This is a genomic window from Citrobacter sp. Cpo221 (genome assembly GCF_030332345.1).
GTDB lineage: Bacteria > Pseudomonadota > Gammaproteobacteria > Enterobacterales > Enterobacteriaceae > Citrobacter > Citrobacter portucalensis.
Genome location: NZ_JAOWIA010000059.1, coordinates 57,672 through 108,368 on the forward strand (window position 1 = coordinate 57,672; position 50,697 = coordinate 108,368).

A 50,697-nucleotide genomic window follows, 5' to 3' on the forward strand; every position below is an offset into this window, starting at 1 on the left:
CGCTGCCGACCCCATATCTTTCGCCCGACCGGAAAGTTCGTGGTACTCAGAACCAATACGATCAACTACCGCTTCAATCGCACTGTTGAGGATTTCAACGATCATCACCAGCATCACAGAACCGATCAACAACACGCGGGTAATTGCATCAACATCCAGCCAGCAGGCGATGGCGACGCCCAGCAGGACGGCAACACTTTCCTGACGGAATGCCGCCTCATTAATCCATGCAGCGCGAAAACCTTTCCAGGAATAACCTGCTGCTTTGATAATTCGGGTGAATCCAGTGGTATTATTGGCCATCAAAAAGAACCTTTTTACATTATTAGCGTCAATGTCATTGTAACGTTACCCCGTTTGTTCAGGGTGTGGCAAAGCAGCGCGAAGTATGACCGGATACCACAGAAATTCACTAAACTTTCTGATATCCTTGCAGCGCATTTGCATTATTAACCAGAGGCTTTACATCGTTTATGTCCGGCTGGCCACGAATTTACTACAAATTACTGAATTTACCATTAAGCGTCCTGGTAAAAAGCAAGTCTATTCCAGCAGAACCTGCTCCGGAATTGGGACTCGATACTTCGCGTCCCATTATGTACGTCCTACCGTACAATTCGAAAGCAGACTTGCTGACGCTGCGTGCCCAATGTCTGGTGCACGACCTCCCCGATCCCCTGGAACCACTAGAGATAGACGGAACGCTGTTACCGCGCTACGTGTTTATTCACGGCGGTCCGCGTGTATTCACCTATTACACGCCGAAAGAAGAGTCTATCAAGCTGTTCCACAACTATCTCGACTTGCATCGCAGCAATCCAGATCTGGATGTGCAGATGGTGCCGGTTTCGGTGATGTTTGGCCGTGCGCCGGGGCGTGAAAAAGGCGAGGTCAATCCGCCGTTACGTATGCTAAACGGCGTACAGAAATTCTTTGCGGTGTCATGGCTGGGTCGCGACAGTTTTGTCCGTTTCTCCCCGTCGGTCTCTCTGCGCCGTATGGCGGATGAACACGGTACGGATAAGATCATCGCCCAGAAGCTGGCACGCGTGGCGCGTATGCACTTTGCTCGCCAGCGCCTGGCCGCTGTCGGCCCGCGCCTCCCTGCCCGCCAGGATCTGTTTAATAAACTGTTAGCTTCAAAAGCGATCGCTCGTGCGGTAGAAGATGAAGCGCGCAGTAAAAAAATCTCCCACGAAAAAGCGCAGCAAAATGCCATTGCGCTGATGGAAGAGATTGCCGCCAACTTCTCCTACGAAATGATTCGTCTGACGGACCGTATTTTGGGCTTTACCTGGAACCGTCTGTATCAGGGGATTAACGTTCATAATGCTGAACGTGTACGCCAGTTGGCGCACGATGGGCATGAAATCGTGTACGTTCCGTGCCACCGCAGCCATATGGACTATATGCTGCTGTCGTACGTTCTGTACCATCAGGGTTTGGTGCCGCCGCACATCGCAGCCGGTATCAACCTGAACTTCTGGCCAGCGGGTCCGATTTTCCGCCGTCTGGGCGCGTTCTTTATTCGTCGTACCTTCAAGGGCAACAAGCTCTATTCCACCGTATTCCGCGAATACCTGGGCGAGCTGTTCAGCCGCGGCTACTCGGTTGAGTACTTTGTCGAAGGGGGCCGTTCACGTACCGGTCGTCTGCTCGACCCGAAAACCGGCACGCTGTCGATGACTATTCAGGCGATGCTGCGCGGCGGTACGCGCCCTATTACCCTCGTACCTATTTACATCGGCTATGAGCACGTAATGGAAGTGGGCACCTACGCGAAAGAGTTGCGTGGCGCGACGAAAGAGAAAGAAAGTCTGCCGCAAATGCTGCGTGGCTTAAGCAAGCTGCGTAACCTGGGTCAGGGCTACGTCAACTTTGGTGAACCAATGCCATTGATGACTTACCTCAACCAGCATGTGCCGGAGTGGCGTGAATCTATTGACCCTATCGAGTCTATCCGCCCGGCCTGGTTGACGCCGACGGTGAATAACATTGCCGCCGATTTGATGGTGCGCATTAACAACGCAGGCGCGGCCAACGCCATGAACCTGTGCTGTACTGCTTTACTGGCCTCCCGCCAGCGCTCTCTGACCCGTGAACAGCTGACCGAGCAGCTTGACTGCTACCTGAGCCTGCTGCGCAACGTGCCGTACGCGGCGGATGCTACTGTTCCTGCGCAGAGTGCCAGTGAACTGATCGACCACGCCTTGCAGATGAACAAGTTTGAGGTCGAGAAAGACACCATCGGTGACATCATTATTCTGCCGCGCGAGCAGGCGGTATTGATGACCTACTACCGCAATAATATTGCGCATATGCTGGTTCTGCCTTCGTTGATGGCAGCCATTGTGACTCAGCATCGTCGTATTTCACGCGCCGCATTGCAGCAGCATATTGATGCGCTGTACCCGATGCTGAAAGCGGAGCTGTTCTTACGCTGGGAGCGTGATGAGCTTGCCGGGGTAATTGATGAACTGGCCAGCGAAATGCAGCGCCAGGGACTCATCACCCTGACCGATGACGAACTGCATATCAATCCAGCCCGCTCCCGCACGCTACAGTTGCTGGCGGCAGGTGCTCGCGAGACGTTGCAGCGCTACGCCATTACCTTCTGGCTGCTGAGCGCGAACCCGTCCATCAACCGTGGCACGCTGGAAAAAGAGAGCCGCACCGTGGCGCAACGCCTCTCAGTGCTGCACGGCATTAACGCGCCGGAATTCTTCGATAAAGCCGTGTTCAGCTCTCTGGTGCTGACGCTGCGTGACGAGGGATTCATCAGCGATACCGGAGATGCCGAACCGGAAGAGACGATGAAGATCTATCAGATGCTGGCCGAACTGGTCACGTCAGATGTGCGTCTGACTATCGAGAGCGCCACTCAGGGCGAGTAAGCATAAAAAACCGGTCATTTTGAACTGCACCTTACTTCGTTGGGTGTCCAACTTTTTGGGTGCAGTTCAAAATGACCGGTTTTTTATTTTGCAGGCTAAGCCAAAATCAAAAATGCCAGTAGCTCATTGCCAGGCCTAAGAACAGCACCAGACCGACGTAGTTATTGTTCATAAACGCTTTAAAGCAGGCATCACGTTCACGGTTGACGATCAGTTTCTGCTGATAGACAAACAGCGCGCCCGCCACCAGCAGAGACCAGTAATAGCCCAGTCCTAACCCGTTTAACCAGCCCACCAGCGCCATCAGCACCAGCACGCCTACCTGCAAAATACCAATAATCAGCTTGTCGTTCTGACCGAACAGGATCGCGGTCGATTTAATGCCGATCTTCAGGTCATCATCCCGGTCAACCATGGCGTACTGCGTATCATAAGCCACCGCCCAGAGAATATTCGCAAGGAACATCAGCCAGCAGCTCAGCGGTACGGACTCACTCACGGCGGCGAACGCCATCGGGATCGACCAGCCAAACGCCGCCCCCAGCACCACCTGCGGCAGATGCGTATAGCGCTTCATAAACGGATAAACCCACGCTAATGCTAATGCCGCAACGGATAACAAAATGGTCATCGTGTTGAGGGTCAAAACCAGCAGGAAGGCCAGCAGCACCAGTACCACAAACAGCGTTCGGGCTTCTTTCTCGGTGACAGCCCCGCTCGGCAGCGGTCTATTCGCGGTGCGTTTGACGTGCCCGTCAAATTTCCTGTCGGCATAATCATTCACCACGCATCCGGCGGCGCGCATTAACCAAACGCCAGCGACAAAAACCGCCAGGATCCACAGTTGCGGCATGCCTGGGGTCGCCACCCACAGTGCCCACAGCGTAGGCCAGAGCAGCAGTAAGGCGCCGATTGGCTTATCCGTACGCATCAAGCGGTGAAACGCCAGCAGCTTATTCTGCGTCAGACTCCACTCCATCTTTATCTTCCTCTCAGTACAACGGCGACGCAGGCAGAAAAAGCTCGGTAAGCATCAGTGGCTTACCGCTCAGCCGCAGGCGGGAACGACGCCCCCACAGCGCTGCATCGCGGCCAATCTCAATAAAATCTCGGGTCAATGTCGATGACGTAAACAGGTAGCGTCCGAGCGGGGTTTTCCCAAGGTTCTGTAAGGCCAGTTCAGGGCCGCACAAGGTTGATTCAGGCACCACAGTCCGTCCGGCAAGCCAGGGTTCACCATCCGCGCATAACAGGATTTCACGTAACCAATAACGAGACTCTTTAGGCAGCAGCGTCAGTTCTTCAGCCACCTCATTTTGCCCAACGAATTCTTCGCGAATCAACGTTACGGTGACCTTTTTCCCCTGCTGCTCAAAACGTTTGGTCATGGAATCTTCCAGTAACAACCAGTCGAGCAGTTGGGCGTCCAGCGCTGGGATCGCATCAAAATAACGCAGCGCACGCAGTTGCGTTAACGCAGGGTGTGGCATGCCTTACTCTCCGATTTATAACCTGAAGGCATTGTATCGCAGAAAAGGCATTACGGGGTGAGCAAACACGATTAAGTGATCGGTAGGGCAACATAAGTGTAACAATTAGCACCGAAGGATAAAAAAAGGTGCGCCAGGAGACGCACCAGTTGTTGCAAAATCAACAATGTGGGGAGATGTTTACCCCTTGCCTTTTACACTGCTGATAAAGGTGGATCGGGCAGATTTGGATCCCAGACGTTCCGCTTCATCAAGCAGCTTCAGCGCTTTATCAACATCGCCTTTTGCAACTGCATCCTTAATCGCCTGATTAAAATAGCTTTCCGTGTCGTTCAGCATTGGCTCGCTTTTCTTCACGGGTTGTGGTGCCGGAGCAGCAACGGCTGCCGCCGGAGCCGCGTAGGCCACTGCAGGCGCTGCGGTATTACCAACCGTAACAGGGCCAGGACCGGAAGAACCAAACAGCGGCCCGACCAGCACGCTGGAGGAGGAGCTGGTTTTAACCTTCAGATGCAGCAGACCGTCGGTGGTGTGGCGGGCAATCGGGTCCGGAATATCCGGAACAGCGTTACCTACCCCCTTGGCATAGGCTTTTGCCGGGTCAAGCAGGGTTGTGGTCTGCTGGAGATCTTTATCAGTAGTAAAGACCAGAACATACAGTTTTTGCTGTCCCAGCGCTGGCGTCAGGCGCATCACCCCTTCCAGGCGATCGGCACTCATCACACCCGGTGCCTGGTAGGTAAAGTAACTGCTAGGGAAGAACGCAGATGGCGTCATGTTCTGATCAAGAATTAAGACGTTTGGCGCAAATACGCTGGTTTGTTTGTTGACTTCACTGCTCAGTGTCAGGGTCAGTTCACCAATGTTGGCCGGTACGCTGTAGGCGGCAACCGGGCCGCTAATACCGGCAATGTCCAGACGCTGTCCCGCTGTCGCCAACGAGGTTGATTGGGTTTTCGATTGATCAACTGGCGTCCAGGTTAACTGTTGCAACGCTGCAGTGGGAATAGCAGGCGCCGCGGTGGTGTTCTGCGGAACAATATTTACATCGGCCAGGCTGGTGCCAGGCGCGCTGGCAAATAACCCTGCAGATAAACAAAGGGCAACGAGACTTTTCTTCATTTTCATTGTTATCACCTCAGATAGCATGGGTTCAGCGGTGGCCAGGCAATAGCGCGCTAAACCGTAATCAAGAGGGGCTTGCGCCCCTCTTTCGGTCTTTACGTCAGGTTAGAGCTGAATTACCACCAGATTTCCATCTGAGCACCGAAGGACCACTCATCGCTGTCGCCACGGCTGGTTGTGCTGATACCAGAGTTCGTTGCAGCTGCGTATTTAGATACGTTGTTACCATTTTTAACGTAGCCCCACTCTTCATCCCATTTGGCATAGGTTGCAAAGACGCGGATTGCCGGACGAGACCAGATGCTGTCGCCTGCCTGCCACTGTTGTGCCAAGGTGATTTTGTATTGGCTGTTGCGATCGCCAGTCTGTTGAGATTTGACGTTGTCGTAGCCGACTTCCATCAGGGTGCTCATGATTGGTGTCCATTTGTACATCGGACGAATACCCACGGTGTACCATTCAGTACCCAGGTCATTATCCATGTCGATATTCTGATACATACCGACGTACATCAGGTCCCACTTGTCGCCCAGAGAGATAGCACCGTGGTCAAGTACGCGCACCAGGCTACCGTTGTTATTGATATTGTTGTTTACATGATGGATAACGGGATCATTTGGTGTTGCCTGGGTATCGAAGGTTGAACCGTAAGTACCCTGCGAGCCACCTTTACCCTGCGTGGTCATCGCATCAGTTGCATACTGAACCACGAACTTGTTATAGCCCTTCAGCATGCTCTGAGTATGTTCTGCAGTGAACATCCAGCCATCTTTAGAAGCGCTATCCGCGTAGCTATAACCGTCAGTTTTATTCGCACGACCGTAGTCAACACCCAGTTCCAGCATGCCGTCCGGGTTAATGGCCATCTGCGCTAAACGCATGTCGAATACGTCGTTCGCGGTATCTTTGGATGTGTCGTAGATATTCTGGCTACTGAAGGTGTAAGAACCACCCGCTTCCTGAGAACGGGTTGCGGCCAGAGACAGTTTACCGAAGCCCAGATCGATGTTTTCAATACCGGCACCAGGACCTGAAATATCCCAGTAGTAGAAGTCGATCATGTGGACGTCATGACGCTGATAGAAACGTTTACCGGCCCAGATGGTGGAACCCGGCAGCCATTCAATCAGGTTTTTACCCTGCACGTTGGCTTCGCGGAAAGCAGGATCGGTCGCTTCCCAGTCATTCTGCTGTGCAACGGAGTAGGCAACGTTGGTGTCGAAGTAGAAGCTCTTATCGCCCTCTTTCCACACTTCCTGACCTAATTTGATTTCCGCATAGGTTTCACATTCGTTACCAAGACGGTATTTACTTTGGGCACCAGTTGCCTGGAAACACTGTTGTTCACCGCCGCTACCTGTCCAGCCAATGCCGGAACGAGCATAACCATGGAAATCCACAGCCATTGCCTGAACAGACATAATGCCTGCTGCTACAGCAACCGCCAGAGGGAGTTTGCGCAGAGTAATCATCGTTCTATCTCCTGAGATCATTGCTTTTCTTTAAACGCTGCCACCTTCTAAAACTGCGAATGGTTTTGCGTTTCGTTTTTTTATGGGGACCTTAAACGCCCGGCTCTTTGTGCAACCGACGACATGCAGTGCCATCCTCACGGAACAGATGGCAACGCTCTGGCGGCAGGCCGATAGCGAATGTGGCACCCTCTTCTACCAACACCACGTCGTTCTGGCGGTAAACCAGGTTTTGACGGATGGCGGGGATCTGGATATGAATTTGTGTTTCGTGACCAAGCTGCTCGACCACCTGCACTTCACCTTCGAGGGTGACATCGGCGATATCGCTGGGCAGCAGATGTTCCGGGCGGATACCTAAAGACATGTTGGCGCCAACCTGTACCGCATGGCTGTCTACCGGGAGCCATATTTGCTGGCGGTTGGGCAGTTCAACCTGCACCTGATCGATAGCCGTTGCCGTGACTTTCACCGGCAGGAAGTTCATCTTCGGTGAACCAATGAAGCCCGCCACAAAGCGGTCAGCCGGGTAGTGATACAGTTCCAGAGGCTTACCAACCTGCGCTACGCGACCGGCATCCAGCACCACAATTTTGTCGGCCAGCGTCATCGCTTCGACCTGATCGTGGGTGACGTAAATCATCGTGCGGCCAAGACGTTTATGCAGGCGGGAGATTTCAATACGCATCTGCACGCGCAGAGCGGCATCGAGGTTCGACAGTGGTTCGTCCAGCAGGAATACGCGCGGTTCAGCGACCAGCGTACGGCCAATCGCCACACGCTGACGTTGTCCACCGGAAAGCGCTTTCGGTTTACGCTCCAGCAGGTGTGCCAGTTGCAGAACTTCCGCAACCTGGTTCACGCGCTGGTTCATCACTTCTTTTTTCGCTCCGGCCAGTTTGAGGCCGAACGACATGTTTTCCGCGACGGACAAATGGGGATACAACGCGTAGGACTGAAAGACCATGCCTACACCACGTTCGGCGGGCGGAATGTCGTTCATCCGGGTCTCCCCGATAAACAGGTCACCACTGGTGATGGTTTCAAGTCCGGCGATCATACGCAGCAAGGTCGACTTACCGCAGCCTGACGGTCCGACAAACACCACGAATTCCCCTTCGTGAATGTCGAGATTGATATCTTTCGATACCACCACGTCACCCCAGGCTTTCGTTACATTTCGTAGCTGTACGCTCGCCATGCCCTTCTCCCTTCGTTACAACCTGTCATCGACAGCAACATTCATGATGGGCTGACTATGCGCGATCCCTTGACTGCGTGAATCCTCCACCCCCCGGCTTTTTTATGGGGGAGGAGGCGGGAGGATGAGAGAGCAGCGTCTGAGACCCGGGCCACCAGCCTCAGAGGAATTTCGTGATGCAGCCTGCAAAAATCGGTGGGTTTTTATGTGCGCCAGTACGCAATACTCACATTTATGTAACACAGATCACATAAAGAGCGGGTGGGGCGTAGGGGTAAGGAGGATGGAAAGAGGTTGTCGTATAAAGAAACTAGTAACCGTTAAGCCACCTCTGCAAAATCACCAAACAGGATGGGAACTATGAAAATCAAAACTGGCGCACGCATCCTCGCATTGTCTGCATTAACGACGATGATGTTTTCCGCCTCGGCTCTCGCCAAGATTGAAGAAGGTAAGCTGGTTATCTGGATTAACGGCGACAAAGGCTATAACGGCCTCGCTGAAGTGGGCAAAAAATTCGAGAAAGACACCGGGATCAAAGTCACTATTGAGCACCCGGACAAGCTGGAAGAGAAGTTCCCGCAGGTTGCCGCGACCGGCGACGGCCCGGACATCATCTTCTGGGCACATGACCGTTTTGGCGGCTACGCTCAGTCTGGCCTGCTGGCTGAAATCACACCTGACAAAGCCTTCCAGGACAAGCTCTATCCGTTCACCTGGGATGCCGTACGCTATAACGGCAAACTGATTGCCTACCCGATCGCGGTTGAAGCGCTGTCGCTGATTTACAACAAAGACCTCGTTCCAAATCCACCGAAAACCTGGGAAGAAATTCCTGCACTGGATAAAGAGCTGAAGGCGAAAGGTAAATCCGCGCTGATGTTTAACCTGCAAGAACCGTACTTCACCTGGCCGCTGATTGCCGCCGACGGTGGTTACGCGTTCAAGTTTGAGAACGGTAAGTACGATGTGAAAGACGTGGGCGTGGATAACGCTGGCGCGAAAGCGGGTCTGACCTTCCTGGTTGATCTGATCAAGAACAAACACATGAACGCGGATACTGATTACTCCATCGCCGAAGCGGCCTTTAACAAAGGCGATACCGCGATGACCATCAACGGTCCGTGGGCGTGGTCCAACATCGATAAGAGTAAAATCAACTACGGCGTCACGCTGCTGCCAACCTTCAAAGGAAAAGCGTCTAAACCGTTTGTTGGCGTTCTGAGCGCCGGTATCAACGCCGCCAGCCCGAACAAAGAACTGGCGAAAGAGTTCCTCGAAAACTACCTGCTGACCGATCAGGGTCTGGATGAAGTGAACAAGGACAAACCGCTGGGCGCCGTTGCGCTGAAATCCTTCCAGGATCAGTTAGCGAAAGACCCACGTATCGCCGCCACTATGGATAACGCCCAGAAAGGCGAAATCATGCCGAACATCCCACAGATGTCCGCATTCTGGTATGCCGTTCGTACCGCAGTGATCAACGCAGCCAGCGGCCGTCAGACCGTCGATGCCGCACTGAAAGACGCGCAGGGTCGTATCACCAAGTAGTGCTGTAGCACACGTGCCGGATGGCGGCATAAATGCCTTATCCGGCCTACAACTCACCGTAGGCCTGATAAGCGCAGCGCCATCAGGCACTTTTGCCGACAGATGTTCAATGTTGTAGAGGAAGATCCCCATGGATGTCATTAAAAAGAAACACTGGTGGCAAAGCGACACGCTGAAATGGTCAGTGATGGGTCTGCTTGGGCTGCTGGTCGGTTACCTTGTTGTTTTGATGTACGCTCAGGGGGAGTACCTGTTTGCCATCATGACGCTGATTTTAAGCTCTGCTGGCCTGTATATTTTCGCTAACCGTAAAGCCTATGCCTGGCGCTATGTTTACCCGGGCGTTGCCGGTATGGGGCTGTTTGTCCTGTTTCCGTTGATTTGTACGATCGCCATTGCCTTTACCAACTACAGCAGTACCAACCAGCTGACCTTTGAACGCGCTCAGGAAGTCCTGATGGATCGTTCGTATCAGGCTGGGAAAACCTACAACTTTGGCCTGTATCCGGCGGGTGATGAGTGGCAACTGGCCCTCACCGACGGTGAAACCGGCAAGAATTACCTTTCTGACGCTTTTAAATTTGGCGGCGAGCAGAAACTGCAACTGAAAGAAGCCGAGGCGCTGCCGGCAGGCGAACGTGCAACACTGCGTATCATCACGCAGAATCGCCAGGCGCTTACCCAATTGACCGCCATCCTGCCGGATGAAAGCAAAGTTACCATGAGTTCGCTGCGCCAGTTTTCCGGCACGCAGCCACTTTATACGCTCGCTGAAGACGGCACGCTCACCAACAGCCAGAGCGGCGTAAAATACCGCGCCAACAACAATATTGGTTATTATCAGGCGATTAACGCTGACGGTAGCTGGGGTAGCGAAAAACTCAGCCCGGGCTACACCGTTGCCATCGGCTGGGATAACTTCACCCGCGTGTTTACCGACGAAGGCATCCAGAAACCGTTCTTCGCCATCTTCGTCTGGACGGTGGTCTTCTCGGTACTGACCGTTATTTTGACCGTTGCCGTGGGCATGGTGCTGGCCTGTCTCGTACAGTGGGAGTCTCTCAAAGGCAAAGCGATTTACCGCGTCCTGCTGATTCTTCCGTATGCCGTACCGTCGTTTATCTCGATTCTGATTTTCAAGGGCTTATTCAACCAGAGCTTTGGTGAAATCAACATGATGCTGAGCGCGCTGTTTGGCATCAAACCGGCCTGGTTCAGCGATCCAACCACCGCGCGTTCGATGATTATTATCGTCAACACCTGGCTCGGTTATCCATACATGATGATCCTGTGCATGGGTCTGCTGAAAGCGATTCCTGACGACCTGTATGAAGCCTCGGCGATGGATGGCGCAGGTCCGTTCCAGAACTTCTTTAAGATAACGCTACCGCTGTTGATTAAGCCGCTGACGCCGCTGATGATCGCCAGCTTCGCCTTTAACTTTAACAACTTCGTGCTGATTCAGCTGTTGACCAACGGTGGTCCGGACCGTCTTGGTACCACCACACCAGCCGGTTATACCGACCTGCTCGTGAGCTACACCTACCGTATCGCCTTTGAAGGCGGCGGTGGTCAGGACTTCGGTCTGGCGGCGGCGATTGCTACGCTGATCTTCCTGCTGGTTGGTGCGCTGGCGATTGTGAACCTGAAAGCCACACGTATGAAGTTTGATTAATTGGAATAACCAGGCGTCATTGGCGCGGGCAGTTTGAGCTCGGCCAGCGCGGAAGAACCGGAGCGTACACGTAGTACGTGAGGATTCTGAGCACTGCCCGAGTTCAAAATGGCAAGCAAAATAGCCTGGAGCGGTATCAAGGGGAGTAAAAATATTATGGCTATGGTTCAACCCAAATCTCAGAAGTTACGTTTATTCGCAACGCACTTAGGGCTGCTGATTTTTATCGCGGCGATCATGTTCCCGCTGCTGATGGTTATCGCTATCTCGCTGCGCGAAGGTAACTTTGCCACCGGCAGCCTGATCCCGGAAAACATCTCCTGGGAACACTGGAAACTGGCGCTGGGCTTTAGCGTTGAACACGCGGATGGCCGTGTGACGCCACCGCCGTTCCCGGTACTGTTATGGCTGTGGAACTCGGTGAAAGTGGCCAGCATTACCGCGATCGGTATCGTGACGCTTTCCACTACCTGTGCTTACGCCTTTGCTCGTATGCGTTTCCCGGGCAAAGCAACCCTGCTGAAAGGGATGCTGATTTTCCAGATGTTCCCGGCGGTGCTGTCTCTGGTCGCGTTGTATGCTTTGTTTGATCGCCTGGGCCAGTACATTCCGTTTATCGGCCTGAACACGCACGGCGGCGTGATCTTCGCCTACCTCGGCGGTATTGCGCTGCATGTATGGACGATAAAGGGCTATTTCGAAACTATCGACGGTTCACTGGAAGAAGCGGCCGCGCTGGATGGCGCTACGCCGTGGCAGGCATTCCGCCTGGTGCTGCTGCCGCTTTCCGTTCCGATTCTGGCGGTCGTGTTTATTCTGTCTTTCATTGCCGCTATTACCGAAGTACCGGTCGCGTCACTGCTGCTGCGTGATGTGAACAGCTATACCCTTGCGGTAGGTATGCAGCAGTACCTCAACCCACAGAACTATTTGTGGGGCGACTTTGCCGCCGCGGCTGTACTTTCAGCCATTCCGATCACTCTGGTGTTCTTGCTGGCGCAGCGCTGGCTAGTCAACGGTCTGACCGCGGGTGGTGTGAAAGGTTAAGTTTTACCGAAGTACCTGCCCGGCAACGGGCAATGCCACTGCAACCCTCAACTTATGTTATCCCAACCTGTGACTGTTATTCGGCGCTCTACGGAGCGCCCTTTTTTTATGTTATTTTGCATCACTGTTACGATTATTTCCTTTCGTGCTCTCCATCACTGCAATTCTATTTCCTGTCTGAATATAGATAAATCAAACAGAATTAAGATCACAGAAAAGACAAAACGTAATTGCAATGTAAAAAATGATAATTGTCTTCCCTGCCTGTTAAATTCAACATCACGGCACTGATCAAAAGAGCTGTATCCTCTAAGGCAGGTCTGAATGAACTCTCAATATAATTCCAGTTATATTTTTTCGATTACATTAGTGGCAACGTTAGGAGGGCTATTATTCGGCTACGACACTGCGGTCATATCCGGAACGGTAGAATCCCTGAATACCGTGTTTGTCGCCCCACAACATTTAAGTGAATCCGCCGCCAACTCGCTGTTGGGCTTTTGCGTCGCCAGTGCGTTGATAGGCTGCATCATCGGGGGTGCCCTGGGCGGCTATTGTAGTAACCGGTTTGGCCGCCGGGACTCGCTGAAAATCGCGGCTCTGCTGTTCTTTATTTCCGGTATTGGTTCCGCCTGGCCAGAATTAGGTTTTACGACTATTAACCCAGATAACGCCGTACCCGTTTATTTAGCCGGATACGTTCCCGAATTTGTTATTTATCGTATCATTGGGGGTATTGGCGTAGGTTTAGCTTCAATGCTCTCACCAATGTATATTGCAGAACTGGCGCCCGCACACATTCGCGGGAAACTGGTGTCATTTAACCAGTTCGCCATTATTTTTGGTCAACTGTTAGTGTATTGCGTTAACTATTTTATCGCACGTTCAGGCGACGCCAACTGGCTGAATACCGATGGCTGGCGCTATATGTTTGCGTCCGAAAGTATTCCCGCCCTGCTGTTTTTACTGCTGCTGTACACCGTACCAGAAAGCCCGCGCTGGCTGATGGCACGTGGCAGACACGAGCAGGCGGAAGGTATTCTGCGCAAAATTATGGGCAGCGCCCTCGCCACCCAGGCCATGCAGGGGATCAATCAGTCTCTGGAACATGGTCGTAAAACCGGCGGTCGCCTGCTGATGTTTGGCGCAGGCGTTATCGTCATCGGCGTAATGCTGTCTATCTTCCAGCAATTCGTCGGTATTAACGTCGTGCTCTACTACGCCCCGGAGGTGTTTAAAACGCTGGGAGCCAGCACCGATGTGGCGCTGTTACAGACCATCATTGTTGGCGTGATCAACCTGAGCTTCACCGTGCTGGCTATCATGACGGTGGATAAATTTGGTCGCAAACCACTGCAGATTATTGGCGCTCTGGGCATGGCCATCGGTATGTTCAGCCTCGGTACCGCGTTTTATACCCAGGCTTCCGGGCTGGTTGCTCTGCTGTCGATGCTGTTTTACGTCGCCGCATTCGCCATGTCCTGGGGACCGGTTTGCTGGGTGTTGCTGGCAGAAATCTTCCCCAATGCGATTCGTGGCAAAGCGCTCGCCATTGCCGTTGCCGCTCAATGGCTGGCGAACTACTTCGTCTCCTGGACCTTCCCGATGATGGACAAAAATTCGTGGCTGGTTTCCCATTTCCACAACGGTTTCTCCTACTGGATTTACGGTTGTATGGGTATTCTGGCGGCGCTGTTTATGTGGAAGTTTGTACCGGAAACCAAAGGCAAAACGCTGGAAGAACTTGAAGAACTGTGGGAACCCGCCGCAGAGAAAACCCAGCCTGCCTCTGCGCAGTAATCCTGACCTGCAACACGCCGCGGCCCGATTGCGGCGTGTTGTCTTTTACTCTCGCTTCAGCCGTTTGGAATTACACAGCCACAGGGTGATCACCAGCAGCAGGATCGCCGCGGAATAGATCAGTACATCCATCGGTGCTTTATGATCGACGATGATCAACCGCACAATCGCGGTGATCCCAATATAGACAAAATAGCGCAACGGAAAGTGAAACCCTGACTGAAAGTACTTCACAATCAGCGCGATAAATTCAAAGTAGAGGAAGTAAACCACCAGCCCTTCCACCAGCTCATACTTGCTGGTTTGTTCCGGCGCGAACAGCACATCCGCCAGATGCAGCGTTTCTTTCCCGAGGAATACAACCAGGATCAGGCCCAGAGTCAGCAGCCCCAGATTCAACACGGTCTGTAAGATGGTGGAGATAAACTCCACGCGCGGACGAGATAGCGACGTCATAACAGCACCTCTTACTCAGTGGCGAGGTTCCTGTATAACGCAAAAATGTGACAGAGATCTACATTTTTTGTTTATTTTTTGTTCTCCAGAAGGTCCTTGCCGGATGGCGGCTTTGCCTTATCCGGCCTACGGCCCGGTAAGCTCTGCGCACCAGGCGATCGCGTATTACCGGAAGTTCTCACTTCTGTCGCTGGTCATGTCGTACAGACCAAACTTACGTCCAAGCTGCTGGCCGCCATCACGCGTTAACGGCGTCCAGCCAATCGCCGCACGGCTGCGGGTCGGGCCAGACGAGAACAGATCCAGCGGCACGGATACGTACACCCCTTTGGTAAAATCACCCTCTCCGTACTCATCCGGCGAGGCGTCGGTGATGGTCGCATAGCCGCCGACCACAACGCCGCTGTCAAAGCGCTTCGCCACTTCCAGCGTTCCGCCCTTATCTCCCGCCAGATACTGGCCCACGCTGGCTTTCACCAGTACATCCTGAGCGAATGACGGATTCCAGTACGCCGTCAAATGCCCGGTCTTCACGCTGTAGTCGGTGAATTTCATCATATCCTGCGCGCTACGCCAGTCACGCTGTTTCACGTAGTTGGCATCAACACCCAACGCCCAGCTGCTGTCCAGCGGACGATACAGCACTTCTGCCCCCGCTCCGCCGTACATGGTTTCCAGATAGCCACCATAAACCTGTCCGTAGAACCCGTTTCCGAGTGACTGGAAGTAGTTGGCCTGCAGGTTATTCACGTAGACATCGTTTTGCACATACTCGCGCACATGGGTACGCACTCGTGGCAAATGCGAATCCTGCGGCGGGTTGGTGTAGTTAAATTTGTCATAGTTATTGGCGAGGTTGGCGAACAAACTCCCGGTGGTCAGCAGGTGATCGGTAACCCACCAATCCGCCGTTCCCATCACGCCCAACTGATACATATAGAAGTTTTCCGGGCCGCCCACCGACTGGTTAAGCACCGGATCGATGTGGAAATCGAAGCGTGACTTATCGATATACCAGCCCTGCTCGGTCGTTTTCGGCACCACAGGCTCAACGCGTTTTTGCGCCAGCTGGGTTTCATGGCCCAACGGTTCGCCTTCCAGATGACGCTTGAGGCTGGAAACCTCCGTTTCGGTCGTCACCTGCGGTAAGTTAAGACGATTTTCCGTAATACGGATCGTGCGGATCCCGTCGGGAATATCGTTCATCACGATCCGGTTGGCACGTTCGATCCCTTCGCGCGAATCACGATATTTCACCTGTTCACCGGTCACATACAGCGTATCGCCCTGCACCTGAATTTTAGGATCGGCCAGTCCGGCGTTATATTTCAGCAGCGTTAGTTGATTCGCCACCACCGAGTGTTGCAGGATGGCATCCTGCGGCTGTGGCTGATATTTCGGGCGGGCGTTGTCGTTATAGTTTGGCCGCAGATCGTTGAAGTTAGTCCGCAGCGTGACCCCAAACATAAAGGTGTTCCCGCGCTCATAGCTGAGGTTAACGTCGGCCCAATCGGTGGCGCGATAAATAGCGCCGACGTTAAACTTGCTCTTCTGATCCAGCTTGCCCGCAAAATCCTGCTGGTAATTGTTTCCCTCATACTCCAGTTTCAGACGCAACGGCTGCCAGGGTGTCTGATACTCGACGCCGCCAAACAGCGATGCCGGGCCGTGGAACATCTGGCTGCCGTCAATAGAACCGGCCTGCTTGTAGCTGTTATCGCGATAGCAGAATTTATCGCTGTATGAGCAAAACGGATTGCTGACGTTGCCGCTGGTCCCGAGATATCCCCAGCCCAGACCAAGCGAGAAATCAAACGGCCCCCAGGCTTTATTCGCCACAATATACTCCGCATCGAACAGGCCGGTTCCGCCAACATCCCGCGCGCCAACCGCCACCTGCGGCATCCAGTAGCTCTCTTCCCACAGCCGCAGTTTGAGATCAAAAGCTTTATCCTTATAAGTCTGATCGCCAGAAAACGACTCCACGCTACTGTATTGTTTGGTACGCACATCGGTGTAGCGCAGCGTGGTTTCCAGCCACGGGAAGAGCTGCACCGACGCAGAGTAATAGCGGTACTGATCGTTATCACGGTAGTTGAGGCTCATTTCGCCCTCGCGCGCCATGCGTGCGGTTGGGGTTTGCAGCAGCCCCACGCCGCCAAAATCGGACTGGGAAGGCCCAATGGGCGCGGGCCAGGTTTCACCATGGCAGGCAACGCTTACACCCAGCGCCAGTAAGCTGAGCAGGTAAGTTTTTCTCATTATTCGGGTATCCGCTGGGTCAGGGTGCGAAGAATGTCGGCATTAATTTCATCCGGGGTGCTGCTCCAGACAGCATCAGAGAGTCCGACATAAATGATGCTGCCGGGCATCGGCTCAACGTGACGTTTGTTCCAGTAAGCGACCGGTACTTTTTGCGTGCGCCCGTCGGGATAGATAACCCAGGCGAAGCTACGATCCGCGACGCTGAGCCGACTTTGCCCATCGAGATAACTGGCAACATCACGCCCGGGCATAAACGGTTGTTTACCCGGATGGCTTAGCAGGCCAAACAGCGTGATATGCGTTGGCTGCGCTCCGACCCACAGCGTGTAATTGCCCTGCAACGGCGGGTTGCCTCGCTCGCTGACGCGCACAACATCCGGGTCAAGATTAATCATCTGCCTGCCGGTCACCTTCAACGCCTGAATTTGCTGGCGTAATGCGTTGATAGCGGCAGCATCGTCACCGCTTTCTTCAGCGACCAGCGTCGCCAGGCGAGCCAGTAATGCCTGCTGCTGACGTCCCGCCTCCGTCGTTGCCCGCTCTTCGCTAATAACCGCGCCTGGCCACCAGCTATTGCTCAACCGCGGCTGTCCGACCAGGTCGAGCAGATGTTCGGCCCCGGTCAGCGTTTTTGGCTCTTCGCTGGCGGAGGTAAAGACCTTAACGCTGCCCGCAGCAAAAACAGACGCCGCGCTCAGGCTCAACAGCAGCGCCATAACGGCTCGTTTGATCATGATTTTGCCGCCTTAATCAGCGTGGTTTTCACCGGGAAGTAATGCGCGCCAATATACTGTACCGACTGGCGAATCTGCCCTTCACTGTCGATCCAGTAGCGGTTATGCCAGCGCGTTTGATCGGTGGTTACCTCTTCATCGAGGATCCGTACCGGCGTGTCATCGTTGCCGACCTTGATGGTGTCTGCGCCATCCCATGTGAAAACCGAGCGTGCGGTGGCATAGCGTACCTGCTGATGCTCGGTCCAGCCCATCGTGCGGGTCCATGTTGCGCCATCAACTATCTGATTGGGTTTGATGAGTGGGTCTGCCGCCAGATTATTCACCTCGATTAGGTTATCCCCGCCGAGATGCGTTTTCACAATGCGCCCATGCTGCGTGACGAGAATAGCCCGATCCTGAGTCACCCATTTCTGCTGTCCGTTTTCCGCAAACGCGAGTACCACAAACAGCTGGGGGCCGCCGTTTAGCTGCATATACTGGCTGGCGTAGGGCATATTTTGGATTTCATCGTCCGTCATCTGTACGCCGGGAGTACCAAACACGCTATCCCACAGCGAATGTCCCAACCCTTCGGTGGTGGCTGAGCACGCCTGCAGTAACAGGCAAACCATTATGAGCGCTGGTCGCTTCACGACGTTTCTCCGCATTATTGCCGGGTGGCGCGACGCTTACCCGGTCTACAAATCCCACAGACTTTTGGCAATTCCAAAATAACCACACCGAAGTGTGGTTAGAATTAAACGTACCTTTATTACTGGGTACTGGTGGTTGTAGTGGTTGTAGTTCCGGTATTAGAACCATCGCCACCACCGGTCGCCGCCAGGGCGACCCCCACTGCAGAACTTACGGTGCTCACGCTGGTTGCGGAGGAACTTCCTGCCGAAACCGACGCGGCAGCCGACCCTGCCGCCTCACCCACCTGAACGGGGGCAGCATAGACAGAAGTCGCCGCAAGCGCAGATATAGCCCACAGGCCATACAGAACTTTTTTCATTAAAAATTCCCTTCATTGTATGAATGGAGATTTACCCAAAAGAATTTCGGGCGAGATCGAGTATACACAAACCAAAGTGTGCAAATTACGCCATGCGGGAATTTAGGATAATTAGATAACGAAAGGAAAAATGATTAAAAAATACAATAAAGACAACTAAATCAACAAATTAAAATATAAAAATTAAAATGCAACATCCGGTAAATCCGAAAAAATAAGAAATTGAATAACATTAATAAAGTTATTTTAGGATTAAGCTCAATTAAGGTATGAAGTTAAAACGTAGATATCCTGGAGCATTCTTACAAAAAAGCCGATATTAATATCGGCTTTTTATTTCATTAATGCCGGATGCGGCTAAACGCCTTATCCGGCCTACAAGTGTGTGCTATCAGGCACGCCAGGACTTATAACGGTTAATCAAACCGTTGGTAGAACTGTCGTGGCTGCTCACTTCTGAACCATCTTTCAGCTCTGGCAGAATGCGGTTCGCCAGCTGTTTGCCCAGCTCAACGCCCCACTGGTCAAAGGTGAAGATATTCAGGATAGCGCCCTGAGTGAAGATTTTGTGTTCGTACAGTGCAATCAGCGCACCCAGGCTGAACGGGGTGATTTCGCGCAGCAGGATGGAGTTCGTTGGGCGGTTACCTTCGAACACTTTGAACGGCACAACGTGGTCCAACGTTGCCGGATCTTTACCCTGGTCGCGGTATTCCTGCTCAACCACTTCACGAGATTTACCGAATGCCAGCGCTTCGGTTTGCGCGAAGAAGTTAGACAGCAGTTTCGGATGGTGATCCGACAGCGGGTTGTGGGTGATGGCCGGCGCGATGAAATCGCATGGAACCATTTTGGTGCCCTGGTGGATCAGCTGGTAGAACGCATGCTGGCCGTTAGTACCCGGCTCACCCCAGATGATTGGGCCAGTCTGGTAATCCACCGCATTGCCGTTACGGTCAACGTATTTACCGTTGGATTCCATGTTGCCCTGCTGGAAGTAAGCCGCGAAACGGTGCATATACTGGTCATACGGCAGAATCGCTTCGGTTTCGGCACCGAAGAAGTTGTTGTACCAGATACCGATCAGCGCCAGCAGCACCGGCAGGTTTTTCTCAGCCGGAGTGGTGGAGAAGTGTTTGTCCATCGCATGCGCACCGGAGAGCAGCTCAACAAAGTTGTCGAAGCCTACGGACAGGATGATGGACAGACCGATTGCAGACCACAGGGAGTAACGACCGCCTACCCAGTCCCAAAACTCGAACATATTGGCAGTATCAATACCGAACTCGCCAACCGCTTTACCGTTAGTGGAAAGCGCAGCGAAGTGTTTGGCAACGTGCTTGTTGTCGCCTGCGGTCGCCAGGAACCAGTCGCGCGCGCTGTGGGCGTTGGTCATGGTTTCCTGGGTGGTGAAGGTTTTGGAAGCGACCAGGAACAGCGTGGTTTCTGGGTTCACTTTCTTCAGCACTTCGGCAATGTGCGTACCATCGACGTTAGACACAAAGTGCATGTTCAGGTGATTTTTGTACGGACGCAGCGCTTCGGTCACCATGAACGGGCCGAGGTCAGAACCGCCGATACCGATGTTTACTACATCAGTGATGGCTTTACCGGTATAGCCTTTCCAGCTTCCGGAGATGATCGCTTCAGAGAAGGATTTCATCTTCTCCAGCACAGCATTCACTTCCGGCATGACATCTTTGCCGTCAACGATGATAGGCGTATTGCTACGGTTGCGCAGCGCCACGTGCAGCACGGCACGGTCTTCAGTGCGGTTGATTTTCTCACCGGAGAACATGGACTTGATGGCGCCCGCCAAATCGGTTTCTTTCGCCAGATCCTGCAGTTTAGCCAGCGTCTCTTCAGTGATGCGGTTTTTGGAGAAATCCACCAGCATCAAATCGTCAAACGTCGCGGAAAACTTAGTGAAACGATCGCTATCTTTCGCGAAAAGATCCGCGATAGTAACGTCTTTCATTTCTTCAAAGTGTTTTTGTAGTGCCTGCCAGGCTGAGGTCTGCGTTGGATTGATGTTTTTCATTAGCAATACTCTTCTGATTTTGAGAATTGTGACTGAGATCGATTGTAACGCCAGTCACAGAAAAGTGTGATTGTTTTAATGCCATTGCCAGGGCATCCGCCAAACGTGGCTAAAAAGTATAGCGGTTATCAGCGTTGTTATTAGTACCGTTACTCAACGCAGTTGCAGCATGAAAAATCCGCATAATCCCAGCGTTGACAGTGCAAGCTACACATTTTATTTATAAATACGGTATTTGCATTTGCGCCTGCACCGGTTTCTGTTCTGCCTTATGTGCCATGGTCGCTCTATTCATTCCCTGACACGAGGTAGTTATGACTGATGTAGTTGTCTCCAAATTTGGCGGTACCAGCGTGGCGGATTTTGATGCCATGAATCGCAGCGCTGATGTAGTGCTTTCTGATGCTAACGTCCGTGTAGTGGTACTTTCCGCTTCTGCGGGAATCACCAACCTGCTGGTCGCACTGGCTGAAGGGCTGGAGCCAACCGCGCGCTTCGAAAAACTCGATGCCATTCGTCAAATTCAGTTCAATATTCTGGAACGCCTGCGTTATCCAAACGTGATCCGTGAAGAGATCGAACGTCTGCTGGAAAACATCACCACGCTGGCAGAAGCGGCGTCACTGGCGACCTCAACCGCGCTGACCGACGAACTGGTCAGCCACGGTGAACTGATGTCTACCCTGCTGTTCGTCGAGATCCTGCGTGAGCGCAACGTGCAGGCGCAGTGGTTTGACGTACGTAAAGTGATGCGCACCAACGATCGTTTTGGCCGCGCAGAGCCTGACGTCGCGGCGCTAGCCGAACTGGCAACGCTCCAGTTGGCCCCACGTCTGAGCGAAGGTCTGGTGATTACTCAGGGCTTTATCGGCAGTGAAGGCAAAGGCCGCACCACCACGTTGGGGCGCGGCGGGAGCGATTATACGGCTGCCCTGCTGGCCGAAGCGCTGCACGCCACGCGCGTCGATATCTGGACCGATGTTCCAGGCATTTACACGACCGATCCGCGCGTTGTTCCGGCGGCGCAGCGTATTGATGAAATCGCCTTTGAAGAGGCCGCAGAAATGGCGACCTTTGGCGCGAAAGTGCTGCACCCGGCAACGTTGTTGCCAGCCGTGCGTAGCGATATCCCGGTGTTTGTTGGCTCCAGTAAGGATCCAAAAGCAGGCGGTACGCTGGTATGCAATAAAACCGCGAATCCACCGCTGTTCCGGGCGCTGGCACTGCGCCGTAAGCAAACGCTGCTAACGCTGCATAGCCTGAATATGCTGCACTCTCGCGGCTTTTTAGCGGAAGTGTTCGGCATCCTGGCACGCCACAATATCTCGGTAGATTTGATTACCACATCCGAAGTCAGCGTGGCGCTGACGCTGGATACTACAGGCTCCACCTCCACCGGCGATACACTGTTAACACAGTCTCTGCTGATGGAACTGTCTGCCCTGTGTCGGGTTGAAGTGGAAGAAGGCCTGGCGCTGGTGGCACTGATTGGCAACGACCTGTCCAAAGCCTGTGGCGTGGGTAAAGAGGTGTTCGGCGTACTGGAACCGTTCAACATCCGCATGATTTGCTACGGCGCATCCAGCCATAACCTGTGCTTCCTGGTGCCCGGTACTGAAGCCGAACAAGTGGTACAGAAGCTGCACCATAATTTGTTTGAATAAAATTTCATCACGCAATAAACAATAACGATAGCCGGGCTCGAACCCGGCTTTTTTATAACAACACATTTCAATCGCAAGGAATATAACATGCTCGCTACTCTCACGCGGCTGTTCCCGTTATGGGCACTGCTGCTCTCTGTTGTTGCGTATTACACGCCCACCACCTTTACGCCTGTCGGGCCATTCGTGCCGTCGTTACTGATGCTGATCATGTTCGGTATGGGCGTTCACCTGAAGGTAGACGACTTTAAACGCGTACTCTCACGTCCTGCACCAGTCGCGGCGGGTATTTTCCTGCACTATCTGGTGATGCCGCTCGCCGCATGGATTTTAGCGCTGGCATTTAATATGCCGCCGGAACTGTCCGCAGGGATGGTGCTGGTCGGTAGCGTCGCCAGCGGAACAGCATCAAACGTTATGATCTATCTGGCGAAAGGCGATGTGGCCCTCTCTGTGACTATTTCATCGGTTTCAACGTTGGTCGGTGTTGTAGCCACTCCGCTGCTGACGCGACTGTATGTCGATGCGCATATCCAGGTAGATGTGATGGGTATGCTGCTGAGTATTCTGCAGATCGTGGTCATTCCGATTGCGTTGGGGTTGGTCATTCACCATCTGTTCCCACGCGTCGTAAAAGCCGTGGAACCCTATCTGCCCGCATTTTCTATGGTGTGCATTCTGGCGATCATCAGCGCCGTCGTGGCGGGTTCTGCCTCGCACATTGCGTCGGTCGGCTTTGTGGTGATTATCGCCGTAATCCTGCATAACACCATTGGCCTGCTCGGCGGCTACTGGGGTGGAAAATTGTTTGGTTTCGACGAGTCAACCTGCCGTACGTTGGCTATCGAAGTGGGCATGCAGAATTCAGGACTTGCCGCTGCGCTGGGCAAGATCTACTTTGGCCCGCTCGCTGCCCTGCCTGGTGCGTTGTTCTCCGTCTGGCACAACCTTTCCGGTTCGCTGCTGGCAGGCTACTGGTCCGGCAAGCCGATTGAAGAGAAACCACACGCAGTAAAACAACACTAATCTTCATAAATGGAGGAGGCATCCTCCATTTCTCCCTACCTGCATTTGACTCTCATCACAAAACAACAAATATCAACACAAAACAAAATAATTATTTAATTGTTATATTTCAATCAAATATACAAATAAACCCGTTTCAAATCCCAGTTAAATCATTTTTCGCATGTTGATTTGGTTTGTTTTAATTGGGAATATGATTCCACTACAACACAGATAAACCCTTACCCTATCTTCGAGGCCGCTATGAAAAAAATTGCGATTATTGGAAGCAGTGGAGGCAACCTCTACAACCTGGGTGGCGCTGAACCAAAAAAGCTACTCCAGGAAATTTACCAGCAGTGCGAAGCCGCAGGAGTTGAAGTTGCCGCTGTGCAGTTCATTGCGGCAGAAGCCTCAATGGACGTTGCCAAAGCTCACACGCCAGCGTCGGTATTTGCACTAACCACAGAAAACCAACAAAAACCACAAAGGATATTTCAGGGCAAACTTTCAGAAGTGAACGACTCGGTAGTTGAGAGCGATTTCAGGATTGCTGAGATGATCCGTAACGGTGAGATCGACGGGATCATCGTGATGAGCGCCGATCCGGTGAAGGCCAACCAGGCTGTCTTTGCCGCAGCTGTTGAAATGAAAACACCGATTGTTGGCACCGGCGGGACCTCAATGGCGCTAGTGGCGGCAAAGGGGGCAAATGTCGTCGCAACATCGGGCACGACGGGTACCACCAGTCGAACCCGCGCAGTTTCCTTCATCGCATCACTGTGTAAGCACTGGGGTGTTAAATACAAACCACAGTTGGGCAGTGCTTCTCCTTCACAGGGCGGTTCTGGAAAAAGTCTGCTTAAGCGCTTCAATATTCGCAGCATAATGATCCCTGCGCTGCCGGGCTTTATCGCTATGGCAATCGTGCTCGCACTCAGTCACATTCCTGGCCTGGAAAAACTCAACGATATATTTGAAATTCTGCTGAAGGGCCTGCCGGTTTTAGTTGCGGTTCTCGCAGCAAAACAGATTTCGGAACTGGATGAAGTCTCTATTGTTGCCGGGGTGGTCGCCGGGGTGCTTTCCGTCGAAGGTGGTCTGATTGGCGGGATCATCGGTGGTTTGATGGCCGGGATTTTCGTTCGTTGGCTGTTTGAACTATGCCTGAATTGGCGCTTTCCGATGACCACCGTCAACATTGTAGCGGGTGGGATCTCGGGCCTGGCCGCTGGCTTAATCATGCACTATCTGCTGAGTCCACTGGCGCTGTCAGCAGGTAATTACATCAAACTGGCTATCGAAACCACGCTGGCCTTCAGCCCTATTCTTGCCGGCCTGCTGGCTGGGTTGGTTATCTGGCCAGCTATTCTGGGGGGAGTCTATCACGCAGTCATTCTGCCGCTGGTGCTCCTGGAAATGGAAAAATCCGGAGTCAGCTTCCTCGGCGCTGTCGATATGGTAGGCCTGGTGATGGTTGCTGCAGGAATCAACCTGGCTAACGTCATCGCACCACGAGAAAAAAGCGAAGCTGCCGTCGCGACACCCGGCCTGCTTATCAACCTCGGCTTTGGGACCTTCGTTGAATCGGCCTATCCGTTCATGTTTGCCAACAAAATTGTCTTTGGTTCAGCAATCGTTTGGGCCGGTCTGGGCGGCATGATGCTGGGTTTCTTTAACGTTAAAGGCGTGGCTTATGTCCCCGCATTTGCCTCTCCGTTCTTATCCAGCAATGCGCTGCAAATGGCGATTGTGATGGTTACCGTCATGGGCCTGACCTGTATTTCCACCATTATTGCCAACCGTTTTAAGGCTGTAGCACAGAAAGAATCTACCGCGTCAGCCCATTAATTAATGCACCAACACCAGAGGTACACCATGTTTAAAGGCGATATGAATAAAAAACGCGCTAAAGCGTTACAGAAAGTGAAAGATGCCATCACGCTGCACGGCGGGCAGACCATCCTCAGCACAGGGATAACCGGCGACGATGCGCGTCTGGCAAAGGCAGTATGTGAGGCGGGCGTTAAGCTGCTCGAACCGAACCATCCCGCACTGGCGCTGGCGCGTGGGCATAAGGGGGTGAGCAACATGCACGCGGCGGAACAAATCCGCCACGAAATTACTAACAGCCAGATGGCCGAAGCAGTACATGGCGTACGTAATGTGGTTCCTGACGATATCTTCATTACTGTCGGTATCGCAGGTGGCTTTACCGAAACGTTACCGGTCCCGCTCACGGAAACAGAGATACTGGAGATTGCCCGTGCTGGTGCCGATGGCTTACACACCCATAAATCCGACTGGGACGATCTACAGGACATCGTTAATCTCGCCCATCAGTATGGCCTGACCGTTGATGCTTATATTGGTCACCCGGATGACCTGCATACTTTCGGTATTCCTGCGCGTACTCCGGAAGAGGTCGCCAGCGTAGCAAAACGGATGCAGGAGATAGGCGTCGACATGATTGGTTTAATGACCGGTATGAGCTACGAAGGCGTAGCCGCAGGTGATATTCCGCAAGCCATTAAAGATCGCCTGTGGGCGCTGGTCGGCGCGGTAAGCGTGCCGACGCTGGCGGAAGGCGGAATTAACCTCGCCAATGCCAAAGCGTTTAAGGATACCGGGGTCAATATTCTGGTCGTCGGTACGGCAATCGACAATATGGTCTGCAACGCCGCCAAAGAGGCTGTCACGCCGTTTATTGCGCATTGAGATTAAGGGAAATAAGCATGTTACTGGTCACCGATCTGGATGGAACACTACTGACTTCGCAAAAGACAATCAGTCCACGCACACGTCAGGCACTCATTGAATTCCACCAGCGCGGTGGCCTGCTGGCCGCCTGTTCCGCCAGACCGGTCTCCTCTATGATGCGCCTGCTACAGCAGCAGCAGGTTAATACGCTGTTTGGCTGGTGCGCAGGCTTCAACGGAGGTCAGATCCTCGAGATGGCGCAGCAGCACAATATTCATACTGCAGCGCTCTCTTGTATGAATCTTCGGGATATTGACCGGCATATTTCGCTTTCCCTCTGTCCTCATCACTTTTTTAGCGCCGATGCTATTTATCATCGTTGCGACCAACAGATTGCGCCATGGACAACTTATGAAGCCCGTTTATTTGAATTACCACTTATTTTGGCAGCGCCTGGAAATATTTTAAATCGGCAGGATATTTATAAAATCACACTCGTTACCGAGCAGTTAAAAATAAATGCACTATGTGCAGAAGTGAATAATAAATTGCCTTATGGCTATACAGCGACTATCACTGGGGAGAATTACATTGATATCCAACGCAGCGAAATAAATAAAGGTTATGCTATTAGCATGTTAATGCGCCAGCTAAATATAACAGCAGAAAAGGTTGCGGCGATTGGCGACCAGCAAAACGATATCAGTATGTTTTCCGCCGCCGGCATTGGTATTGCAATGGGGAATGCACCTGAGGCAGTAAAACGACAAGCCAGCTATGTGACTGCCTCTAATGATGATGAGGGTTTTGTCTGTGCGCTGGAGTGGTTGCGTTGCTCTGCACATCCAGTTACCATGCGCCAAAGCACGACGTTGGCGGAAAATAATGAACCCGATTAAAAGAAGAAAACATATCCTCGATGAATTAAATAAATTCGGTGAAGTGACGGTTATCAAATTATCGGAAACGTTAAAAGTCACATCAGAGACCATTCGCCGCGACCTCTCCATTCTGGAGTCTGAAGGGCAAATTACTAAGATTCACGGCGGAGCCGTCAAAAAGCAGGTTGTTCAGGAAGATGAATTTGGCGCGCGGATTGATATACACCGCGAAGAGAAAATGGCAATTGGTAAACTTGCCGCCGGGATGGTCAGCGAGCACGATACTTTATTCATTGATTCTTGTACCACCAATCTTATTCTGGCCGAACAATTACCTCCTCTGGCCTATTCCGTAATTACCAACTCAGCCTTAATTGCCGATAAAATCAAAGAACATAATCTTAAAGCGCGCGTTTATGTATTAGGTGGTGAATATGACTACCATTTCCGTGCCAATCTCGGCGTTTCCGTTTGTCAGCAAATAAACACTATTCACGCAGATATCTGCTTCATCGGCGCGGGCGGTGTTTCACCTCAACATGGTGTGCTGGTGAAAAGCTTCGATGAAGCCTATGTTGCCAAATCAATGATTGCTATGAGTAAAAAGTCGGTAATTCTTGCCGACCATACAAAATTTGGCCAGGACGGTGTGATGTGTATCGCCACATTAAAAGAGATCGATAACATCATCACAGACAAGCGATTCAGAACAACGGGCTATACACAGCAGGACTTCGCCGGAAAATTACGTATTGCTGAATAATACAATGCATGACGCTATCAGCAGGTTCTGGATTACCGTACACTGAGGATATCGGCTAACAGAGGGCACCCATATGGCACTCCCCCGCATTACCCAAAAAGAGATGACCGAGCGCGAACAGCGTGAACTGAAAACGCTGCTCGACCGCGCGCGCATTGCGCATGGTCGTCTGCTGACCAACGCAGAGACCAACAGCATCAAGAAAGAGTACATCGATAAACTGATGGCCTTGCGCGAAGCAGAAGCTAAAAAAGCCCGCCAGTTGAAGAAAAAGCAGGCCTATAAACCGGATGCGGAAGCATCGTTTTCCTGGTCAGCAAATACGCCGACGCGCGGCAGACGTTAGCGTCCCTTCTTCTTACGCCCCGGAGAGGTAAAACGCTTACCGTTTGCCGCCGGGCGCGATTTTTCTTTCTCCGCTGATTTTTCGATTTTCACCACCGGACGCTTAATGCCTGCGGTTTTTGGCTTCGCTTTCGCCTTCGGTTTGGCTTCTGAGGACGAGTTCTCAATCAGCTTGAACAGATCGATCAGTTCGTCATCTGTCAGGTCGCGCCATTCACCAAGCGGCAGGCCGGACAAACCAACGTTCATGATTCGCGTACGCTCAAGCTTGGTAACTTCATAGCCAAAGTGTTCGCACATACGACGGATCTGACGGTTAAGTCCCTGAATCAGCGTAATGCGAAACACAAACGGCGCTTCTTTCTTCACCTTACATTTTTTGGTGACGGTACCGAGAATGGGCACACCGGCCCCCATCCCACGGATAAAGTCATCAGTGACCGGCTTATCGACCGTCACCAGATACTCTTTTTCGTGATCGTTACCGGCACGCAGGATTTTATTCACCAGGTCGCCGTGGTTGGTCAGAAAGATAAGTCCCTGGGAATCTTTGTCCAGACGGCCAATTGGAAACACGCGCTTGCTGTGATTCACGAAATCAACAATGTTGTCGCGTTCGCTGTCTTCCGTGGTGCTGACAATCCCTACCGGCTTGTTCAGCGCGATAAAAACCAGATCTTCCGCTTCACGCGGCTCAATCAACCGACCATTTACTTTTACGACGTCGCCAGGCATCACCTGATCGCCGATGGTGGCGCGTTTACCATTCAGGAAGACATTCCCTTGTTCGATAAAGCGATCCGCCTCGCGACGCGAGCAGATTCCGCTTTCACTGATGTATTTATTTAATCGGATAGATGAGTCGGGCAGCATAATTTCTCCTGTATACACTTCATCCTGCAAGCTGTCTCTGCGTTGGCTACCCTCACTCACCCAGGTCACATAGCAATCTATGCTCCCGGGGGTTCGCTCCCTTGCCGCCTTGATACAACTTGAATGACTTTGTGTATTAAAAGCGAAATATACCCTACCTTGCGGACGATAAAAAATAATCGTGTTCGACTACCCACGCGCTATTTGTGATCCGTCACACCTTTTGACACAAAAGTGTCAGCGCTCCATCCCTGCAATTTTGTTGAGTGAAAACAAGCAGAATCAATACATTAGAGAGGCATGCACATCTGTGCCGACAACGCACCATCACCACATCAAATGTGCAACACAATCGGTCATTTCAGGACGATGAAATAAGTGAAAATAGCTTTGAGATGGAGAACAGATGGGGTTATATCAGATCAAGAAGGCAATTTCGTGATTTGCACAAATGTGCAGGAGTCCAAAAATGGCGACGGAAAACAGCGATGATATCCGCCTGATCGTAAAAATAGCGCAGCTGTATTACGAACAGGATATGACACAAGCGCAAATAGCTCGCGAGCTGGGTATTTATCGCACCACGATCAGCCGGTTACTAAAACGTGGACGCGAGCAGGGTATCGTCACCATCGCCATTAATTACGACTACAACGAAAATCTGTGGCTGGAACAGCAGCTAAAACAGAAATTTGGCCTGAAAGAGGCGGTCGTAGTCTCCTGCGATAGCGAGCAGGAAGATGAACAACTTAATATGATGGGCGCACATGGCGCACAGTTGCTGGAACGCTTACTGGAACCTGGGGACATTATCGGGTTCTCATGGGGCCGCGCGGTACGGGGACTGGTGGAAGGATTATCTCCTGCCAGCCAGTCGCGCCAGCTGATCTGTGTGCCGATTATCGGCGGACCATCCGGCAAACTTGAAAGCCGCTACCACGTCAATACGCTGACCTACGGCGCTGCGGCAAAGCTCAAAGGGGAATCACACCTGGCAGATTTCCCGGCACTGCTGGAAAACCCGCTGATCCGTAACGGGATTATGCAGTCACGACATTTTAAATCGATTTCCGCTTATTGGGATAATCTGGACATCGCGCTGGTCGGGATTGGATCTCCGGCGATACGTGATGGCGCCAACTGGCACGCTTTTTACGGCAGTGAAGAGAGTGATGACCTGCATGCTCGCCAGGTCGCCGGAGACATTTGCTCGCGCTTTTACGATATCAACGGTGTAACCGTAGAGACCAATATGAGTGAAAAGACGCTCTCCATCGAAACCAATAAATTAAAACAGGCGCGTTACTCCATTAGCATTGCAATGGGTGAAGAAAAATACAGTGGGATATTAGGCGCATTACGTGGAAGTTATATTAACTGTTTAGTCACCAACAGCCATACCGCTGAATTATTGTTGAAGTAAATAAATTCTAATTGGTCCTGACATAATTAATTTTATGTGGGGTCCCCTTATCTGAAATCGGGAGTTAATTATGCAAACGTGGTTAAACTTGCAGGGCAAAGTCATTATTGTTACCGGTGGTGCATCCGGAATTGGTCTGGCGATTGTCGAGGAGTTATTAGCGCAAGGCGCTAATGTGCAAATGGCAGATATTCATGGCGGAGAAGGTAAATACGATAGCCATGACGGGTATCATTTCTGGCCAACGGATATTTCCAGCGCTAAAGAGGTTAATCATACGGTCGCTGAAATTATCCAACGCTACGGACGTATTGATGGGCTGGTAAATAATGCTGGCGTTAATTTTCCGCGTCTGCTGGTCGATGAAAAAGCACCCGCCGGGCAATACGAACTCAACGAAGCTGCTTTTGAAAAAATGGTTAATATCAACCAGAAAGGTGTGTTCTTAATGTCGCAGGCAGCGGCACGCCAAATGGTAAAACAGCGTAACGGCGTGATTGTGAATGTCTCTTCTGAAAGCGGACTGGAAGGTTCTGAAGGTCAAAGCTGTTACGCCGCGACCAAAGCCGCATTGAATAGCTTTACCCGTTCCTGGTCGAAAGAGTTGGGCAAACACGGCATCCGTGTAGTTGGCATTGCACCTGGCATTCTGGAAAAAACCGGACTGCGGACCCCCGAGTATGAAGAAGCGCTGGCCTGGACCCGCAACATCACCGTCGAACAGCTGCGCGAGGGCTACACCAAGAACGCGATCCCGATTGGTCGTTCAGGACGCTTAAGCGAAGTCGCTGATTTTGTTTGTTATCTATTATCTGAACGTGCCAGTTACATCACCGGAGTAACCACTAACATTGCGGGCGGAAAAACGCGCGGCTAAGGAGATTTTATGGTCAATGCAATCTTCTGTGCTCACGGCAAACTGGCCTGCGCCATGCTGGAATCGGTACAGATGGTCTACGGTGATGCCAACGTTGAAGCCGTGGCATTTGTCCCCGGAGAGAACGCCAGCGACATTGTGGAAAAGCTAAAAAAGTTAGTAAGTATTCACACTGGCGATGAATGGCTGATTGCCGTCGATTTGCAGTGTGGCAGTCCCTGGAATGCCGCTGCGACGCTGGCGATGCACAATCCGGCGATACGGGTCATTAGCGGGTTATCACTGCCGTTGGCGCTGGAACTGGTAGACAACCAAAGCAATATGAATGTGGATGAACTGTGCGAACACCTGACGACCATTGCTCAACAAACCTGTGTCGTCTGGAAGCATCTGGAAACGGCCGAAGAGGATTTCTGATGAACATTACCCTTGCTCGTATTGATGACCGCCTGATCCACGGTCAGGTCACCACTGTCTGGTCGAAGGTGGCGAATGCCCAACGGATTATTATCTGTAATGACGACGTTTATAACGATGAAGTACGTCGCACATTATTACGTCAGGCCGCCCCACCGGGAATAAAAGTGAACGTCGTTAATATCGAAAAGGCGGTCGCGGTTTACCATAATCCGCAATACCAGAACGAAACCGTTTTTTATCTGTTTACCCGCCCACAGGATGCATTAGCAATGGTCAAGCAAGGCGTGAAAATCGCCACGTTAAATATTGGCGGTATGGCCTGGCGACCGGGTAAAAAACAATTAACTAAAGCCGTTTCTTTAGACAGTGACGACATTAATGCGTTTCGAGAATTAGCTAAACTGGGTGTCACGCTGGATTTACGCGTCGTCGCATCCGATCCATCTATTAATATTCTCGAAAAAATAGAAGAACAATCGTTCGCTGAATAAATAAAAATGCCTGTGTTCTTATGCTTTAACAGGCAGGGATGATCACATTCACAAGGTGACATATTATGGAAATAAGTACCCTACAAATTATCGCCATATTCCTATTTTCCTGTATTGCCGGAATGGGCAGCGTGCTGGATGAGTTCCAGACCCACCGTCCGCTAATTGCTTGTACCGTTATCGGCCTGATCCTTGGTGATTTAAAAACCGGGATTATGCTCGGCGGCACGCTGGAGTTAATCGCGCTTGGTTGGATGAACGTCGGCGCAGCGCAGTCTCCCGATTCGGCGCTCGCCAGTATTATCTCCGCCATTCTGGTTATCGTCGGTCAGCAAAGCATTGCTACCGGTATCGCCATCGCCCTGCCAGTCGCGGCGGCAGGTCAGGTACTAACTGTCTTTGCCCGTACCATCACCGTGGTGTTCCAGCACGCGGCGGATAAAGCAGCCGAAGACGCCCGCTTTCGCACCATCGACATGCTGCACGTTTCCGCTCTCGGCGTACAGGCGCTGCGCGTTGCCATTCCTGCATTAATCGTCTCGCTGTTTGTCAGCGCCGATATGGTCAGCAATATGCTCAACGCCATTCCGGAATTCGTCACCCGCGGATTGCAGATTGCCGGTGGCTTTATCGTGGTGGTCGGCTACGCCATGGTGCTGCGCATGATGGGCGTGAAGTACCTGATGCCCTTCTTCTTCCTCGGATTTATCGCTGGGGGGTATCTCGATTTGAGCCTGCTGGCTTTCGGTGGGGTTGGCGTGATTATCGCGCTGGTCTACATCCAGTTGAACCCACAGTGGCGTAAAGCCGAACCGCAGGCGCAACCCGCCTCTTCTCAAGCTCTCGATCAGCTTGATGACTAATGGAGCCAGCCATGGAACAGAAAAAACTAACCAAATCCGACCTGTTTAGCATGTTTGTTCGCTCCAACCTGCAACAGGCGTCATTTAACTTTGAACGCATTCATGGGCTGGGCTTTTGCTACGACATGATCCCTGCCATCAAGCGCCTGTATCCGCTGAAAGAGGACCAGGTTGCAGCACTCAAACGCCACCTGGTGTTTTTCAACACCACGCCTGCCGTGTGCGGCCCGGTGATTGGCGTGACCGCCGCGATGGAAGAAGCTCGCGCCAATGGTGCGGAAATTGACGACGGCGCCATCAACGGCATCAAAGTTGGGCTGATGGGCCCGCTGGCCGGTGTTGGCGACCCGTTGGTCTGGGGAACATTGCGCCCGATTACCGCCGCGCTCGGCGCATCGCTGGCGCTGTCCGGAAACATTCTCGGCCCACTATTGTTCTTCTTTATTTTCAATGCAGTACGTCTTGCCATGAAGTGGTACGGCTTACAGCTTGGCTTTCGTAAAGGGGTCAATATCGTCAGCGACATGGGCGGCAACCTGCTGCAGAAACTGACCGAAGGCGCATCGATTCTCGGCCTGTTTGTCATGGGGGTGTTGGTCACCAAATGGACCAGCATCAACGTGCCGCTGGTGGTATCGCAAACGCCTGGCGCAGACGGCACCACCGTCACCATGACCGTGCAGAACATTCTCGACCAACTCTGCCCCGGCCTGCTGGCGCTGGGTCTGACGCTGCTGATGGTGCGTCTGCTTAACAAGAAAATTAATCCGGTATGGCTGATCTTCGCCCTGTTTGCGCTGGGGATTATCGGTAACGCGCTGGGCTTCCTGTCCTGATTTTTTCGCTCCGGCAATGCCGGGGCAACTTCAACAAATAGTCCTCGAAAGAGGAAGAGGTGGTAACAATGCAAACAACAACAGCTTTACGCCTTTATGGTAAACGCGATCTGCGCCTGGAAACCTTCGATCTTCCTGAAATGCAGGACGATGAAATTCTGGCCTCAGTCGTAACCGACAGCCTGTGCCTTTCCTCCTGGAAAGAGGCTAACCAGGGCGAGAACCACAAAAAGGTGCCGGACGATGTAGCCACCAACCCGATCATCATCGGTCACGAGTTTTGCGGCGATATTATTGCCGTGGGGAAAAAATGGCAGCATAAGTTTCAGCCCGGCCAGCGCTATGTCATTCAGGCTAACCTGCAACTGCCGGATCGCCCGGACTGCCCCGGCTACTCCTTCCCGTGGGTAGGCGGTGAAGCCACGCACGTTATCATTCCTGATGAAGTCATGGAGCAGGACTGCCTGTTGGCCTACGAAGGTGAAACCTATTTTGAAGGCTCGCTGGTTGAGCCGCTGTCCTGCGTGATTGGCGCATTCAACGCCAACTATCACCTACAGGAAGGTACTTATAACCACAAGATGGGCATTCGTCCGCAGGGGCGTACACTGATACTCGGCGGCACCGGGCCGATGGGACTACTGGCGATCGACTACGCGCTGCATGGTCCGGTTAACCCAGCGCTGCTGGTGGTGACCGACACCAATAACGACAAGCTGAGCTACGCCCGCAAGCACTATCCATCAGAACCACAAACGTTGATCCATTATCTCCACGCGCAGGATGCGAGTTATGACAGCTTGATGGCGCTGAGCGGCGGGCACGGGTTTGATGACATCTTTGTGTTTGTGCCCAATGAACAACTGGTCACGCTGGCCTCTTCTTTGCTGGCTGCGGATGGTTGCATGAACTTCTTTGCCGGTCCGCAGGATAAGCAGTTTAGCGCGCCGATTAACTTCTACGACGTGCACTATGCCTTCACCCATTATGTTGGGACATCTGGCGGCAATACCGACGACATGCGCGCGGCGGTAAAACTGATCGAAGAGAAGAAAGTTCAGGCGGCAAAAGTGGTGACGCACATTCTGGGATTGAATGCGGCAGGTGAAACAACGCTGGAACTGCCGCAAGTCGGTGGGGGTAAAAAACTGGTTTACACCGGAAAAGCATTGCCGTTAACTGCGCTCACCCAGATTGACGATCCGGCCTTGCGCGATATCCTGGAGCGTCATCAGGGGATCTGGTCGCAGGAAGCCGAACAGTACATATTGTCTCACGCCGAGGAGATTTAACATGATTAACCGCGACACCCAGTTGTGCATGTCGCTTGCCGGTCGCCCCGGCAACTTTGGCACACGCTTTCATAACTATCTGTATGAAAAATTAGGGTTAAATTTTATCTACAAAGCCTTTACTACGCAGGATATTGAGGCCGCAGTGAAAGGCGTTCGCGCACTCGGGATTCGCGGCTGTGCGGTCTCTATGCCGTTTAAAGAGAGTTGCATGCCGTTTCTGGATGCCATCGATCCTTCCGCAAAAGTCATTGATTCCGTCAACACCATTGTCAATGACAACGGTACGCTGACAGGATTTAACACCGACTACATTGCGGTAAAAAGCCTGATTGCCAGCCACCAGCTTGATAACCACGCGCGCGTTATGATCCGCGGCAGCGGTGGAATGGGTAAAGCGGTTATCGCCGCATTTCGCGATGCCGGTTTTCACGATGTGATCGTCGCCGCCCGTAACCGGGAGAGTGGCCCGGCGCTGGCAAAACAGTACGGTTTCCAGTGGCAGCCGCAGCCGGAAGGGATTACCTGCGATATTCTGGTCAACGTGACGCCCGTCGGCATGGCTGGCGGTAAAGAGAGCGATGAACTGGCCTACAGCGAAGCGATGGTCGCTGCCACCAGCGTTGTGTTTGACGTGGTCGCCCTGCCGCCAGAAACACCGGTGATTAAGCTGGCACAGCAGTTGGGTAAAAAAACCATCAGCGGTGCAGAAGTGATTGCCTTACAGGCCGTAGAGCAGTTCGCCATGTACACCGGCGTACGCCCGGATGACGCGCTAATCGCCGAAGCGGCAAAATTTGCGCGGGCGGGGTAAAGAAGCAGGAACAGAGCGCCAGGGATGGGCGCTCTAATAGCCATTAATCAGAATGTCCTTTGAAAATCACTGAACGAACCGTTTTCTTCCACCCATTGATTTAATTGCCCTTGAAACAGGCGATGCAGCGTACATAGCAAAAGCACTGGGCGTGGTGGCTCGCGCTAAGGGAATAGCGAACATTGCGGCAAAAACGGGATTATCCCGTGAGCAGCTTTATCGCTCTTTTAGTGAGAAAGGTAACCCGACGCTGAAAACCACCCTTGCAGTGATGAAGGTACTCGGCATTGAATTGACACTTAAAAAATAGCATCAGCTTCTATCTCCCCGTCCAACATCGTGAGCCATATCAGTAAGGTGTTTGGCTGATAGTGGTAGCATTAGCGCGGTTTGTAATTTTCTGATTACATGGAGAAATGATGGAACTGCTTTTATTGAGTAACTCGACGCTGCCGGGCAAAGGCTGGATGGAACATGCGCTGCCGCTGATTGCTGAACAACTGAATGGTCGCCGTACGGCGGTGTTTATTCCGTTCGCTGGCGTGACGCAAACCTGGGATGAGTACACGGCGAAAACGGCAGCCATCTTTGCGCCAATGGGCGTCAACGTTACGGGTATTCATACCGTTGCCGACCCGATTGCCGCTATTGAAAACGCAGAGCTGGTGATTGTCGGCGGGGGTAATACCTTCCAGTTACTGAAAGAAAGCCGCGAGCGCGGTCTGTTGGCCCCGATTGTAGATGTCGTCAAACGCGGTGCGCTGTACATCGGCTGGAGCGCGGGTTCCAACCTTGCCTGCCAGACCATCCGCACTACCAACGACATGCCGATTGTCGATCCAAAAGGCTTTGATGCGCTCGGTCTGTTCCCGCTGCAAATTAACCCACACTTCACCAACGCGCTGCCGGAAGGCCACAAAGGCGAAACGCGTGAACAGCGTATCCGCGAGCTGCTGGTTGTGGCACCAGAGCTGACGGTGATTGGCTTGCCGGAAGGTAACTGGATCAAAGTGAGTAACGGTCAATCCGTGCTTGGCGGCCCGAACACCACGTATATCTTCAAAGCGGGTGAAGAGGCGGCTGCCGTTGAAGCAGGCCACTGCTTTTAGTTGATTTATTGTCTGATGCCGGATGCGGCTTCGCCTTATCCGGGCTACAACTGTAGGCCTGATAAGCGCAGCGCCATCAGGCAGTTCAGCGCACATTGCCGGATGCGGCTTCGCCTTATCCGGCCTACAAAGTAAACGACAACATTGCCGGATGGCGGCATAAATGCCTTATCCGGCCTACCGCTTCACCTCACTCAAAAATCATCCCGCCCATCGTCTTCATCCGGCTGTTCCAGCACGCTGTAAGCCACGGAGCAAAACAGCGAGTTCAGACGCTGCATATCGCCCAACAGCGCCAGGTGCAACGAGCTGGTCTCGATGCTCTGCACGTTCTGTTGATGCAGACGGTCAACGTGCGCATGCGAATAACGACGATTGAGAATACGGAAGCGGTGCTTGCTGCGGCGCAGACGACGGGCACTGGTCACATCTCCTGAGAAGAACACCGACATCGCCAGCTGCAGATTGCTGAGCAACTGATCGTAGAGCGCATCCAGTTCTTTCAGCCCTTCGACAGAGAATGCCCGGCGGGCGGCCAGCGACTTATCGGCTATCTCGCTGCCCATACGTTCGACAATATCGGAAGCCTGCTCAAGGTTGAGCGACATTTCGATAATCTCCGCCCAACGGCGCGATTCCTCTTCCGCCAGCTCATCCTTTGGCATCCGCGCCAGATAGAGCTTAATTGCCGTGTACAGCACGTTAATGTCGTCCGCCATCCTGCGCAGCTCTTTTTCTTCACGCGGCTCGCCGTGCATCACCTTCTTCAGCCCGTCCATCATCTGCTCCATCGCGTCGCCGATACGCAGGGCTTCACGGGCGGCATTGGCCAGAGCGAGCGTCGGCGTATCCAGCGCGCTGACGTCCAGATGTTTGGGTTTAAGATGTGCATCCAGCTCCGGCTCATCGCGGATGATGCGCTTACAAAAACGCGCCATCGGTTCGGCGAACGGCACCATCGCCACGCAGCGCACCAGGTTGTAGAAGACGTGGAAGTAGATAACCAGTTCAGATTTCGGCAGCGGCAGTTCATCCATCAGATTGGCCAGCGGATGAACAAACGGCAGGATAATCAGGCTCCCCACCAGCTTAAACAGCAGGCTACCGAGCGCCACACGACGTGCTGCGGCGTTAGCGGCGCTGTTATTCAACATCGCCAGCAGGCCGGACCCGAGGTTGGCACCAATCACCAGACACAACGCCACCGGGAACGAGATAATACCTGCCGCGGTCAGCGTGGCCGTCAGCAGCACCGCCGCCAGGCTGGAGTAACTGATAATCGCAAACATGGCGCCAATCAGCGCATCGAGCATAATATCGCCGGTGAGCGAGGCAAAAATAACCTGTACCCCATTCGCCTGGGTGATCGGCGTTACCGCCTGCACAATCAGCTCCAGCGCCAGCAAAATCAACCCCAGTCCAATACCAACCCGCCCCAGTTGCCCCACGCGGGACTGCTTACGACCGAGAAAGAAGATCACGCCGATAAAAATCAGCAGTGGCGACAGCCAGGAGAGATCGAAGGTCAGGATACGCGCCATCAGCGCGGTCCCCACGTCGGCGCCGAGCACTATGACCAGCGCAGGGGTGAGCGCCACGAGATCTTGTGCAACAAACGAGGTCACCAGCATGGTGGTGGCGTTGCTACTTTGCACCAGCGCCGTTACGCCGATACCTGCACAAAAGGCGAGCGGCTTCTTTTCAACGCTACGGCTGAGCACGGTACGCAAGCGGGCGCCAAAGACGCGCATCACGCCGGTACGCACAATATGCGTACCCCAAACCAGCATCGCGACGGCAGAAAGCAGGTGTAACAGAGTTAACACGGAATCAGGTTCTCCTTATTTTTATGGTTTTTTGAGGCTCATTTGCCTGATGGCGCTGCGCTTATCAGGCCTACAAATCATCCCTATGCAGACCGGATAAGGCGTTTACGCCGCCATCCGGCAACGGCCCCCTTTCAGTATAAGGGTTTAAACGTAATAAAGAGACAGGGCACTCATTGAGCGCCCTGTTTGTTGTAAAGAAAGATGACAGTTTTGTGAATCAGTCGGCGTCATAGCCGAGGTTCGGCGCTAACCAGCGCTCCACTTCTGCCACGCTCATGCCTTTACGGAAGGCATAATCTTCAACCTGATCGCGCTGGATTTGCGCCACGGCGTAGTACTTGCTGTCCGGATGACTGAAATACCAGCCGGAGACCGACGCGCCTGGCCACATGGCGAAAGATTCGGTGAGTTTCATCCCGGTGTGCGCTTCCACATCCAGCAGCTCCCAGATGGTGGCTTTTTCGGTGTGTTCCGGACACGCCGGATAACCCGGTGCCGGGCGAATCCCCTGGTAGTTTTCGCGGATTAGCTCCTCGTTACTGAGATTCTCATTCGCCGCATAGCCCCAGTAGACTTTACGCACGCGCTCATGCAGATATTCTGCGAACGCTTCCGCCAGACGGTCAGCGATCGCTTTCACCATGATCTTGTTGTAGTCGTCATGCTGGGCTTCGAAGGCATCCGCCAGCGCATCTTCCTCCAGACCACCGGTCACCGCGAAAGCACCGATGTAATCCGCTTTGCCGCTCAGTTTCGGCGCAACAAAGTCAGACAGGCAGTAGTTGGCGAAACCGACTTTTTCCGTCTGCTGGCGTAGGTGATGACTCACGTTGATAACGTGCGTACGCGTCTCGTCACGGTAAATCTCGATGTCGTCACCCACGCGGTTGGCCGGGAATAACCCCACCACGCCGCGCGGATTCAGGGTCTTCTCAGCGCTGAGTTTATCCAGTATGTCGTTGGCGTCTTTGAACAGGCGCTTCGCCTCTTCTCCTACCACCTCATCTTCAAGAATGCGCGGGTATTTCCCGGCCAGCGACCAGGTCATAAAGAACGGCGTCCAGTCGATGTAATTGCGCAGGGTTTCGATGCTGGCTTCCACTTCCTGCACGCCCAGACGGTGCGCCACCGGCGGGGTGTAGTTTTCCCAGTCGAAGGCCAGATCATTGTCGCGGGCAGCCTGTAACGTTACTGGCGGGGTACGCGGTTTCTTACGCGCATGCTGGATACGCACAGTTTCGTACTCTTTACGCGTACGGGCGACAAAGTCATCGCGCTGGGTGTCAGAGAGCAGCGCAGCCACCACGCCAACGGTACGCGAGGCGTTCTGCACGTACACCGTCGGGCCGCTGTAGTTCTGCTCAATTTTCACCGCCGTGTGCGCTTTTGAGGTGGTCGCACCGCCAATCAGCAGCGGAATAGTGAATCCCTGACGCTCCATCTCTTTCGCCACGTTGACCATTTCATCCAGCGACGGGGTAATCAGCCCGGAAAGGCCTATCAAGTCGGCATTCACTTCACGCGCCGTTCTGAGGATTTTCTCCGCTGGCACCATCACGCCAAGATCGACGATTTCGTAGTTGTTACATTGCAGCACCACGCCAACAATGTTTTTGCCGATATCGTGCACATCGCCCTTCACGGTCGCGATGACCATTTTGCCGTTGCTGGAGCCTTTCTCTTTGCTGGCCTCAATGTACGGTTCGAGGTAGGCCACCGCCTGCTTCATCACGCGGGCGGATTTCACCACCTGCGGCAGGAACATTTTGCCCTCGCCGAACAGATCGCCGACGACGTTCATGCCGTCCATCAGCGGTCCTTCAATAACTTCGATCGGACGCGCAGCCTGCTGGCGCGCCTCTTCGGTATCCAGCTCAATAAACTCGGTGATGCCTTTAACCAGCGAATATTCGAGGCGCTTTTTCACGTCCCAGGTGCGCCACTCCGCCATCTGGGCATTCGCCGTGTCGTCGGTTTTACTGCCGCGATATTTCTCTGCCAGCTCCAGCAGTCGTTCGGTGCCATCGTCACGACGGTTGAGGATCACATCTTCAACCGCATCGCGCAGCTCGGCGGGCAGGTCGTCGTAAATTGCCAACTGACCAGCGTTGACGATCCCCATGTCCATGCCGTTGCGAATGGCGTAGTAGAGGAATACCGCGTGAATGGCTTCACGTACCGGGTCGTTGCCACGGAACGAGAATGAAACGTTAGAAACACCGCCGGAGATCAGCGCATGAGGCAGTTCGCGTTTGATGTCTTCACAGGCCCCGATAAAGTCCTGCGCGTAGTTGTTGTGTTCATCAATCCCGGTCGCGACGGCAAAGATGTTCGGGTCGAAGATGATGTCTTCCGGCGGGAAGCCCACCTCTTCGGTAAGAATTTTGTACGCCCGACGGCAGATTTCGATTTTACGTGCGCGGGTGTCGGCCTGCCCTTGCTCGTCAAAGGCCATCACCACCACCGCGGCACCGTAGCGACGCAGCAGCTTCGCATGATGGATAAAGGTCTCAACCCCCTCTTTCATCGAGATGGAGTTAACGATGCCTTTACCCTGAATGCACTTCAGGCCTTTCTCGATGACGTCCCATTTCGAGGAGTCGATCATAATCGGCACGCGGGCGATATCCGGCTCACCGGCGATCAGGTTGAGGAAACGCACCATTGCCGCTTCGGCATCGAGCATCCCCTCATCCATGTTGATATCGATGATCTGCGCGCCGCTTTCCACCTGCTGACGGGCGACGTCCAGCGCTTCGCTGTATTTCTCTTCTTTGATCAGGCGCTTAAATTTCGCCGAACCGGTGACGTTGGTACGCTCGCCGACGTTCACAAACAGGCTGTCGTCGCCGATGTTCAGCGGCTCAAGGCCGGAAAGGCGGCAGGCAACCGGGATTTCCGGCAAGCGGCGCGGCGGTAAGCCATCCACCGCGCGGCTCATGGCGGCGATATGTTCCGGCGTGGTGCCGCAGCAGCCGCCGACGATATTCAGGAAACCGGCCTCAGCCCACTCGCGAATCTGCGTCGCCATGGTATCGGCGTCGAGATCGTATTCACCAAAGGCGTTCGGCAGACCGGCGTTCGGGTGCGCAGTCACGTAGCATTCGGCAATGCGTGACAGTTCCTGCACGTACTGGCGCAGCTCGTCCGGACCTAACGCGCAGTTCAGACCGAAGGTCAGCGCATCGGCGTGGCGCAGGGAGTTGTAGAATGCTTCGGTAGTCTGGCCGGAAAGCGTACGGCCGGAAGCGTCGGTGATGGTGCCGGAGAGCATAATCGGCAGCTCAACGCCCAGCGCTTCGAATTCAGTTTTAACCGCGAAAATAGCGGCTTTGGCGTTCAGAGTATCGAAGACGGTTTCAATCAGGATCAGGTCACTGCCGCCTTCCACCAGCGCTTTGGTGGATTCACGGTAGGCGGCCACCAACTGATCAAAGGTAATGTTGCGGTAAGCCGGGTCGTTAACATCAGGCGAGATAGACGCCGTACGGTTCGTTGGGCCGAGCACGCCCGCGACGTAGCGCGGTTTTTCCGGCGTGCGCGCCGTCCATTCGTCAGCCGCCGCACGCGCTAGTTTGGCTGCCGCAAAGTTGATTTCCGCCGACAGGGATTCCATCTGGTAATCCGCCATGGCGATGGTCGTGGAGTTAAAGGTGTTGGTTTCGATGATATCCGCGCCCGCCTCAAAGTAGGCGTTATGGATGGCGGCAATCACCTCCGGTTTGCTGAGCACCAACAGGTCGTTGTTACCTTTCAGATCGCACGGCCAGTCGGCAAAGCGTTCGCCGCGGAAATCCTCTTCGCTCAGACGATATCCCTGGATCATGGTGCCCATACCGCCGTCCAGCACCAGAATACGTTCATTTAACTGCTGACGTAATTGTTCTACTTTGCTGCTCACACTCGCTCCCGACAACGCTCAACCAGACCGAAAAAAACTCAACAGGCCATACTGGCACAAACCTGAGAGGCGGAAAAGAGAACAACGGCCAACATGAGACATGTTCAGCTTCACTCATCCGATCAGTACAGGAATTCTTGCATTATAATTGAATAAAACGAAAATGATTTCCACGATACAGAAAAGGAGTCTGCCATGGTAGCCACTGTCCCCGCGAAACGCGGTAGAAAACCCGCCGCCGCTACTGCACCTGCAACCGGGCAGGTTCAGTCTCTGACCCGCGGCCTGAAGCTGCTGGAGTGGATTGCGGAATCGAACGGCAGCGTGGCGCTGACCGAGCTGGCTCAGCAGGCTGGCCTGCCAAACTCCACGACTCACCGTTTGCTGACCACCATGCAGCAGCAGGGTTTTGTCCGTCAGGTGGGTGAATTAGGCCACTGGGCCGTGGGCGCGCATGCGTTCATCGTCGGCAGCAGCTTTTTGCAAAGCCGTAATCTGCTGGCGATTGTCCATCCGATCCTGCGCAAGCTGATGGAAGATTCCGGTGAGACGGTAAACCTGGCCGTGCTGGATCAAAGCGATCATCAGGCCATTATTATCGACCAGGTGCAGTGCACCCAACTGATGCGCATGTCCGCGCCTATCGGCGGCAAGCTGCCGATGCACGCCTCCGGTGCGGGTAAGGCGTTTTTATCCCAACTGAGCGAAGAACAAGTGACTGGCCTGCTGCACCGCAAAGGCCTGCATGCTTATACACACGCCACGCTGGTGTCGCCAGTGCATCTGAAAGAGGATTTGGCCCAGACGCGCAAGCGCGGCTATTCCTTTGATGATGAGGAACATGCGCTGGGTCTACGCTGCGTGGCGTCGTGCATTTATGACGAGCACCGCGAGCCGTTTGCTGCGATTTCCATCTCCGGACCCATTTCGCGTATTACCGACGATCGCGTGACCGAGTTTGGCGCCATGGCGATCAAAGCGGCGAAAGAAGTGACGCTGGCGTACGGTGGATTTCGCTAAGATGGGGTTGCCGGGTGGCGGCTACGCCTAACCCAGCCTACTGTCCAGGGTTAGGGCAGATTTGTAGGCCTGATAAGCGAGCGCATCAGGCACGGCGCACATTGCCGGATGGCGGCGCAAGCGCCTTATCCGGCCTACGGTCGGTTTCATAACGTACGCTGAACCGTTGCCGACGCCGGTAGGCGTAAACATCTTCCACATGCCCGTTTTTAATCCGCGTTTGCAGACCACGCCAGTAGTCGGCGCTGAACAGGTCAGCGTGCATCTCTTCAAATAGCGGCCCGATACGCGGGTCGGCACATAGCCAGTGACGAAACTCTTCCGGGAAGACATCTCCCGGCGATACGCTGTACCACGGCTCAGCGCTCATCTCATCTTCCGGGTAGCGTGGCGGCGGGATATGGCGGAAATTCACCTCCGTCATGTAGCAGATTTCATCGTAGTCGTAGAACACCACGCGCCCGTGACGGGTCACGCCGAAGTTCTTAAACAGCATATCGCCGGGGAAAATATTGGCGGCGGCCAACTGACGAATGGCGTTGCCGTACTCTTCAATGGCATCGCGCAGTTGCTGACCTTCGACCTGCTCCAGCCAGATATTCAGCGGCACCATCCGTCTTTCGATATATAGATGACGAATAACAATCTGATCGCCGAGATCGGTAATTTTTTCCGGGGCTTCCTGCAATAACAGCGCCATCAGCGCCGGATCGATTTGCCGTTTCTCCAGCACAAAATTCTCGAATTCCTGGGTGTCAGCCATCCGCCCAACACGATCGTGTTCTTTGACCAGTTGATAGCAGGCGCGGACATGGGCGGCAGACATCTCTTTTTGCGGGGCAAATTTGTCTTTGATGATTTTAAACACCCGGTCAAAACCCGGCAGCGTAAACACCAACATCACCATGCCGCGGATCCCAGGCGCTTCAATAAACTGCTCATCGCAATGGGCAAGATAGAGCAAATATTCGCGGTAACTTTCGGTCTTCGCGTGTTTCTGACAGCCAATCGCCATGTACAGTTCGGCGGTGGTTTTACCGGGCAGGATCTCGCGCAGCCACTCCACCAGCGCCGCGGGCAAAGGGGCGTAAACCATAAAATAGGAGCGGGCGAAGCCAAACACAATACTCGCCTCCGCCGTCGTGGTCAGACAGGTATCGACAAACAATTCGCCTTCATCAGTCCGGTGGATTGGCAGTAAAAACGGTAGCGTCCCCGAAGGAGTAATCAACTTACCGACCAGCCAGGCAGCCTTATTGCGATAAAACAGTTCGTTCGCCACCTGTAAATGGCAACCCGACAACACATCCGCTCCCAGGGTTTCGGTCAGGTGTTCGATGATGTAGTGGATATCACGATGTTTGTTCTGCCACGGCAGACGCAGGGGCAGATCGCTAAGGACGCGTGTCAGCAGCCACTCCCAGCCGGTATCCGGAAAAAAGTCTTTCGCTAGCGGACGTGGGATCGTGCGAAAACGGCGCTCTGGCTGAGAACTGAAAATAAACAGCCGCTCGGGAGTCAGCGAGCGGTGGTCAAATAACCGACAGTAAACGGAGTTAAAGAAACTCTCCGCAATCTCGAAGCGCGGGTAATCCGGCAGTAGCCGGGTGTAATGCTCTTTCACGCGAAGTAAAAAATCCGCGTCGGTACTTTTGCCGTCAGTAATGCAGCGCAACTGCTCCACCACCAGACCCACGTGATGATCGTAAAGGTGAATACGGCTTTTCATCGCCTGTTGAACCGCATGCCAGTCAGCATGTTCAAAACGCTGCTGCGCGCCGGAGGTGACTTCCAGAAAACGCCCGTACTGGGCGTCGAAACCTTGCAAGATAGTCTGAGCAATCAGTAATTCCAGGCCACGCGTCATCGACTTCTCCCATCCGGCACAACGTCATGCCGGATGGCGCGTTAGCTTATCCGGCCTACATCCCTTCGTAGGCCCGGTAAGCGCAGCGCCACCGGGCATTCATCAAAACTGCGATTCTTCGGTCGAGCCGGTCAGCGCGGTCACCGAGGAAGCGCCGCCCTGAATGATGGTAGTAACTTTATCGAAATAGCCTGTACCCACTTCCTGCTGATGGGAGACGAAGGTGTAACCGTCTTTAGCTGCCGCAAATTCTGGCTGCTGAACCTTCTCAACATAGTGGCGCATGCCTTCACCCTGCGCATAGGAGTGCGCGAGGTCGAACATGTTGAACCACATGCTGTGGATACCCGCCAGGGTAATGAACTGGTATTTGTAACCCATATCCGACAGCTGCTGCTGGAAGCTGGCGATGGTTTTGTCGTCCAGGTTTTTCTGCCAGTTAAACGACGGCGAGCAGTTGTAAGCCAGCAGTTTGCCAGGGTATTTCGCATGGATCGCATCGGCAAATCGCTTCGCCAGTTCGAGGTCCGGCGTGGAGGTTTCACACCACACCAGATCCGCATACGGTGCGTAGGCCAGGCCGCGACTGATCGCCTGCTCAATGCCCGCATGCGTGCGGTAGAACCCTTCGCTGGTACGTTCGCCAGTGATGAACTCGCTGTCGTATGGGTCGCAGTCAGACGTAATCAGGTCGGCTGCGTCAGCATCGGTACGTGCAATCACCAGCGTCGGCACGCCCATCACATCAGCCGCCAGACGTGCTGCCACCAGTTTCTGGATAGCTTCCTGAGTCGGAACCAGCACTTTGCCGCCCATGTGACCACATTTTTTCACCGATGCGAGCTGATCTTCGAAGTGAACGGCCGCTGCACCAGCCTCAATCATCGATTTCATCAGTTCAAACGCGTTCAGTACGCCGCCAAACCCTGCTTCCGCATCGGCAACGATCGGCAGGAAGTAATCGACATAGCGAGGATCGTTCGGCTCAATACCGGTTGACCATTGGATCTGATCGGCGCGACGGAATGTGTTGTTGATCCGATCCACCACCGCCGGGACGGAGTTCGCCGGATACAGCGATTGGTCCGGGTACATGCTGGATGCCAGGTTGGCATCTGCCGCCACCTGCCAGCCTGAAAGGTAGACCGCTTCAATACCGGCTTTCGCCTGCTGCAGCGCCTGACCGCCAGTCAGCGCGCCGAGGCTGTTGATATAACCTTTCTTCGATTCGCCGTGCAGCAGACGCCACATTTTCGCCGCGCCAAGCTGCGCCAGCGTACATTCCGGGTTGACCGAGCCACGTAATTTCACCACTTCCTCCGCGCTATATGGACGGGTGATGCCTTCCCAGCGCGGTTGAGTCCATTCTTTCTGTAATTCTTCGATTTGTTGAGTACGGGTTTTCATGTGCAGATGCTCCATATTGTTATGTGGTGAATTACGCCAGCAGGCGGTAGCCTGGCAGGGTCAAGAAATCGATCAGTTCATCAGAGGTAGTGATTTGCTCCATCAGGCGCGCGGCATCGTCAAAACGCCCGCTGCTGTAGCGGTGTTCGCCCAGCTCGTCCTGAATCACCAGCATCTCTTCGGCCAGCATCTGACGGAACAGCGGTTTGGTAACCGGCTTGCCGTTGCTGAGCGTCTTCTCGTGGTGGATCCACTGCCAGATGGAGGTACGGGAGATTTCGGCGGTGGCCGCGTCTTCCATCAGACCGTAAATCGGTACGCAGCCGTTACCGGAGATCCACGCTTCGATGTACTGCACCGCGACACGGATGTTAGCGCGCATGCCTTCTTCAGTACGCTCACCTTCACAAGGTGCCAGCAGTTGCTCTGCGGTAATCGGGGCATCTTCTTCACGGGTCACGAACAGCTGATTTTTGTTTTCGCCGAGTACGTCGTTGAACACCGCCATAGCGGTATCGGCCAGTCCCGGATGGGCAATCCATGTGCCGTCATGACCGTTATTCGCTTCCAGTGCTTTGTCCGCTTTTACCTTGGTCAAAACCTGGTTGTTACGTTCCGCATCTTTGCTGGGAATGAACGCTGCCATGCCGCCCATCGCGAATGCGCCACGTTTATGACAGGTTTTAATCAGCAGACGCGAATAGGCGCTGAGGAATGGCTTATCCATCGTCACCACCTGACGGTCCGGCAGCACGCGATCCGGATGGTTCTTCAGCGTTTTGATATAGCTAAAAATGTAGTCCCAACGACCGCAGTTCAGACCCACAATGTGGTCACGCAGGGCGTGCAGAATTTCGTCCATCTGGAAGACGGCAGGCAGCGTTTCAATCAGCAGGGTCGCTTTAATGGTGCCGCGCGGCAGGTTAAAGCGGTCCTCTGCATAGCTGAACACTTCGCTCCACCATGCCGCTTCTTGCCAGGCCTGCGTTTTTGGCAGATAGAAATAAGGGCCGCTGCCTTTCGCCAGCAACGTTTTGTAGTTGTGGAAGAAATAGAGGGCAAAGTCGAACAGGCTGCCCGGGATAGATTCGCCACGCCAGGTGACGTGTTTTTCCGGCAGATGCAGACCACGAACGCGACATACCAACAGAGCCGGATTAGGCTTGAGCTGATAAATTTTACCCGCTTCGTTGGTGTAGCTAATGGTGCCATTGACCGCATCGCGCAGGTTGATCTGCCCGTCGATAACTTTGCTCCACTCAGGAGCCAGTGAATCTTCGAAGTCAGCCATAAAGACTTTGACGTTCGCGTTCAGCGCGTTGATGACCATCTTGCGCTCAACGGGTCCGGTGATCTCTACGCGGCGATCCAGTAAATCATCAGGAATTCCGCGAATTTTCCAGTTACCTTCACGAATGGAAGCTGTTTCCGAAATAAAATCAGGCAACTTACCGTCATCAATATCCTGCTGCTGCTGGATACGTGCAGCCAGAAGTTTATTCCGTTTGGGCGTAAATCTTGTCACCAGTTCAGTCAGAAACTCCACAGCTTCAGCGGTCAGAATTTGCTGTTCCTGTTCGCCACGCGGCCTGGTAAAGACCAGTTCATCGGTTGTCGTTGCCTGTTGATTCATTGCGTAGTTCCTCGTCATTGATCCAAACACATCCCCAATGCGAACGAAGGATCGTTGTGCGCTTTTCGTTCAGCACAACTAAGACTACTCATTTAAATTTCAAAATCAAAAACAATTTCCATTTTTAATTTAATTATCAATTAACCTATTGATAACAATATAAATAAAATTTAATTACACGATGAGGTGCGTTTCGGAAATAAAAAAGGCACCCGAAGGTGCCTGATTCAATATGCTGAAACGCTTAAGGATCGTCTGCTACAGAAGATTAATCCAGCGTTGGATTCATGTGACGCAGATCATATGGCGTGATCTGGTAGACGTAATAGTTGAGCCAGTTGGTAAACAACAAATTACCGTGGCTACGCCAGGTTGCCCGCGGTTTGTTTTGCGGGTCATCTTTCGGGAAATAGTTATAGGGTACTTCCGGCGATAAGCCCGCTTCGACGTCACGAAAATATTCGCTGCCGAGTGTATGGTCGTCATACTCAGGATGACCCGTCACGAAGGCGATACGTTTGTCTTTGCTGGCAAACAGGTAGGCATCTCCCTCTTCGGTTTCAGCAAAGATCTCGAGATCGGTGTAGTCGCGAATAAGCGCTGCAGGGAAATCAGCATAGCGGGAATGCGGGGCCAGGAACGCATCATCGAATCCACGCGTCAGAAGCGCATGAGGGTGCAGAATATGGTGCTCATAGACGCCTGAGAGTTTGTCCGTGCGGGTTTGCTTGGGAATTCCGTACAGGATATTCAACGCGGCCTGCACCGCCCAACAGACAAATAGCGTCGAGGTAACGTGATCTTTGGCCCATTCAAGCACTTGCTTAATCTGCGGCCAGTAAGCCACATCATTAAATTCAACCAGGCCCAACGGCGCGCCGGTCACGATCAACCCGTCAAAGTTCTGATCGCAGATATCCTCGAAATTACAGTAGAAGTTATTCAGATGCTCCGTTGGGGTGTTGCGTGACTCGCGGGCATCGATGCGCAATAGCTGAACATCTACCTGTAGAGGTGAGTTAGACAATAAGCGCAAGAACTGGTTTTCCGTTTCAATCTTCTTGGGCATCAGGTTGAGGATGAGCACCTTCAGTGGACGAATTTCCTGACCGGAAGCGCGGGATGTCGTCATCACGAAGACGTTTTCCTCACGCAAAAAATTGACGGCGGGTAGCTCGTCCTGCACGCGAATTGGCATAACCTGATAACCTCACAACATACGTTTAAACGTTTAGACATCCAGATAGCTGAAGATACCCAGGAATCATGCGAATGTCGAGCCTGCATCCTCAAGTTGAGAAAGTTTCACGGCTCCTTGCTGTAGAATAGTGCAGTAAAGAAAAAAAGGAGAATGCTATGAACCTTACCATTCGTCGTTCGCGTCAGGACGAAGGAGATAAGTTAGTTTCTATTTGGTGTCGCTCAGTAGATGCCACGCACCATTTCCTCTCTGCGGATTATCGGATTGAGCTGGAGGAGCTGGTACGTTCATTTTTACCAGAAGCCCCTCTGTGGGTTGCAGTGACAGAACAGGATGAGCCCGTCGCCTTTATGCTCCTGACCGACCAGCATATAGATGCTTTGTTTGTCGATCCGGATGTGCGTGGTAGTGGCGTTGGTAAACTGCTGATTGAACATGCTTTATCAATGAGTTCAACGCTAACAACCAATGTTAACGAGCAGAATGAGCAGGCGGTTGGATTCTATAAGAAGATGGGATTTAGCGTGACGGGACGTACAGAGGTGGACGATCTCGGACGACCGTACCCGTTACTCAACCTCGTACGAGGGTAGCAGGACTAGCTTTTGTAGGCCGGATAAGGCGATACGCCGCATCCGGCAGTGTGCAGACGTGTTGCCTGATGCGCTGCGCTTATCAGGCCTACAAAATACGTTCAGCCCAGCCCCTGCAGGCCGGATAAGGCGGCACGCCGCA

43 protein-coding genes and 1 pseudogene (1 of these 44 cut by a window edge) are annotated in these 50,697 nt (G+C 53.2%); 24 read left to right on the forward strand and 20 right to left on the reverse strand.

The features are described from left to right. On the reverse strand, positions 1–303 hold the 5' portion of the coding sequence (locus OGY72_RS20365; RefSeq protein ID WP_003826594.1) for a diacylglycerol kinase. It extends 66 nt beyond the left edge of the window; only the first 303 of its 369 coding nucleotides appear in the window; it begins with the start codon at positions 301–303; its stop codon lies beyond the left edge, outside the window. Between the two features lie 170 nt (positions 304–473). On the opposite strand from OGY72_RS20365, the gene plsB reads away from it, so the two are divergent. Next, positions 474–2,894, forward strand: coding sequence for a glycerol-3-phosphate 1-O-acyltransferase PlsB (gene plsB, locus OGY72_RS20370; RefSeq protein ID WP_003826592.1), 2,421 nt, complete (start codon positions 474–476; stop codon positions 2,892–2,894). A gap of 106 nt (positions 2,895–3,000) precedes the next feature. Here plsB and ubiA read toward each other — a convergent pair whose 3' ends face one another. The 5 genes from ubiA to malK all read right to left on the reverse strand — a co-directional run bounded on the left by ubiA (position 3,001) and on the right by malK (position 8,182). Beyond that, positions 3,001–3,873 (reverse strand): 4-hydroxybenzoate octaprenyltransferase, encoded by an 873-nt coding sequence (gene ubiA, locus OGY72_RS20375; protein ID WP_003826589.1) that lies wholly within the window; start codon positions 3,871–3,873, stop codon positions 3,001–3,003. Between the two features lie 13 nt (positions 3,874–3,886). Further along, positions 3,887–4,384 (reverse strand): chorismate lyase, encoded by a 498-nt coding sequence (gene ubiC, locus OGY72_RS20380; protein ID WP_003826587.1) that lies wholly within the window; start codon positions 4,382–4,384, stop codon positions 3,887–3,889. A 180-nt stretch (positions 4,385–4,564) separates the two neighbouring features. Further along, complete coding sequence (malM, locus tag OGY72_RS20385) at positions 4,565–5,512, reverse strand: maltose operon protein MalM (RefSeq protein ID WP_149282104.1); 948 nt, start codon at positions 5,510–5,512, stop codon at positions 4,565–4,567. 113 nt (positions 5,513–5,625) lie between these two features. Then, on the reverse strand, positions 5,626–6,981 hold the full coding sequence (locus OGY72_RS20390; RefSeq protein ID WP_003826583.1) for a maltoporin: 1,356 nt from the start codon (positions 6,979–6,981) through the stop codon (positions 5,626–5,628). 91 nt (positions 6,982–7,072) lie between these two features. Continuing rightward, entirely contained in the window at positions 7,073–8,182 is a 1,110-nt protein-coding gene (gene malK / locus OGY72_RS20395; protein WP_003826581.1) for a maltose/maltodextrin ABC transporter ATP-binding protein MalK, read from the reverse strand. A 360-nt stretch (positions 8,183–8,542) separates the two neighbouring features. Here malK and malE point away from each other — a divergent pair, with 360 nt between their 5' ends. Next, positions 8,543–9,733, forward strand: a complete 1,191-nt coding sequence (gene malE, locus OGY72_RS20400; protein WP_003031680.1) for a maltose/maltodextrin ABC transporter substrate-binding protein MalE — start codon at positions 8,543–8,545, stop codon at positions 9,731–9,733. Between the two features lie 15 nt (positions 9,734–9,748). Here malE and OGY72_RS24970 read toward each other — a convergent pair. Then, positions 9,749–9,823: pseudogene (locus tag OGY72_RS24970) on the reverse strand (hypothetical protein); the annotation flags it as partial. Positions 9,824–9,863: 40 nt separating this feature from the next. On the opposite strand from OGY72_RS24970, the gene malF reads away from it, so the two are divergent. From malF to xylE, 3 genes are all read left to right on the forward strand, one after another. Continuing rightward, a complete protein-coding gene (malF, locus tag OGY72_RS20405; protein WP_286549114.1) occupies positions 9,864–11,408 on the forward strand; it encodes a maltose ABC transporter permease MalF in 1,545 nt (514 codons plus the stop codon). Between the two features lie 156 nt (positions 11,409–11,564). After that, positions 11,565–12,455 carry a maltose ABC transporter permease MalG gene (malG, locus tag OGY72_RS20410; RefSeq protein WP_003826575.1) on the forward strand — a complete coding sequence of 297 codons (891 nt, stop codon included), beginning with the start codon at positions 11,565–11,567 and terminating at the stop codon, positions 12,453–12,455. Positions 12,456–12,779: 324 nt separating this feature from the next. After that, positions 12,780–14,255, forward strand: a complete 1,476-nt coding sequence (gene xylE / locus OGY72_RS20415) for a D-xylose transporter XylE (protein ID WP_286549116.1) — start codon at positions 12,780–12,782, stop codon at positions 14,253–14,255. A 45-nt stretch (positions 14,256–14,300) separates the two neighbouring features. Here xylE and psiE read toward each other — a convergent pair whose 3' ends face one another. The 6 genes from psiE to pgi all read right to left on the reverse strand — a co-directional run bounded on the left by psiE (position 14,301) and on the right by pgi (position 20,748). Beyond that, complete coding sequence (psiE, locus tag OGY72_RS20420) at positions 14,301–14,711, reverse strand: phosphate-starvation-inducible protein PsiE (protein WP_063941223.1); 411 nt, start codon at positions 14,709–14,711, stop codon at positions 14,301–14,303. 165 nt (positions 14,712–14,876) lie between these two features. Beyond that, complete coding sequence (locus OGY72_RS20425; protein WP_286549121.1) at positions 14,877–16,973, reverse strand: YjbH domain-containing protein; 2,097 nt, start codon at positions 16,971–16,973, stop codon at positions 14,877–14,879. Then, the gene (locus OGY72_RS20430; RefSeq protein ID WP_286549123.1) at positions 16,973–17,710 is read right to left on the reverse strand and encodes a capsule biosynthesis GfcC family protein; all 738 of its coding nucleotides are present in this window, start codon (positions 17,708–17,710) and stop codon (positions 16,973–16,975) included. The genes OGY72_RS20425 and OGY72_RS20430 overlap by 1 nt, the downstream gene beginning before the upstream one ends. Beyond that, positions 17,707–18,345, reverse strand: a complete 639-nt coding sequence (locus OGY72_RS20435) for a YjbF family lipoprotein (RefSeq protein WP_286549126.1) — start codon at positions 18,343–18,345, stop codon at positions 17,707–17,709. The genes OGY72_RS20430 and OGY72_RS20435 overlap by 4 nt, the downstream gene beginning before the upstream one ends. 119 nt (positions 18,346–18,464) lie before the next feature. Continuing rightward, positions 18,465–18,707, reverse strand: a complete 243-nt coding sequence (gene yjbE / locus OGY72_RS20440; protein WP_003826562.1) for an exopolysaccharide production protein YjbE — start codon at positions 18,705–18,707, stop codon at positions 18,465–18,467. A gap of 391 nt (positions 18,708–19,098) precedes the next feature. Further along, a complete protein-coding gene (pgi, locus tag OGY72_RS20445; protein WP_003826559.1) occupies positions 19,099–20,748 on the reverse strand; it encodes a glucose-6-phosphate isomerase in 1,650 nt (549 codons plus the stop codon). Between the two features lie 314 nt (positions 20,749–21,062). Between pgi and lysC the strand changes: the two genes are divergently transcribed. From lysC to OGY72_RS20480, 7 genes are all read left to right on the forward strand, one after another. After that, positions 21,063–22,412, forward strand: coding sequence for a lysine-sensitive aspartokinase 3 (gene lysC, locus OGY72_RS20450; RefSeq protein ID WP_003826556.1), 1,350 nt, complete (start codon positions 21,063–21,065; stop codon positions 22,410–22,412). A gap of 87 nt (positions 22,413–22,499) precedes the next feature. Further along, a complete protein-coding gene (panS, locus tag OGY72_RS20455; protein WP_126957387.1) occupies positions 22,500–23,438 on the forward strand; it encodes a ketopantoate/pantoate/pantothenate transporter PanS in 939 nt (312 codons plus the stop codon). 243 nt (positions 23,439–23,681) lie between these two features. After that, positions 23,682–25,268, forward strand: a complete 1,587-nt coding sequence (locus tag OGY72_RS20460) for a PTS sugar transporter (protein ID WP_286549131.1) — start codon at positions 23,682–23,684, stop codon at positions 25,266–25,268. Between the two features lie 27 nt (positions 25,269–25,295). Beyond that, on the forward strand, positions 25,296–26,135 hold the full coding sequence (locus OGY72_RS20465; RefSeq protein WP_032942081.1) for a beta/alpha barrel domain-containing protein: 840 nt from the start codon (positions 25,296–25,298) through the stop codon (positions 26,133–26,135). A 17-nt stretch (positions 26,136–26,152) separates the two neighbouring features. After that, complete coding sequence (locus tag OGY72_RS20470) at positions 26,153–27,016, forward strand: Cof-type HAD-IIB family hydrolase (RefSeq protein WP_126319543.1); 864 nt, start codon at positions 26,153–26,155, stop codon at positions 27,014–27,016. Then, positions 27,003–27,761, forward strand: coding sequence for a DeoR/GlpR family DNA-binding transcription regulator (locus OGY72_RS20475; protein WP_126319545.1), 759 nt, complete (start codon positions 27,003–27,005; stop codon positions 27,759–27,761). The genes OGY72_RS20470 and OGY72_RS20475 overlap by 14 nt, the downstream gene beginning before the upstream one ends. 73 nt (positions 27,762–27,834) lie before the next feature. Further along, positions 27,835–28,107 (forward strand): YjbD family protein, encoded by a 273-nt coding sequence (locus tag OGY72_RS20480; RefSeq protein ID WP_003826541.1) that lies wholly within the window; start codon positions 27,835–27,837, stop codon positions 28,105–28,107. Here the strand turns inward: OGY72_RS20480 and rluF are convergent. Continuing rightward, a complete protein-coding gene (gene rluF, locus OGY72_RS20485; RefSeq protein ID WP_008786901.1) occupies positions 28,104–28,979 on the reverse strand; it encodes a 23S rRNA pseudouridine(2604) synthase RluF in 876 nt (291 codons plus the stop codon). The genes OGY72_RS20480 and rluF overlap by 4 nt on opposite strands. A gap of 469 nt (positions 28,980–29,448) precedes the next feature. Here rluF and OGY72_RS20490 point away from each other — a divergent pair, with 469 nt between their 5' ends. The 10 genes from OGY72_RS20490 (at position 29,449) to pepE (ending at position 37,104) form a co-directional block, all read left to right on the forward strand. Then, on the forward strand, positions 29,449–30,402 hold the full coding sequence (locus OGY72_RS20490; protein WP_286549135.1) for a sugar-binding transcriptional regulator: 954 nt from the start codon (positions 29,449–29,451) through the stop codon (positions 30,400–30,402). A gap of 70 nt (positions 30,403–30,472) precedes the next feature. Next, positions 30,473–31,279 (forward strand): SDR family oxidoreductase, encoded by an 807-nt coding sequence (locus OGY72_RS20495; protein ID WP_008786899.1) that lies wholly within the window; start codon positions 30,473–30,475, stop codon positions 31,277–31,279. Between the two features lie 9 nt (positions 31,280–31,288). Further along, positions 31,289–31,696, forward strand: coding sequence for a mannose/fructose/sorbose PTS transporter subunit IIA (locus tag OGY72_RS20500; RefSeq protein WP_063941214.1), 408 nt, complete (start codon positions 31,289–31,291; stop codon positions 31,694–31,696). After that, positions 31,696–32,190, forward strand: a complete 495-nt coding sequence (locus tag OGY72_RS20505) for a PTS sugar transporter subunit IIB (RefSeq protein ID WP_003826529.1) — start codon at positions 31,696–31,698, stop codon at positions 32,188–32,190. The genes OGY72_RS20500 and OGY72_RS20505 overlap by 1 nt, the downstream gene beginning before the upstream one ends. Positions 32,191–32,255: 65 nt before the next feature. Then, positions 32,256–33,053, forward strand: a complete 798-nt coding sequence (locus tag OGY72_RS20510) for a PTS mannose/fructose/sorbose transporter subunit IIC (protein ID WP_003826527.1) — start codon at positions 32,256–32,258, stop codon at positions 33,051–33,053. 11 nt (positions 33,054–33,064) lie between these two features. Continuing rightward, a complete protein-coding gene (locus tag OGY72_RS20515) occupies positions 33,065–33,889 on the forward strand; it encodes a PTS system mannose/fructose/sorbose family transporter subunit IID (protein ID WP_003031641.1) in 825 nt (274 codons plus the stop codon). Between the two features lie 68 nt (positions 33,890–33,957). After that, on the forward strand, positions 33,958–35,181 hold the full coding sequence (sorE, locus tag OGY72_RS20520; protein WP_003826522.1) for an L-sorbose 1-phosphate reductase: 1,224 nt from the start codon (positions 33,958–33,960) through the stop codon (positions 35,179–35,181). Position 35,182: 1 nt separating this feature from the next. Beyond that, positions 35,183–35,995 (forward strand): shikimate 5-dehydrogenase, encoded by an 813-nt coding sequence (locus OGY72_RS20525; protein WP_286549140.1) that lies wholly within the window; start codon positions 35,183–35,185, stop codon positions 35,993–35,995. Between the two features lie 94 nt (positions 35,996–36,089). Next, the gene (locus OGY72_RS20530) at positions 36,090–36,305 is read left to right on the forward strand and encodes an addiction module antidote protein (RefSeq protein ID WP_232018068.1); all 216 of its coding nucleotides are present in this window, start codon (positions 36,090–36,092) and stop codon (positions 36,303–36,305) included. 109 nt (positions 36,306–36,414) lie between these two features. Continuing rightward, on the forward strand, positions 36,415–37,104 hold the full coding sequence (gene pepE, locus OGY72_RS20535; RefSeq protein WP_191222628.1) for a dipeptidase PepE: 690 nt from the start codon (positions 36,415–36,417) through the stop codon (positions 37,102–37,104). A gap of 194 nt (positions 37,105–37,298) precedes the next feature. Here the strand turns inward: pepE and OGY72_RS20540 are convergent, their stop codons facing one another. Then, positions 37,299–38,930 (reverse strand): Na/Pi cotransporter family protein, encoded by a 1,632-nt coding sequence (locus OGY72_RS20540; protein WP_003826514.1) that lies wholly within the window; start codon positions 38,928–38,930, stop codon positions 37,299–37,301. A gap of 220 nt (positions 38,931–39,150) precedes the next feature. Continuing rightward, positions 39,151–42,834 (reverse strand): methionine synthase, encoded by a 3,684-nt coding sequence (gene metH, locus OGY72_RS20545; protein WP_286549144.1) that lies wholly within the window; start codon positions 42,832–42,834, stop codon positions 39,151–39,153. A 195-nt stretch (positions 42,835–43,029) separates the two neighbouring features. On the opposite strand from metH, the gene iclR reads away from it, so the two are divergent. Continuing rightward, the gene (iclR, locus tag OGY72_RS20550; RefSeq protein WP_003826510.1) at positions 43,030–43,854 is read left to right on the forward strand and encodes a glyoxylate bypass operon transcriptional repressor IclR; all 825 of its coding nucleotides are present in this window, start codon (positions 43,030–43,032) and stop codon (positions 43,852–43,854) included. A gap of 85 nt (positions 43,855–43,939) precedes the next feature. On the opposite strand, the gene aceK is transcribed toward iclR, so the two are convergent. From aceK to metA, 4 genes are all read right to left on the reverse strand, one after another. Next, positions 43,940–45,721, reverse strand: coding sequence for a bifunctional isocitrate dehydrogenase kinase/phosphatase (gene aceK, locus OGY72_RS20555; protein ID WP_003826508.1), 1,782 nt, complete (start codon positions 45,719–45,721; stop codon positions 43,940–43,942). A 102-nt stretch (positions 45,722–45,823) separates the two neighbouring features. Continuing rightward, positions 45,824–47,128, reverse strand: a complete 1,305-nt coding sequence (gene aceA / locus OGY72_RS20560) for an isocitrate lyase (protein ID WP_003826506.1) — start codon at positions 47,126–47,128, stop codon at positions 45,824–45,826. Between the two features lie 31 nt (positions 47,129–47,159). Further along, positions 47,160–48,761: a malate synthase A gene (gene aceB / locus OGY72_RS20565; RefSeq protein WP_032942053.1), complete on the reverse strand. Its 1,602-nt coding sequence runs from the start codon at positions 48,759–48,761 to the stop codon at positions 47,160–47,162. Positions 48,762–49,029: 268 nt separating this feature from the next. Then, positions 49,030–49,959 carry a homoserine O-acetyltransferase MetA gene (gene metA, locus OGY72_RS20570; protein ID WP_003826503.1) on the reverse strand — a complete coding sequence of 310 codons (930 nt, stop codon included), beginning with the start codon at positions 49,957–49,959 and terminating at the stop codon, positions 49,030–49,032. Positions 49,960–50,117: 158 nt separating this feature from the next. On the opposite strand from metA, the gene OGY72_RS20575 reads away from it, so the two are divergent. Next, positions 50,118–50,555, forward strand: a complete 438-nt coding sequence (locus OGY72_RS20575; protein WP_003826501.1) for an acetyltransferase — start codon at positions 50,118–50,120, stop codon at positions 50,553–50,555. Positions 50,556–50,697 lie beyond the last annotated feature (142 nt).

Coding starts and splice junctions, on each gene's coding strand:
- plsB (WP_003826592.1), top strand. CDS start 474: ATGTCCGGCTGGCCACGAATTTACTACAAATTACTGAATTTACCATTA.
- ubiA (WP_003826589.1), bottom strand. CDS start 3,873: ATGGAGTGGAGTCTGACGCAGAATAAGCTGCTGGCGTTTCACCGCTTG.
- ubiC (WP_003826587.1), bottom strand. CDS start 4,384: ATGCCACACCCTGCGTTAACGCAACTGCGTGCGCTGCGTTATTTTGAT.
- malM (WP_149282104.1), bottom strand. CDS start 5,512: ATGAAAATGAAGAAAAGTCTCGTTGCCCTTTGTTTATCTGCAGGGTTA.
- OGY72_RS20390 (WP_003826583.1), bottom strand. CDS start 6,981: ATGATTACTCTGCGCAAACTCCCTCTGGCGGTTGCTGTAGCAGCAGGC.
- malK (WP_003826581.1), bottom strand. CDS start 8,182: ATGGCGAGCGTACAGCTACGAAATGTAACGAAAGCCTGGGGTGACGTG.
- malE (WP_003031680.1), top strand. CDS start 8,543: ATGAAAATCAAAACTGGCGCACGCATCCTCGCATTGTCTGCATTAACG.
- malF (WP_286549114.1), top strand. CDS start 9,864: ATGGATGTCATTAAAAAGAAACACTGGTGGCAAAGCGACACGCTGAAA.
- malG (WP_003826575.1), top strand. CDS start 11,565: ATGGCTATGGTTCAACCCAAATCTCAGAAGTTACGTTTATTCGCAACG.
- xylE (WP_286549116.1), top strand. CDS start 12,780: ATGAACTCTCAATATAATTCCAGTTATATTTTTTCGATTACATTAGTG.
- psiE (WP_063941223.1), bottom strand. CDS start 14,711: ATGACGTCGCTATCTCGTCCGCGCGTGGAGTTTATCTCCACCATCTTA.
- OGY72_RS20425 (WP_286549121.1), bottom strand. CDS start 16,973: ATGAGAAAAACTTACCTGCTCAGCTTACTGGCGCTGGGTGTAAGCGTT.
- OGY72_RS20430 (WP_286549123.1), bottom strand. CDS start 17,710: ATGATCAAACGAGCCGTTATGGCGCTGCTGTTGAGCCTGAGCGCGGCG.
- yjbE (WP_003826562.1), bottom strand. CDS start 18,707: ATGAAAAAAGTTCTGTATGGCCTGTGGGCTATATCTGCGCTTGCGGCG.
- pgi (WP_003826559.1), bottom strand. CDS start 20,748: ATGAAAAACATCAATCCAACGCAGACCTCAGCCTGGCAGGCACTACAA.
- lysC (WP_003826556.1), top strand. CDS start 21,063: ATGACTGATGTAGTTGTCTCCAAATTTGGCGGTACCAGCGTGGCGGAT.
- panS (WP_126957387.1), top strand. CDS start 22,500: ATGCTCGCTACTCTCACGCGGCTGTTCCCGTTATGGGCACTGCTGCTC.
- OGY72_RS20460 (WP_286549131.1), top strand. CDS start 23,682: ATGAAAAAAATTGCGATTATTGGAAGCAGTGGAGGCAACCTCTACAAC.
- OGY72_RS20465 (WP_032942081.1), top strand. CDS start 25,296: ATGTTTAAAGGCGATATGAATAAAAAACGCGCTAAAGCGTTACAGAAA.
- OGY72_RS20470 (WP_126319543.1), top strand. CDS start 26,153: ATGTTACTGGTCACCGATCTGGATGGAACACTACTGACTTCGCAAAAG.
- OGY72_RS20475 (WP_126319545.1), top strand. CDS start 27,003: ATGAACCCGATTAAAAGAAGAAAACATATCCTCGATGAATTAAATAAA.
- OGY72_RS20480 (WP_003826541.1), top strand. CDS start 27,835: ATGGCACTCCCCCGCATTACCCAAAAAGAGATGACCGAGCGCGAACAG.
- rluF (WP_008786901.1), bottom strand. CDS start 28,979: ATGCTGCCCGACTCATCTATCCGATTAAATAAATACATCAGTGAAAGC.
- OGY72_RS20490 (WP_286549135.1), top strand. CDS start 29,449: ATGGCGACGGAAAACAGCGATGATATCCGCCTGATCGTAAAAATAGCG.
- OGY72_RS20495 (WP_008786899.1), top strand. CDS start 30,473: ATGCAAACGTGGTTAAACTTGCAGGGCAAAGTCATTATTGTTACCGGT.
- OGY72_RS20500 (WP_063941214.1), top strand. CDS start 31,289: ATGGTCAATGCAATCTTCTGTGCTCACGGCAAACTGGCCTGCGCCATG.
- OGY72_RS20505 (WP_003826529.1), top strand. CDS start 31,696: ATGAACATTACCCTTGCTCGTATTGATGACCGCCTGATCCACGGTCAG.
- OGY72_RS20510 (WP_003826527.1), top strand. CDS start 32,256: ATGGAAATAAGTACCCTACAAATTATCGCCATATTCCTATTTTCCTGT.
- OGY72_RS20515 (WP_003031641.1), top strand. CDS start 33,065: ATGGAACAGAAAAAACTAACCAAATCCGACCTGTTTAGCATGTTTGTT.
- sorE (WP_003826522.1), top strand. CDS start 33,958: ATGCAAACAACAACAGCTTTACGCCTTTATGGTAAACGCGATCTGCGC.
- OGY72_RS20525 (WP_286549140.1), top strand. CDS start 35,183: ATGATTAACCGCGACACCCAGTTGTGCATGTCGCTTGCCGGTCGCCCC.
- pepE (WP_191222628.1), top strand. CDS start 36,415: ATGGAACTGCTTTTATTGAGTAACTCGACGCTGCCGGGCAAAGGCTGG.
- iclR (WP_003826510.1), top strand. CDS start 43,030: ATGGTAGCCACTGTCCCCGCGAAACGCGGTAGAAAACCCGCCGCCGCT.
- aceK (WP_003826508.1), bottom strand. CDS start 45,721: ATGACGCGTGGCCTGGAATTACTGATTGCTCAGACTATCTTGCAAGGT.
- aceA (WP_003826506.1), bottom strand. CDS start 47,128: ATGAAAACCCGTACTCAACAAATCGAAGAATTACAGAAAGAATGGACT.
- aceB (WP_032942053.1), bottom strand. CDS start 48,761: ATGAATCAACAGGCAACGACAACCGATGAACTGGTCTTTACCAGGCCG.
- metA (WP_003826503.1), bottom strand. CDS start 49,959: ATGCCAATTCGCGTGCAGGACGAGCTACCCGCCGTCAATTTTTTGCGT.
- OGY72_RS20575 (WP_003826501.1), top strand. CDS start 50,118: ATGAACCTTACCATTCGTCGTTCGCGTCAGGACGAAGGAGATAAGTTA.